The organism is Formosa sejongensis (assembly GCF_033447105.1).
Classification (GTDB): domain Bacteria; phylum Bacteroidota; class Bacteroidia; order Flavobacteriales; family Flavobacteriaceae; genus Formosa.
This window is the reverse complement of sequence record NZ_JAWQUN010000018.1, coordinates 1-57,671: the sequence shown is the minus strand read 5'-3', so window position 1 is coordinate 57,671 and position 57,671 is coordinate 1. Positions and strand designations below refer to the sequence as shown.

The window sequence follows — 57,671 nt, the reverse complement described above, 5'->3', positions numbered from 1 at the left end:
AGGTTTTACCCTACTTTCAAAATCCCAACTGTTACCAGCGCCTCCTTTTTCATGCCAATCTTGACTTTGCGAATAATAGAAGCCTAATTTCATATCACGCTCCTTACATTCATCTGCTAATTCTTTTAAAATATCACGCCCAAAACCAGCAAAATCTACCAAATTATAAGGATCTTTAGAATCATACATAGCAAAGCCATCGTGATGTTTTGCTGTTACAACAATAAATTCCATGCCTGCATTTTCAGCAATATCAACCCATTTTTTTGCATTAAATTTTACTGGTTTAAATTTACCTGCTGCTGCTTTCTCATAATCGGAAATAGAAATTTTAGCTTGATTCATAATCCATTCTGCAGAAACTTCTTTATCATCCCAAACACCTTCTAATTGTGCATAAGGTCCAAAATGGACAAACATGCCAAATTTATCTTCGTACAATTTTTTCATGTTTTCTCGAATTTCGGGCGTATACGCTGAAACATCCGTTTTACCGAAATCTACCTCTCCTGAAGTTTCGGTAACGTAATCAATCGTTTTATTTTCGGTTTTATCGTTAGTCTTTTCTCGACAACCAAAGTGAATGCATAGTGTCGCAATTATTAAAAGACTAGTAGCCTTTTTTAAAGTTATTGTTTTCATAGTTTATTTAAATTCTCAGATTCTACATTCATTCTTCCCATTTTTGAAACATCCAACTGCTCAATACCTAATTTTATAGCTGGACTATCTGGCTGAAAGCCAAAATCCCCATTTTCTGTATCAATAAATAGAGGGTTCGCAAAAAGGCTGTTTTTTTCATTTCCTACAACCCGCATTTTAATAAAATGGGCATCCATCCAATTAGGATTGGTCGGGTGGTAATATAAATTTGAATCCATATCGGTTTCCACGAGTAACGGATGACCATCCTCTGTTCTGTCTATAGGTCTCTCCCCATGAGCATTACCTCCATCAGGATGAGAAATGATGATATTGTGATGAACTTTTGACTCTTTTACACGAACCCATTCAAAACTTACATACCCCCATTTTGGAGCGGTTAAAGGAGCAACAATGACATTATTAATGATATCATTTACACCCTTTGAGACAATACCAGCTGCAAAACCATAATTATTATATAAAACATTTCCAAAGATTAGGGTTTCGTGTTGGTCATCATCGCAACGGATGGCAGATGGAAAGGAATGCTTTAGGTTATCATGAATAAAATTGTATCTAATAATATTACCCGTTCCTGCTCCAGAAACATAAACAGCATTACCATCAGAAAGTTTTTGTACGGCATGAGTTATTTCATTATATTCAAAAAGATTATGACGAGCGTGATTGTATTTCTCTCTAACCTTCCAACTTTTATAGGTCTCTTTAGTGCTGTCTTTAACAATTTGAGGAATTTCATTTTGGCGTATCGTTCGTCCACCTTCTCCATTTAAAGATCTATCCGGTTCAACTCTATTTGTGATTAGCACTGCTGCATAACCACTATGGTGCACATAATTATGCGCTATGTGATTATGTCCGCTTTGCCACGCCCAAATTCCAGGAGAGTGCCAGGTAATTTCACTAAAATGATGTATATGATTATTTATAATATCATTATGATGGTTGACATCTTTTGTTCCAGCTCCATAACCAGCCAATATAATTCCAGCTTCACCCAAGTGGGCAAATTCACAATTTTCTATCTTATTACGTTGGGAATATAAATCAAGACGAATACCAGAACCACCTGCGTCAAAAAAGTTACAATCTATAACACTACAATCCTCAGCACCACGAAAACGCAACATCGCTGTAGACCTATCAAATAAATCCCAATCATGTTGCATGCCCCAGCCAAGACGATCCTCGTCTGTTGTCCATGCCCTGCGATCTGCATGAGCAAAAGTTAAACCAGAAAATACAATGCCTCTAACTGGAGTATCTTTTGGACCGTCGTAATCAATGTCTCCCTCCACTCGAATTAACTCACTAGTAGTAGGTGCTAAAATACCTTTTGGTGATCCATTATCTGCTGGATTTGAAGGCCACAGATAAATTTTACGTGTTTCGGAATTCATTACCCATTCACCAGGTTCATCCAAAGCCTCCATAATATTTTCTACCCAAACCGAAGCCTTTGCTTCATTATGAACCCAACCTTGTAATTTGCCCATATTATAGGTTGCGGATACGGCTGTTTTGGCTATTCCATTGGCTTCATCAACAGATTCAAGAGGTAGCATATTAATCATCCAAGCACGTGAGGGTCTGATATTAATCTCCACATCAGAAAGGTTATCCCAATTTTTTAAAGCACCCTCTGGAAAATACAGTGTTTTTTTATCTCCTAATTTAGACGGAAAAAAACCACTATTTCTAGCTCGATTTAATCGTCCCTGCTCATCATAGAGTGTATAAAATTTTTCTATCCCTTTAGGCATATCGGCTACCCAAACTTTACCTAGAGACTCAGCGGGCAATCCTGGTACTGTATTTTCTACTAATGCCCAATTATTAATAGGTACTCCTGCACTAATGATAGGTTTTTCTTCAAGGTAAGCCGCAATGGTAAGGTGTGGTGGCATAGTTGATTCTCCTGCACCATAAGTTTCTAAACTATCTTTTTTCACTTCAGAAGTGTTTCCGTCATTTATTCCCAAAACCAATGTTTCGTTTAATTGATGACGCCCTTCTCTAAGATATATAGTTATCGGATTTAAATTGCCCAATTCCCGCAGACTTCTTACCTTTTGTATTGCTTGTGGAAGTGTCGCTAATGGGCTTTCTAAAGTTCCTTCAGCCCTATCATCGCCGTCAGGAGCAACATAAACTTCAATTGTATGGTTAGTTTGACATCCAAACTGAATCAATAAAATAAAAAATAATAAAAATTCTTTTAATCTGTTTAGATTGATATATGTTCTCATTTTATAATTGGTATTGACGGATAAACATCGATTTATTTTTAATTGACTCATACTTAAGCGCTTTTACAACTTCTCTATATATTAATAAGGTGTATGCACTCTATCATCTTTATCAATCAATTGAGTCTTCAAAATTTTTTATTCTCATTTAGTTTTATTTCTCATTATTAAGCATTCCGCCTACTTCTCTTAAAATATCAGCTGATTTTTGCGGTATGTTTCCATCCCCATCAGGACCAATATTCAACAAGAAGTTTCCACCGCTTCCATTTATCTCTTTAAGTTTATTATAAACAGTTTCAGGCGATTTCCAATTATGGTCGTTTGCTTTAAACCCCCAAGATTTATTTAAGGTATAGCAAGCTTCCCACTCATAATCAACCTTTGAATTAAAATGCTTTTGCTCAGGAGTACCAAAATCCTTCTTAAAGGACTCTCTTTTACCAACTCTGTTGTTTATGATAATTTCCGGATTTAAAGAGCGGATATAATTATATAAGTCAATTCCAACATCGTTGTTCCACCATTCAACCCAATCACCATCAAACCACAAAATATCTGTATCATAATTATCAACCAACTCCTTTATTTGGTTTTTCATATAGTTGATATATCTTTCTCTTTGTCTTGGCAACATTTGTATTTGTCCCCAATGACCGAAATTCCCATCAACAGCTTCATTACGTTGTTGGCTATTGTGGTGCCAATCAATGATACTGTAATAGGTACCGAATTTAATGCCGTTTTCACGACATGCAGTGCTTAGTTCTCCAAGAATGTCTCGGCCATTCATGGGTGTATTGGCTATATCGAAGTTGGTATATTTACTATCCCACAAACAGAATCCTTCATGATGTTTGGTGGTAATAACAATGTATTTCATACCTGCATCCTTTGCTAGTTTTACTATTTCATCTGCATCAAAGTCTTTTGGATTCCATGTATGTGTAAGCATCGCATAATCCTGCGCTGGAATATCAAAAGTTGCTTGAATCCATTCAGAATACCAATCAGTTGTCTGGTCTTCCCATACACCACCTAGTTGACTATATAGTCCAAAGTGGATAAACATTCCATATTTAGCCTCTTTAAACCACTCCATATGGGCTGCATATTCCTCTTGTGTTTCCTTTGTATAATCTTTTTTCTCTTGTGCATTCGACTTTACAGTAACTGTAAAGTATAGAAGAAGGAATAATACCATTGTTCTCATTTATTATTTTTTAAAAGTTAAGATGACTTCTATCTAAAAGTTTAAATATGTAAAAGCATGTTTGGAATTTCAGATAGCGTTATAGGCTTTGTCTTTCAAGTGAAAACAACTTCTCGCTAGGCTTTTCTGGGAGTGTTTTTTGCCACGCTTCAATTTTTTCAATCAAATTTTCAACCACATCTTTATTCTCATCTTTCAGATCCTTTTTCTCATACACGTCTGCTGCTATATCATATAGCTCCACGTAGCTTAAGTCTTTGTTGGCAACCAACTTCCAAGTTTGATCGACAACGGCATACGAAACCCAATGATCTGGCTTTTGCTGATTGATATGCCAGCTACCTCCCATCTTCCAAAAAAGTGGTTTGGTACGAGACGGATATTGCTTCCCTTTTAAAGTAGCGACTTGGCTTATGCCATCTGGCTGATAATCCTCAGGAAGTTCTACTTCAGCAATTTCACAAAAGGTTGGTAATAAATCTACAGCAGACATTAAAGAAGCTGAATCAATAGCCCCAGCAGCAATTTTACCAGGCCACCGAGCAATGAATGGCACTCCTATTCCTCCTTCAAAAAGCGCCGCTTTGTAACCCCTTCTACCACCAGTTATACCCATAGAGGCCCCTTTATAACCCACTCCGGTAGCCGTATCAAGATAAGTATCTATTGTAGCTTCTGCACTACTTCTTGCAGGACCATTATCGGAACTAAAAATAACAAGTGTATTTTCAGTCAATCCCAAACGGTCTAAAGCATCCAAAACCTCTCCAATCCTATCATCTGCGTGTGCAAGCACAGCTGCATAAATGTTATCTTTTTCCTCTAAACCTCTAAAATCCCATTGGTATTTAGGCAAGGCATGGTGCGGTGTATGTGGCTCATGAACCCACATATTTATAAAGAATGGTTTATTGTCCTCTTGAGATTTTTCGATAAATGCAATTGCGTTATCTGCATCTTTATAAAAAGGCATTTGCTCACCTGAACAATTGAATGCACCATAAGTGTCATAACCATATTTGTCTGGCGTAGGTGAATCAAGAACCATATTATTAGACAAATGCCATTTCCCAAAATGTGCAGTAGCATAACCATTTTCCTGAAGAAGCTTCGGTAAAAGTGTCGTTTCATAACTCAACCAATCGGGCATATTCCGTTTGGCATTATCTGGCACCCATGCAAAATGACCATCTACATTATGCCTTGCTGGAAATTGTCCCGTCATTACAGCAGTTCTGCTTGGTGAGCACACTCCACTTGCGACAGTAAACCTCTGAAAATCGGTGCCTTCTGAGACCAGTCTATCAATATTTGGTGTTTTTACATACGGATGACCATGCGCACTAAGATCTCCCCATCCCCAATCATCTGCGAAGATGAACAAAATGTTTGTTTTAGTGTTTGCTTCGTTTTCGACAAATTGACTAGCAGGCTTTTCTCCACAACTAATCAAGCTGAAAAGCATGATGCATAAATAGAAACTTTTGATAAGACTCATAATTAAGGTATTTTAATTTGTTGGCTTAAGCTTTTGGTTTTTACGGATTTTTAATACTTATAGCTATAAGTAAACAAAAGAAAATGCAAAATGGATTCTTTTATATTTTTTTAAGGCTTTTACAATTTCTCGATATACATATAATAAGGCGGGTGCACTCTATCATCTTTATCAATTAATTGAGCCTCTAAATCGTATTTTCCTTTTGGAATAAATCCTGTAAAGGTTACCTCTTTTTGATTTTCTGTAATTTTTTTCGTTCCGCTTAAGTCAGCCACATAAAGATACGCCTCCTTAAAATCGTTTTTAGTACTTGCTGGTATAACCCAATCCAATTCAAAAGTTTTAGTTTGTTCTGGAAATGTGGCATTAATTTCCAATCCACTTTCCCTTGGAAAACGGCATAAACTGATTTTATATTCGCCATCTTCAACAAACTCAATTTTCCATCTTCCTGAAGCTTGAGCTCCTTTGGCTGCTCCAATTTGATGATGGACACTCCCGTGCTTACCCGTCATTAAATCGTGTGCCGAAATTCGGCTTGGGTTTTCTTTTGGAGCACCTACTTTTATATATGCGTATCGTTCATTCACCTCTTCATCCATAAATGATTGCCACCATTTTTCGTAACCTAAAGCAAGTTTCTCTGCCACTTCTGGGTGCTGACCAAAAACATTTTTGGTTTGCCCTTTATCAGTGTTCATGTTGTAGAGCTCATTTCCGTTTACAAGTCGCCAATCATCATCCATAACAGAGTACTTTTTATATTTGACCAAGTTTTGTAATCTTTGCGTATCTATGTAGAGTGTTCTATTTGGCCAATCTTCAGTTTTGTTTTCCAACAATGGTTTTAAACTCATCCCATCCAACGGTTTTACAGCATTATAATCAAGCCCTAAAAGGTCAACAAATGTTGGTAGTAAATCGTAAGCAGCAACTAAATTATCAATATCTTTTCCTCCGGTGAGTTGTCCATTAGGCCATCGAATGAAAAGAGGTACGCGATGTCCTCCTTCATATTCACTACCTTTAGAACCTTTTAATCCAGCATCATAAATACGGTTTCCTCCGGCTGTTCCGTTATCCGTTGTAAAAATAAGAATGGTATTATCGGTTAAATTTAAAGCATCTAGTTTATCCTGTAATATTTTAAAGTTATCATCAATATTTGTAATCATTCCATAGAATCTTTTAAATCTATCGGGTAACTCTTCTTCACTATAGTTCTTGTAGATATCATAGTATTCTTTTGGAACATTATATGGTGCATGTGGTGCGTTGGTAGAGATGTAACAGAAAAATGGTTTTTCTTTATTTTCTTCGATGAAATTTAATGCTTCGTTGAAAAACACATCCGTACAATAGCCTTTATACTTTTGAAGTTTGCTGTTATGCCAATAAGTATCATCAAAATAATCATTCAACCAATAATCTGGTCCTTGAGTAATACCTCCGCCACCGTGTCGCACGACTTCATGGAACCCTCTGTCTTCTGGACGAAACGGATAATTATCACCTAAATGCCATTTACCAAACAGACCATTGGTATAACCATTTTGAGCAAATACTTGCGGCATAGTAACCTCATCTTCGAAGAGTAGTGAACGACCAGTAATGGTATGGAATACATTTATTCTATTACTGTGCCTACCCGTCATAATAGCACCACGCGTTGGCGCACAAGTAGTAGATACGTGATAATCCGTAAAACGCACAGACTGTTTGTAAAAATTATCGATGTTGGGTGTTTTAATGTAAGGATTCCCCATGCAACCTAAATCATTCTTACCTTGGTCGTCTGTAATTACGATTACAATATTTGGTTTTTGTTTTGAAGTTTGAGCTAATAATTTAATATTAGACGTTAACACGAAAAGACAACTTAGAAAACTAATTTTAAAAAGTTTTGTGATTTTGAATGATTTTGTTATGTTGATTTTTTCCATATAAATTGTATCACGTTTAGCCCAATCAAATATTAGATAATTACGTCATATTCCTTTTCCCATATCAATCATTATATTGCTCTATTGTTACATTTTATTATTTCATAGGCTTATTCATTCATCATTTTAATTTCTTAGCTTCTAAAAGTAATTATTCAATCTGTTATTTTTTTTATGCATACCACTTGTTTCAACCCTCGATGAAATATTTTTTCTTGTGAATAACTTAGAGTACTCAAACTCCATGTAGATCCTGCTGGACCTAAATCATTAATCGAAATAAGCGCAGAATCATCAAATGTTTCCTGTTGGGAATCTATTACGTAAGTCATCCCTATCATGGTAGAAAAAAACACATAATTATTAATTGCGATAGGATTACCAGAAGTAACATGGCCCCATCCATCTCGTTGTGCTCGCTTATCCATACCTGTTTTTACACCTCTAGAATTGATCCCATCACTCGGTATATGAGTATTCCATAATATATCATCCTTATTTTTTGAATTTCTCGCTATTTGAATAGGCACCTGTATATACACAACCTTACCCGTTTCGGTGTCTACTCTACCAATACAATGTCCTTCATGAGTCATAAACAAGAAATATTTTCCAATTAATATAGTAGTTTCATTTGTTGGTATCTTTCGATATTTATCAATTATTAAATCGAACGATACATTATGGTAAGTTTCGTATTTATTTTTAGAAGTATTCCACTTATGAATTTCAACTTGATCAAATAATTGAAAACGATTTAATAACACTCCTGTTTTAGAATTAAATTTCAACAAACAACCATCATCAATACCATAAGCAAAATTTTCATCAAAATATGTTACTGTATAGGCGAATATATTTTTTGTTTTATAACTCCAAATACTTTCTCCAGCTTTTTTCCCAGACGCCCATGACATATTAAAGCCATAGGGAGTTTCTGGAGGAGTATGCCCTCCGCCTCTTAAATGAAATATAGCAGGTTTATTATCAATATATCCTATTTGTGGCGTATTATGAACGGATGTCCCTGTTGATTCTACCCATAACGGGGTTCCAGTGTCTGCATCAAAAGCTCTAATAAAAGTCCATGGCCATAACTCAGGGTCTGTTTTATTTCCAGATTGAAGAGCCTTCATTGGCTTACGTAATGTATCACCTGAATCTCGCATCATTACATATAACAATTGATTATCAATCATAATAGGCTCACACTGTTTTGCTGCATGACGCATTCTAGATTCAAAAGGACGTTTCCAAATAGTGTTGCCATCCATATCGCTACATACTATCAACCCACCTGCATTGATAAACCAAACATGTTTTCCGTTTGTAATTGGTGTTGGTGTAGAATTATCGGAAAACAGTCCGGAATACGGCATTTTTTTTGGACTAGGAATATCTAAAGTCCATTCAACTTTTCCAGTATTCGTATTTAAACAGTAACCAATAATATCTGACCCCTCCGTATTCTCAATAAGAGTTCCTTCTGGTAAAGGTTTGTTTATTGTTAAAAACAACTTATTACCCCATACTGCAATGCCACTTTGCCCTCCTTCTGGAAGTTTTGTTTTCCATAAAACATTTTGATTATTACTAACACTCCACGCTGTAGGAATAGTGTTTTCCGTTTTCAGTGTCCAGTTACCGTTGGGGCCAGAAGCCATTGGCCACTGCTTAGATAAGTTATACAAAAAATCTTCTTTTTCTTGTGCGCCTAAGTTCAATATTGATATAAGGCTTAGTATAATATACTTTATACTTTTAATTAAAATCTGCTTATAACTCATTTTGATTTCTTTTTAATTTTGAAAAATTAAAAAAGGATTGTTTTACGAAGTAGCTTTTTAATTGACACAAAATTCCTAGGTGGATTTGCTTTATCCATATACCAATCTTGATAACATCTTAAATAAATTGCATACAGGGTTAGCTGAATCAAATATTGAATAATTTCTTCATATTCTTTTACCCTTATCAATCATTATATTGCTCTATTATAACATTTTATTATTCACATATTCATTCTGACACAGACTTTCAAATTAACATACATATGCTTTATTTATATAAAAAAAACACATAACGCACTGATAATCATAAAATAAAATACTTAACCCATATTTTTAATTTTGCAAATAATTAACACGAATTTCTTGATAAACCATCCATATTTTTATTAAAGCCTTCTTTTTAAGAAAAAAAAACATGCAATTATAATAATATATATTATTTACTTTTGATAAAATCTCAATGATATTATTGTTGTTGTTTTGGTTCTTTTTTACTTCAAAATACGTTTAAAATGCAAAACAGTTTTAACTCGAGAACAAAAAACAGAAATTTAGTTTTATAGGAGCATGCCCTCTTTAAAAATGATTTCCATTAAGAATATAACATGCATTTAAGCAATCCAATGATCTAAAATAAAAAATATTTAACCAGCTAATAAAGCAAGTGATTTAACCAAATAACGAGAAATCATAAAAATCGAGATAAATATTATGAGAGCGTTTTTTACAAGTATCATTTTATTATTTATAACATTACATGGGTTTTCCCAAGAACTTCATTTTTCAGAAGTGCCAGAAGATTACCAGCTTTATGCTAGGAATGAATTGGATAGTGCTGAAGTTAAAGTTTCAGGAAAAATAATAGTAGGAACTAATATTGAAAAACTCAAACTAAAAATATTCAAATCTAATGAGCATTATGATACCAAAGAAATTATAGTCCACAATAATGAATTCTCTCTAGCAACCACTATTCATTCTGGTTTACATGAATTTAAGTTTGAATTATATGTAACAAAAAAAGGCATTGACAGCTTATATTATGCCGCCGATAATATAGTTTGCGGCGATGTTTACGTAATTACTGGGCAATCTAATTCGCATGCAAGTAGCAGCTTATCTACATACAGTAATCCATTTTGCAGAAGTTTTGGCGTTAAAACGGGTTTTGAACCTTACAATGATGATGATAAAAAAGTGCGTTGGGGATTGGCAACCGGTAATGCCCCAGACCTGAAAGGCGTTGGCGGATGGTTCAAAAAAAACAAGTTTGGTGTTGGCGTTTGGGGTATGGAATTAATGAAATTGATTGTTGAAAAATACCAAGTTCCTGTCTGCATTGTCAATGGTGGCAGTGGTTCATCATCCATTGAGCAAAATATGTTGTATCCAGAAAAACCGTCGTTGGAAACCAGTTTTGGTAGGTTAGCTTATCGCTTAGACCAAGCAGGGTTAAAAGATAAAGTAAAAGCTATTTTTTGGCATCAAGGCGAAACAAATACCAATAAAGATAAAAACCCAGAATTGTATGCTACAAATTTTGACACGCTACTTTTTGACTGGAAAAGACTTTATACAGGTTTAGAAAAAATTTATCTATTTCAGCTCCACCCAGGTTGTGGAGGCGATTATCAATCAGAACTTCGGGAAACACAGCGTCAAATAGCTGAAAAATATGATATGATTGAAATTATGTCTACCACAGGCGTTACAGGAAACGATAATTGCCATTTTTCCTATGAAGGCTATATTGAATTTGCAAAGCGGATATTTCCTTTAGTTTCAAGAGATTTTTATGGCGAAAAAACAAAATTAATCATCACACCCCCTAAATTAGAACACGCTTATTACATAGATAAAAATCATATCGTTTTAACTTTTGACCAGTCCATTTATTTTGAAGAAAAATATAAAGTTAATGGTACTACTCATTATCTAAAAGACCAATTTTTTTTCAGTAACGGAAATAATAATGAAAAAGTCAGTGCTTTAGTGGAAAATATCACAAATAGCGAAAAAGAAATAGTGCTGCAAATTAAAGATGCAAAACCATTTACCGAAATAACCTATTTACCAAATAGAACGTATTTAAATACAGATGATGTTTACAAAGGCCCATGGATACGAGGAAAAGCCAATGATTTGGGAGCTTTAAGTTTTGATAGAAATAAGATAAAAAAAACAATTCAAACTAATGATAATGAATGGCATGGTTACAAATTATTAGACTCTACTTTAAATGGTGTAAATTTTAAGGTTGTATTTCCCAAAAAAGCCAATAAAAATAGAGATTGGATATGGAGAGCCCGTTTTTGGGATGTCGAGCCACAGACTGATTTAGCTCTTTTAGAAAAAGGATTTCATGTGGCTTATATTGATGTTTCGGGCTTGTTTGGAAATAATAAAGCCATCAAAATTTGGGATGGTTTTTATGAATTTATAACTACCAAATACCAATTAAATGGCAAAGTTGTTTTGGAAGGGATGAGTAGAGGTGGCTTGATTATTTTTAATTGGAGCAATAGAAATGCAAAAAAAATAGCTTGTATTTATGGCGATGCTCCAGTATGCGATTTTAAAAGTTGGCCAGCAGGCAAAGGATTGGGAGAAGGACATCCAAAAACATGGGAAACTTGTTTAAATGCCTATGGTTTCACTGAAGAAACAGCACTTTTGTTTAAGGGCAACCCTATAGACCATATGGATTATATTGCAAGTAATAAGGTGCCTATTCTAATTGTAGTTGGAGATGTTGATACCGTGGTTCCTGTTTCAGAAAACACAGAAGTTCTTAAAAAAAGACTAAAGACTTTGGGTTGGGACCTAAATATCATTCATAAACCCGGAGTTGGACATCATCCACATTCATTGGAAAACCCAAAACCCATTGTAGATTTTATTCTAAAACATACTAGCAACACTATTAAAATTTAAAAATAATGACACTTATAAAAAGCAAAATCTTTAAAGCTAAAATTTCAAAAAGAGCAATGGCTCAATTGTTCGTGTTGCTAATTCTATTTAGTTGTAACAATAATACCAATTCGGAACAGCTTTCAGACATAGAAAAAATTAATAAAACCTACAGACGTGGGATGACCATGATTACACCTGCTGAACAATGGAGGGAGGGTTTACCTTCAGGCAATGGAACCATAGGCGCATTGGTTTATGGTTCTATAAGCGAAGAAAGAGTGCTGTTTAATCATAACGAACTTTGGTACGGTGGAAAGATAGAAGATGTGCCAGATGTTTCTGCAGAACTACCTACTGTTAGAAAGTTGATGTTAGAAGGTAAATATTTAGAAGCTAATAACTACTATACAAAAAAGTTAAGGGATAAAGGGTTTTCTGCTAAAAATGCAATTTATCATCCCGCTTTTGATTTGTTACTGACCACAGAAAGTGAATATATGTTTGAGGATTACTCAAGAACATTGGATTTTGAAACGGGAGAAATTGAGGTTAAGTGGACAGATGGAGATAATCAATTTTCAAGACGGTTGTTTGTTTCTATACCAGATAACGTTTCTGTAATGTCCATAAAAGCTGATAATAAAAATGTTGTTAGTGGAGAAGTCACCTTGGATATCCATGACATAAATGATGCCATTGCTCAAAATGGCGTTTCTTTTGACCCAGGGTTTCGTTATGAATCTTTCGCAAAAGATGGCTATGTAGAATTTCATTCAACAGGAACCGACGGGGGTGAGTTTGGAGGTGTTTTAAGGGTAATTGTTAAAAACGGTAAACAAGAATCCTTGAACCAAACTGTGAGTTCTAAACGGAAATCTGAAGGGTATAAAGCAAATGAAAGCGGTGTTATAGCCTTTAATAGCGCTGATGAGGTTGTTTTAATAGTTGGTTATTTTGCGAATGAAACAAGTACTATTGCGATATCTCGATTAAAGAAAGAGCTTGCGGAAATGACAAGTGATTATGAGGTTCTTTTTAATAAACATAAACCATTACATAGTGAAAAATTTAATAGGGTGAATGTGAATTTGAACCTAGACGGACCTCATGACACTCCTAATGAAATTCTCTTATTAGATGCTTATAAAAACTCACCTTCGAATGAGTTGACTCAAAAACTTTTTGATTATGGACGCTATTTGCTAATTTCTAGCAGTAGAACAGGAGGTTATCCTGCAAACCTTCAAGGTCTTTGGAATGGTGATTACAGTCCGCCATGGAGTTCTTTATATGGAATTAATGAAAATTTACAAATGACTTATTGGCAAGGTTTACCTGGTGATTTAAAAGAATCCATGATGGCTTTTTATGATTATTTTGATGCACATTTAGATGATTTTAGATACAATGCTAAACAACTTTGGGGAACAGAGGGGATTTACATACCGCCTTTTATGTCGCCAGACTCTGGGAAACTTCGCCATTCTGCACCTCATGTGGTTAATTGGACGGATGCTGCGGGTTGGTTGGCATCATTTTATTATGATTATTATCTTTTTACTGGTGATGAAGATTTTTTAAGAAACAGAGCAATTCCTTTTATGAAAGAAGTAGCTTTATTTTATGAAGGTTTTATTGTTAAAGGTGCCGACGGTAAAAATATGTTCTTCCCTTCCCAGTCTCCTGAAAATCAACCAGCAAATATGGATGTTATAAATCCAATTACTGGAAGAACAGAAGGGATTAAAGTTCAAATTAATTCTACTATAGCAGTTGCTATATCAAAAGAGGTTTTAACTAATTTGATTACATCTTGTGAGTTTCTGGATGTTGAAGAAGAAGCTGTTAAAAGGTGGAAAATCCTTTTGGCAGATATGCCCGAATACCAAATTAATGAAGATGGGGCATTAAAAGAATGGATACATCCTGATTTTGAAGATAATTATGAGCATAGACATCAATCTCATATTTATCCCTTGTTTCCAGGTCATGAAATAACGGAGGAATCTAATCCAGAACTTTACGACGCAAGTAAAGTTGCCATTGAAAAACGGTTACGTATTGGCTTAAAATCTCAGACAGGTTGGTCTTTAGCTCACATGGCAAACGTATATGCACGTTTGGGTGATGGAGATAAAGCTGAAGAAGCGTTAAATATATTAATGCGTAGTTGTTTAGGAAAAAACTTTTTTACCTACCATAACGATTGGCGAAAAATGGGAGTTACCCTTGATTTTACATGGGGTAGAACAGCACCATTCCAAATGGATGCCAATTTTGGGATTACTGCTGCTATTACCGAAATGTTATGCGGTTCTACAAATAACATGCTCCGTATTTTACCAGCATTACCAGCCGATTGGGACCAAGGAGCATTTCAAAATTTGCTAACACGTGTTGGAGTGAGAACTTCTGTTGCTTGGGATAAAGATAAAAAGTATATTACTATTTTACTTCATGCAGAAAGAAATACGAGTTTTGATTTAAATTTACCTGATAAAGTTTCTCAAATAGAATCTAATCAGTTAGATATTTTAAAAGAATCAAAGTATGGAGATGATTACCGTTTTATTAATCTACAAAAAGGACAGGAAATCAATATAAAATTAAAACTTAAATAAAATTAATCTTTAATGAATATTAAAAAAGGCACTATCCATCATAAATTTTATCGTTTTAATTTTCATGTGTAGTGTTTGCGTTCAAGATACAGTTGAAACACCAAATATCATCATCATTTATAAAGATAACATAGGCTTTGGATATGTAAGTGCTCTTAACCCAGAAGCCAAGTTCAAAATACCAAATATTGTGGACTTACTATATTAGACTAGACATAAAGTTGCGAGATTTAGAGTTACAAGCATTAACTTTGAATCATAAAAAACAGAAATGTAACTGCTTAAATCTCGCAATTAATTGTCCATTTTTTTATTGCAAGTCCTCTTTTCAAGAACATTATTTTCTGCTGTCAAAATTGGGGTATTCAAAAATAGGAATACACTTAAAAATGATAAAATTAGTTTCATATATTTATATTCCTAAAAGACACTATCCTTACAGGTCTCCAACATTCTTTTATTTATTATTTTAACCAGGTAATTTTAGCCTCTTTTTTTTCGGTATCTACCCATACCTTGGCATGCTCAAATTCTCGGGTAAACTCCCAACCATTGTTAGAAACACGCTTATAAGCTCCTTTAGGAGCTCCTAAAGACTTATGCAAATCTGCATAATACACCAAAGGCCCCGTATTTAAACGCCAACCCCAACCGTACTGAAAATAAGAATAAGGCTGTGCTCCTATTAAGAAACATGCTTGATAATATTCTAATCTTTCAAGAGATAATTCTTCTAGAGAAACACCTCTTGATCCTTTTATTAATGTTTGACTTGCTTCTTCTTTTTCTGCCTCAACACCTATTCTAAAAATAGACATTTTACCTGCTTTAGCATTTGCTAACATATCCCCCCATTCTTCAAGAAGGTTTTCTTTGCTTAATTTTTTATTATTGTAATGCTCAAACATCGCCGCATCAATTGCAGGAAAAACATCTTTTACAGCAGATGCGTTATTTCCTAAAAGAATTTTGTCTGTTCCTATTGCAGCTTTTAAGTTCATCATCATCTCACCCATGCTAGCTTCAACTTCTTCCTTTTGAGAGTCACGCTTCCAAACAAAACCATGCATTTGATCTATAAAAACACCATCTGCACCAGAATCTTTCACCCCTTGTGCAACTGTTTTTACCCACCAATCTCTAAACTCAGGATTTAATACGTCAAAATTAAATACATTATTTCTATGTTCTAATTCTCCTGTCTCTTTATTATGAAGCAACAATTTTTCTAATTCTGGATAGTCTTTAATTTTATCCTTAGTAAAATTTTGATTGTAGGATGTAAATGGCCACGCATAAGCAGAATTAAAATAATAAAGCGCTTTGATATCTGGTTTTATGGCTTTAAAATTTTTGATTTCTTCTCTAGCTCCAATTTCAGCAAATTCTAAGTCTCTATATGCATGATTTTTTTCAACACAAATAAAATCTGTTTTAGCAGCTATTGTTTTCACTTCCTTAGGAGTCAATAATCTAGTTCCATCACCAAACATTATATATTCTGGAGTTGTCTCCCAACTAAACTTTGGGTAGAATGCTTTAGGTTTAAATGGAGTCCCATCACTTATCAAATATATTTTATCCTCCTGCAGACTTGCAGCTGTTGTTTTCTGAGTAATTGACTTTGATGAAGTACATGATGCCCCCAGAACAATTATTAATAAAGCAATTATTTTTTTTAATATCATTTTAAATATTCGTTTTATTTTGACTCTTCAGTCCAATATTAATTTTCGCATAGGCATATTCAAGATTCCTACCTATTGCAAATTTAATCTTTGAAGCTTATTAAGTAATTCTTATATCAATCATTTCATTGCTCAAATCTTGAATTTGATACAAAAAAAAAGTGTTTCTGTTAATTGAAATTTAGTCTTTATGGATTTATTTAAAATAATTAGATAACCTATATACTTATTTATAAATCACTTACGCAACTTAAAAAAAGTATAATTTGATAAAAAAGAGCAAGGTATTAGTTGAATTGAGCAATGAAGAACAGCAAAATCAAAATACCTTCGTGATAGAAATTATATTTAAAATATAATTTAAAATTTTAACTAAATAATTTAATTTAAACCAACTATTATGAAAAAACAATTACTTTTAATGATTACTGCTATCTCTATGTCCTTAACACTTTCTGCCCAAGGAATAGTTGAACCCAATATTTCTGAACAAATATATGATGTTGGTACTACAGCAACCAATATTCAACTAGTAAAAGATACTGATTACACGAAAAGTGGTGCAGGACCTACTGGCACTAATTATGAGCAATTTAACGCAACTATTGCAGGTGTAGATAGTAATATAGTTCTTAAACTACAGTCTACAGCAGACTTAAATGCATCACTTGTTTTTGAATTTAGACAATGGGCTGGTAATGAAAGTAATGTTTCTATTACTGTAGACGGTAACACAACAGATATTCTTCTTAACCCAAGTTCAGAATATTTGACTTCTAGCAATGGAACTCTTGACTTCTTTTTAATAACATTACCAGGTACTTTATCGTTTACTAGTGGTGTAACCGAAGAGATTACTTTTGCTTTAGGTGATGGAAATGGTGGCACAAATTCCCTTTACAGAAGAAGATTCTATAATGTTCGTTTAACAAACCCCGATGTTGTTTTATCAACTAATGATTTTATTGCAAAAAAAGATATAAAAGTATATCCAAACCCTACAACAGACCGTTTTAAATTAAACTCAAAAATAAATGTAAATAATGTTAAAATATTTAATCTTTCAGGTCAATTAGTTAAAACGCTAGAATCAGCAACAAATAATTATGATATAAGTGATTTAAAATCCGGATTGTATTTAGCAAATATAAATACAGATTCTGGTTCTCGAACTATAAAATTAATTAAGGAATAAATAAATTATTCTAAATTTTAATTAAAATGACAAAAGGGCTCTAAATATATTTAGAGCCCTTTTATCATTTTATAGAAATAGTTTATTAATTATTGTTGTCCGATAACAGAAACAAGACCACTCCGCTGTTAGATAAAAGACAAAAGACTTATTTGCATGTTTACTACAATACCCGCATAAGTTATTATCGATTATAAATTAAAGATCAACAGAGCATACTATAGCTTAACTTAATACTAGTAAGTAATTAAACATCTTTATGTTTTTATCCAATTATCTTAAAATTATAACTCAATTAGAATCCTGAATTACTAACATCTTCTAAAGTATTATTAAAGACTAAAAGGTGTAATTAACAAGAAGAAATAATTTTTTATTGCTCCTTTTTTATAATATTTTTCAATAGTTTGCATCAGCTTGGCTTTTCTTGTTGCTTTACTACTTTCTGTTGTTTTTAAACAACTACTCATAAAAACAAGAATCATGAATAACATAGTAAAACCGTTTAATATTGATGCTCTGTAGCGTTTCATTTTAATTTTTTAATGAACCCATATTTCCTATGATCTTAATTTATCATCAACACTAAGCAAAAAAAACTAATGGTCTATTTAGTTAATAAAAAACTTAACATTCCAAGTTTATCAAGTACTACTCAAATCAACCATATTATTGCTCAAAACTTCAATTTAACATATAAAAAAAGCGTTTCATAATTAAATGAAACGCTTTTTTTATATCATTTTTCAATGATTAATTGACAGTTACTACTTTAACTTTTTTTCCTTCATAATCTTCTACATCATCAGAATCAAAAAGAAAAGCTGTAAATACGGTAGGATAACTATAAACTTGAATACCATTATCTCCTGGAATTTTATTTTCCTCATCAGGAACACCATATGATGCAACAACATCATCCATTAAAATACCTTCAGGATCTGTAAAACTTCCTAAACCATTAATATCATATGGATATGGCACTCCATTTAAAACAGTTCCTTCATCAGTTTCCACAGACCAAGTGTCTCCATAAAACGATGCATAAATTACCAATCCTCCTATACTAATATTAAAAGATAAGCCTTTAGAAGCATAATACCACGTTTCTGAGAAACGTAATATTTCATTGGTCGGATCTTCTGGGTTAGTAATATATTCTTTAATGATTCTTTTCCCATCAGGTTCTCCATGTATTAACGACAAATAACTCGTGTTGCTATCATCTAATACAATAGCTTCAACCGTTTTTCCAATAACGCCATGTGGTAAAAAATTCACTAAAACCTGTTGAACTTCCGTAATAGTGTCTCTAGTAAAAGTCATATCTATATATGCAGAAACTGGTCCGCTTGAAGTTATTTCGTAAGATGTTTCAGACAACGATGTAATAGCTATACCCGTTTGAGCTGATGTTAACTCAATACTTTCTTGCCCTTCACTATCAAAATCAAGGCTGATAATATCATCTACGAAAACACTTTGTTTACTAAGAGTTATGTTAGATACAGTTATTCCATTATCATCAGGTTCTATAGATGTGGAGTCGTCATCACTGCTACAAGAAATTAATGCTGTAATTAATAAGCATGATGTTAAATAAAATTTAATTTTTTTCATTTTGATATATTTAGTTTAAAATTTGTTTAATATAAAATTATAGATGCCGTGTTTATGAATGTTGCTGTAATCAATCATAACTTTTATCTATTATGTTTTATACCTTTTGAAATGAATAAATCACTTGTTTTAACACATATGATTGTATCCCTATTTTTTTCTAAAACCTACTTGATTGGCTTTAAGGCCAAAGATTTTAAACTTGATGTTTCTCTATCACCTTCAACTAAAGATGTTGTTATTGTATGTTTTCCTGCTGTTTTGAATTCTAAAATACCCATATTATAAAACACATACTTTTCAGTAGCACCCTGTTGGTTTTGCACCATAACACCCTCGTCTGTTGTTGTTTTCCAAACCAATCTACCGGAACCGCTATAACATAATTCCAAATAGTAATACCCAGGTTTTTGAACATTTACCTCCCAAGTTGCCGTTCCGTTATCTTTCCAATTGCTAATTTGATATGCATGTTTCCATTCACCAAATTTCTCCATCCATCTTACCTCTTTTTCTTCCGCATTTTTTACTTCAGAAAATTCACTTAGCAGTATATTATCTGCATTAGGATAAATACCAATGGACGAATCTATTTTAATGTTATCTGCGGCAGTTTTTAATTTCACTTCAATTACAGATATTAAATTATCTGGGGCAACAGCGGGTAAATCTAAAATAATCCAATCCTGTTTTTTCGAATATGTAATTTTATTTGATGCATTACCATTTAATAAACTTACCGATTGTATATCATTTTTTAATCCTGGCACATACAGTTTTCCATCTTTAGGCCAATCGAAAACAGAAAGATATAACGAGTTTCCATTAGTAGTCACATCGCCCCAAGGCAATTTATGTCCCCAAGGAGACGGTCCCGCAGCATAAACAACTTGTGGGTATTTTTTAAGCCATGTTCCTGCTTCTTCTAAAAACTCCACTCCCATCTGAGGCACTACACCGTTACCATCTGGACCAACATTAAACATATAAGTACCACCACGTCCAACAGTTTCAATAAGTCTAGTTAGTATTTCTTTAGCGCTTTTAAAATTGTTGTCGTACCAAGCGTATGACCAAGAATCATTATTAGTATCAACAGTTTCCCAAAGTCCTGGAATATTTTGTGTAGGTACTTCCATATCACCATTGCTAGAATAATCACCCATACCGTGTCCAATACGACTACCCATCATAGCTTCTGGTTGTAATTCACGTACCATCTCTGCTAGTTCAACTACATATTCTTTTGGCATATCACCAGGAGTATCAAACCAAACGAAATCAATTTGTCCATAATTTGTACAAATTTCCTTTACTTGTGGCTTGCATTTATTATAGAAATAATCTTTAAATTCAACCTTATTTCCTTCGTCATCGACATCCGGACCATTCCCTCCTCCTGGAGTTGTCCAATCTTGATAATGAGAATAATAAAAACCAAACCCTAAACCTAATTCATGACAAGCTTCAGATAGTTCATGCATAGGGTCTCTTGCAAATGGTGTAGAATCAACAATGTCAAAGTCACTTACTTTAGAATCGAACATTGCAAATCCCTCATGATGCTTACTGGTTATAACAATATATTTCATACCGGCATCCTTAGCAAGTTTTGCTATTTTTTTTGCGTCAAATCCAGTAGGATTAAAATTTTTGGCTGCTGCCATATATTCTTTGGGTGGAATATTAGCTACTCTGGGATTCATAATCCATTCTCCTATACCATAATAGGTTTTATCTTCCCATACACCTCCTAAATTTGAAAAAAGCCCCCAATGAATAAACATTGCAAAATTACCTTCATCAAACAGTTTACCTTTACCATTTTTTAAAGCATCAACTTTTACTTGATTGTCTCCCCACATTTCTTCCATTCCTTTTTCATCTTTTTCTTGGGAAAACAAGGGGTTACAAAGCAATGTAACTGCTAAAAAAAAGAGTGAGAATGTATTTAATTTTCTATTATTCATTTTTTATAAGTAGATATTTTAATAATCTTTGATTTACATAAAAGACTCATTATTGTTATTATTATTGAATTCTCTTTAAAAATATTAATCCAAAAAAATCATACCCTAAATACCTCTAGAGTACATCACATTTTACCAATATTTTTATATTGTTTAAATACACCAACATTTAGGCTATTAAAGCTATGCTCATACTGGTATTGGTTTTTAGATAAATCAATATTCTCATGGTTAAGAACCTATTAATAAAAACTGAGCATATTAAGAATACTTCTTAGCTAACACATGATTTTTTCGCACTCACAGTTTTACTAGCAAATTAACACACAAATATGCTTGTGTCTACCAAATTTAAAAGCCCTAACTATAGACGATTTATTCCGCCTATAATAAAACGACTTCTAAAAATATAAGAAGAGTATTCCACGAGTTTCTCTTGATTTCTAATTAATATTTATTTAATCAGTTATGTTTTTACAAACTTTAAAAACATAACTGATTTTTTTTTAATTAATTTAATACCCTGCATTTTGTTCCCAGCCATTGACTAAATTCAAATCCATTTGGGATTGTGGAATTGGGAATAACCACTCATTATCTGGCCATACTGGTCTGTTATTATAAAAAGCAGTATAACAGTTTCTATAATCAAATAAAGAGCCTTGTTCAGCAGTCCAATCTAGATTAATATCTGTCGTCTCGGCAACTAGCCTGTTTGTTCTTATCAAATCAAACTTACGTTTACATTCTGAATTAAGCTCTACACGTCTTTCTTGCCAAACGGCCGTTCTGAAATCCATTTGTGATAAACCAGCAGTTAAATCATCTAAGCTAGCTCTATTTCTAAGCGCATTAACTGCAGCATAGGCCTCCGCATTTGGAGCTCCATCTGCTTCGTTTTGTGCTTCGGCATAAATTAGCAAAGCATCTGCATATCTATAAAGTATAATGTTTGCATTGGTGTATTGAAAATTGGTACCTTCTGAACCAAGGTAATATTCTATATCTATATTTTTTCTAAAAGTAGGCTGGCAAAGATAAGGTTTCCCTGAAGGGGAATCATATCTTGTCATAATACTCCAAAGCCTTTCATCACCATCTTCAAATGCATCATAAAGATCTGGGGTAACTAAATACGTTCCTGCACCTGGTGGATTCCCTGGGAAAAATAATCCATCAGGATGAGTATCCTTTTCTGTTCTTAAATCACCAGGCCAACCTTCGTCTACTAAAGGTGTGGCATTAGCATTTTCTCCCCAATAACCTTGAGCACCAACAACACCATTACTCTCACGAGATAACCAATTTCCTAGAGACTGTACTTGCACATAAGATAATTCAAGCATAGATTCATTTGTGAAGGGATTACTATCATCCCAAGCCATACCAAATGCTGGTGTATTTCCTTTACCAATCAAGTTTAATGCGTGCGGTGAGTTATCAATAATCTCTTTAGCTTTATCTCTAGCTAATGCAAAATTAGCGGCATCACCTTGAACAAATTCTCCCTGTGAGGTTCTTCTATGTCCCGCACGTGTTAAATAAACTTCTGATAAAAGGAGTTTAGCAGTCCATTTTGTAATATGGCCATCATGCAATCCATCGCTACACCATTCTTCTGCATATTGAAGATCTGGTATAATAATTTCATTATAAATATCATCAACACTACTTCTAGGCTTGCTATAATCAGCATCACTAACCGTAGCATCAAGAATTATAGGCTGATCTCCAAAAGCTCTTACCAGTTGATAATAGTAGTAAGCTCTTAGTCCTCTTGCTTCACCTAAAATCATATTCTTTTCTGTTTCATCCATGTCAATATCCGGTACAAACTTTAACACATTATTTGCTCTACCGATACCAATCCACCAAAGATGATATACATTAAACTGTTCAAAAAATCTATCAGAAGGTGTTACAGTATGGGTTCCAAAAGCATTAGTAACACCACCTGCACTTCTACTCACTTGATCATCTGTATAGGCATCAACTACTGGCCACCATCTGTTATGAACCTCTAGCATACTTTTATAAACACCATCTACACCCGTTCTTGCATCGCCTTCATTTTGCCAATAATTACTAGCTGAAATGAATGTTGGTGGTTCTTCAACGAGGTATTCTTCACATGATATACTCATTACCGCTATAAGAAGTAAAAAGCCTATTTTTAATTTTATATTCATCTTTCTATTTTTTTAAGTTCTCAATTTTTAAAATTTTAAATTCACTCCCATTCTAATAAGACGGGACGCAGGATATCTTGCATTGTCATGACCTAGGTTTGTGGCAGAAGAACCGTTTAAAGATACATCTGGGCTATACCCTGTATAGTTTGTCCACATAGCTATATTTGTAGCTGACGCGTACACCCTTAAACTGCTAATTTTCAATTTATTAGTAAGGTCGTTTGGAAAACTAAAACCTAGAGTAATATTCTGTAAACGAACAAATGACCCATCTTCAATAATCCTATCACTAAACAGGTTAACGTTAACATTTCCATTACCTGAATTCATTGTTGGATATGTCGTACTTGGATTTTCTGGTGTCCATCTATTAAGTACAACGTCTAAACCTTGGCTTCCATTAAAGTCTAATAAACCATAATTTTGAACCAAAACTAAATCCTTATTTAACTGAGAATCTATAAAGAAACTAAAATCGAAACCTCCTCCAAAGGTGAATGAATTATTTATCCCGAAAGTAAGATCTGGTTGCGCCTGTCCTATAACTCTTCTGTCATCACCAGTAATAGTGCCATCCTCTGTAACATCTTCATAAAGTTGTTCCCCTGGACGTTGTCTACCTGTTGCTGAGTAACCACGATTATAACCGTCTACATAAGTATAATTAGCAGCAGGATTGGCATTATAAACAGCGATACGATCTTCATCAGAAACCCCTTGAAACTCTACAAAATCATCAAACTGTGAAATTCCATCTGTTTTATAACCAAAAAATGTACCTACTTCTTCGCCTATAATTAAACGTTGTGTCCCTCCAGAAATGAATCCAGGATCCCAACCGCTAAAAAGATAATCTGCTGCCATATCTTTAACCTTAGTTTTACCTGTAGAAAGGTTACCATTTAATGTCCAAGTAAATTTATTAGTACTAATAATACGTGCATTAAAAGCGACCTCAAAACCATTGGTTTCCAATGATCCATAGTTTTGTGTTTTAGTATACTGCCCAGATTGAACAGGAATATCAATTCCAGGAAATAAAAGGTCATCCGTTACTTTTCTATAATAATCTAAAGAAAGGGTAAACTTATTTTTCAAAAACCCAAAATCCATTCCCACATCTAGTTGTGTAGTAGTCTCCCAAGTTAAATCTGGACTTGGTAGTTGATTTTGATAATAAACAGCAAACGTTTGTTCATTAAAACCTACTAAATTACTTTCATATTGATCTAAAGACTTGTAAGGTGCTATAGCCTGGTTACCAGAAGTTCCATAACTTAAGCGTAATTTCATTTCTGATATCGCCTCTATTTCTTTCATGAAATTTTCATTAGAAATCTTATAAGCAAAAGCTGCTGCAGGAAAAAATGCCCACTTTTTATTTTCAGCAAATTTGGACGCCCCATCATAACGACCTGTTAATGTAAACAAATACTTATTGTTTATAGAATAGTTAACTCTACCAAAAAAAGAAAGTAATTTAGTCTCGATATAACTAACTTGATCTGGATCATAGAATGTAGCTGCTCCTGGATCATACCACGTTAATAAATCATTAGCAAAGCCAAAATTAGAAACACGAATACCTTCTGTTTCACGATCTTCTGTGGACTGACCCAAAACGGCATTTAAATTACTTTTACCAAAGTTTTTATTAAAGTTTAAGGTATTTGTAATGGTAGATGCTGTTGTTCTATTATCACTTGTTCTTGCTCTTCCACCATCTGCTGCATTTTCAGGTAACCTGTTATACTGATAGTAGCGTTGAGCAGAATTTCTATTTTGATGCGATAAAGCCATTTTAAATGATAAGTAGTCGGTAAAATCGTACTCTGCCGTTAAGCTTCCTAAAAACTGAGTCATTAAATTAGTAACTTCAAGAGATGATATTTGTGTTGCAGGAGTCAAAAGCGTTTCATCTGTTCCATCATCATAATCAGAAGCGCCATTAAGAGGAGACACTCTAAGCGCTCTACTTGCGGCAGCATTATTTGTTTGACCAGATTCTGTTTGAGTATAATTTATATTAGTTGTAACTTTAAATTTTTTAGACATATTTCCAGTAACATTAACCCTCGTAGACGCACGCTTAATGCCCGAGCCTGGTATAACACCTTCTACATCTAAGTAGTTAGTCGACATTAAATACCTAACATCTTCATTACCTCCACTAAAACTAACATCTGTATTAGATGTATATCCAGTTTGCATAATCGATTTTTGCCAATCAGTACTTCTTAACTGCCCTGCTCTAGCAGAATCTAATTTAACTACCATATCTGCAGAAAGGATATTTCCAGCATTTACATAAGCCTCTCTACCCATTTGATAGTATTCATTACCATCCATTATGTCTATATAATTGGCAACCTCAGTAATACCAAATTCTTGTAAAATAGTGATAACGCCTTTACCCGTCTTCCCTTTTTTAGTGGTAATCAACACAACACCGTTAGCTCCTCTAGAACCATATATTGCAGTAGAAGAAGCATCCTTAAGGATTTCAACAGATTCTACATCTGCAGGATTGATCATTGATAATGGACTCACTTGATCACTTTGAAAGTTACTTGATAATGATTCAGTATTGGTATTATCCATAGGTATACCATCAATAACATACAATGGCTCACTACCATTCAAAGAACTAACAGCCCTAATCCTAATGGAAGCCCCAGAACCTGGCTCGCCAGAATTGGATGTTACTAAAACCCCTGGTGCACGTCCTGCTAAAGCCGGACCAAGACCTACAGCGCCATTAACAGCAATCTCTTCTGCTTTAATTGTCGATACAGAACCCGTTAAATCACTTTTCTTCACTGTTCCATATCCTACTACAACAATCTCATCTAAAGATTCGTTATCAGGCTCTAGAGTTAGGTATAATCGTGTTTTATCATTAAGGGTAACCGTTTGACCTTTATATCCTATAAAAGATATCTCCAACTTTTTAGAGGCTATCGGGTCTGGTACATCAATCGTAAATTCTCCATCAAAATCAGTAACAGCACCTTTTGCGGTTCCTTTTAGTATTACGGTTGCTCCTGCCAAAGGCATCCCAGTATTATCTTTTATTGTACCTGATATACCAGTATTTTGGGCATAAAGCAAACTCGAGAAGACGAGTAAAATAAATGTGCATAGTTTTTTCATAAATAATTCAATTTAGTTTGTATTAAAATTAGTTAGCAGTTGTTAATCTGTTTTGATCATTCTCAATGTTAAACAAACAAGAATAATACTGTTGCAAAATAAGAGAATTTAATGCCTTTTAGCTCGCTCTAATCATGCAGGTTGTTGCTTATTTCAATCAGATTGAATTTTATAGTTTCTAAAAAACCACGTTGTACGACAACAAAAAGCACTACAACACGCAAAATATACTAATCCATGTACGGACTAAAAATCAATCTAAACCTATATAAATGAAAGTTTTTTGAGGGTTATGATAGATTTAAGCAAAAGACACATTAATACGAGCAAAACAAAAACTGAATTTATAAATTATAAATTTGAGAATACCCCTAAAACCTATTACTCAGTATCGTCCAGAAAAAAGAATTGTTGTCTTTTAAATTATTACAAATAAAAGGATGCAGCAGATAAAACATTTTAACCTATATATTCAATATTCGCTAGATAGAATTAACTCCACAATTGCTTTTGAAAGATTACAGCAAGTTAATGGTTGATTAGAGTGGCATGAATACATATTAAGATTTTAAATTTGCTCTATGCTCATTATTATCACTATTATTTAATAACAACGTTTTTTATTCATCTTACTTATTTTATTACCAATATTAAAAGCCCTATGCATTTACAACATCAATCTACAATTGAATTTTAAATTCGACTCAAATATAACCACCATGAAAAGTCTTATTTTAATAGCTTTTATTACTGCAACTGCATTTTCTTCAGATGCACAAATAGTTATAAAAGAAAAAAATAGCCAAAGTAATTACCCCGAATTTTCTTGGAATACCATACCCCTTTATATGCACATAAGAAAAGCAACAGCGTTCACTAATGATGAAATAAAGTTTATAGCTAAACATCCATTAATCACATTCGAAAAAACCACTGGTAATAAAACATTTGGTTCAACCGAAACTGGGACTATTAAAGCTGCAGAAGCAGTAAAAAAAATAAATCCAAATGCTAAAATACTATACTATAAAAATGTAGTTATCAATTGGCCGACTTATGAGGAAGATGAACTGTTTCTTAAGGATAATCCAGATGCCATTCTAACAAATAATAAAAACGAAAAAGCATTAATGCCGAATAAGAGAACTGGTTTTTTTGATATTTCTAAAGAACCCGTTAAAAATTATTGGCTGAATCATGTTACAAAGGTTGTTAACAATCCTTCTATTGATGGTGTTTTTTTAGATGCCAATTTAAAGGTTCTTGTTCCTGCTTTTTTTAATAGCCGTGTAAATACTGAAAAACAAAAAACCATTTATGATAGCTATTTATCTATGATGACCGAATTACAAAATCGATTAGATAAAAACAATTTACTTATTGCAAATATTATTCGCGTAAGACCTGAATTTAAAGAAGAAGGATTAGAATACCTTCACTTTTTTGACGGCTCTTATATTGAAGGGTTTGAACATGAAAATTTCGGAATGACTTATGCTGACTATCTTGCCAAAGGTATCAAGGCGGTTCAAAAAGCAGCAAGAGATGGTAAAATTATCGCCATGTCATTGGGCATTGGTGAAGCGGCAGAAAACTCTGAAATAGGGTTTGACGACCAAAGAAATAGAGTAAAATTAGATGAACAACTAAATGAGCGCATAGACTATCTATTAGCCATTTTTTTAGTCTGTGCAGAAAAATACAGCTATATATATCCGCATGACGGCTATGCTTCTGAAAATTCAGCTGTGTGGTTAAAAACATTTCCTCAATACACAAAAAAATTAGGAGCACCTAAAGGTTACGCTAGCAAAAAAGGATACATATATACTAGATCGTTTGAGCATCTTGATGTTTGGCTAGATATTGAACATAAAAAAGCAACATTAACTTGGAAATAAAATCGTGGTTTTAAAAACCTTAAAATAATCTAAATCAATTTTTAAATAATACGATTGATTAATTTAGATACAAAACGATTGATTTTCGATTTAACCAATTAATGTATTAATCTATAATATTATCCATATTTTAATTAAACTTATGAAATCACACCCTCTAATTCTTGCTTTTTTGTCATTAACACTTTTATTATCGTGTAAGGATATTAAAGAAAAATCAATTGAACAAAAACAGGAAAAACCAAACATAGTTTTCATTTTTGCTGACGATCAAATGTTTGAAAGTATTGGAGCACTTCACGATATCCCTATTCAAACACCCAATTTAGACAGATTGGTCGAAAAAGGTACTAATTTTTCAAACACCTTTAACCAAGGTTCTTTTGCTGCCGCTGTATGTGTGGCAAGTAGAACGATGCTTCTAACAGGAGGCTTTCTTTGGGATGCGGCTTCTTACTCTAAAAGCGGAAGAAATACTAAAGATCCTAACGCTCCCAAAATTGGGCAGCCCGCTACTATTCCGTTTAAAGCACCTGAAAAATATTGGCCTCATTTTATGAAAGAAGCGGGATACGAAACTTACATGACAGGAAAATGGCATGTTGGAGAGGTCAATCCAGAACATATTTTTGATCATACATCACATGTTAGAGGCGGCATGCCAAAGCAAAGCAAAACAAGATATCAGCGTACATTTGATGAGAATAAGGAAGACATTTGGTCTCCATATGATGAAAAATTTGGAGGCTACTGGGAAGGAGGCAAACATTGGAGCGAAATTGTAGGAGACGATGGGGTTTCATTTATTGAAAATGCCAAAACTATCGACAAACCATTTTTCATGTATCTAGCTTTCAATTCACCACATGATCCGCGTCAATCACCAAAACGATTTGTGGACATGTATCCTATTGATAGTATTAAAGTCCCTGAGAATTTTATTCCAGAATACCCATATAATGAATATGCTGGAGCAGGCAGAAAACTACGGGATGAAATGCTAGCGCCGTTCCCTAGAACTGAACATTCTGTAAAAGTGAATAGACAGGAATATTATGCGATAATTACACACATGGATGAGCAAATCGGACGTGTTTTAGATGCTTTGGAAGCTTCTGGTAAAGCTGATAACACCTATGTGATTTTCACTGCCGACCATGGATTAGCTCTTGGAGACCATGGCTTTATGGGCAAACAGAATATGTATGATTCTAGTATGCGAGTACCCCTTTTAATAACCGGTCCTGACATCCCTAAAAATAAAACAATTGATGCTTTTGTTTATCTACAAGACGTTATGGCCACAGCTTTAGATATAGCAGAAGTAGAAAAACCAGCTCAAGTAGATTTCAATACATTATTACCATTAGCTACAGGTAAAACAAATAAAAGTAATTATGAAGCAGTATACGGAGCCTACTTTGGAACACAAAGAATGTATAGAACAAAACAGTATAAATTAATTATTTATCCAACTGCTAATATGGTAAGGCTTTATGATATTAAAAATGATCCTTCAGAGAAAATAGACTTAGCAGAAAACAAAGAAAAGCATGAAGCACTTTTAAAAGAATTATTAAAAGAATTTCAAATGATGCAGAAGGAAATGGAGGACCCAATTGATGTATCCAAAGCGTTTGATAATTTTATGAATAATGTGCCACCACCTGTATTACAATAAAAATCGATATGAAAAAAAACATCATTATATTATGTGTCTTGTTAGGTTTACAAAACGTATCCATTAATGCTCAGTCTTTAAAAAACAGCAGACCAAATATCATTTTAGTCATGACAGATGACCAAGGTATGGGCGATCTCTCATGTATGGGGAATGAAATAGTTAAAACTCCAAATATTGATGCTTTTTTCAAAAAATCTACACGTTTTACAGAATTTCATGTAAGCCCTACATGCGCCCCTACAAGAGCCGCATTAATGAGTGGCAGGCATGAGTTTAGGAACGGTGTTACACATACTATTCTTCAAAGAGAACGTATGGCTTTAGATGTATTTACAATGCCACAAGCTTTACAATCTGCAGGCTATCAAACGGGGATTTTCGGAAAATGGCATTTGGGAGATGAAGATATCTATTTACCTAATAACCGAGGTTTTGATGAGGTTTTAATACATGGTTCTGGAGGTATAGGACAAGTAAATTTAGGAGATTTTCCTCCAAATGATGAAAACACCTATTTTGATAATGTTTTACTGCATAATGAGACCATTGTAAAAACAAAAGGCTTTTGCACAGATTTGTTTTTCGACGCCGGATTATCTTGGACCAAAAAGCAAATTGATGCAAAACACACTTACTTCACTTATATTGCCCTTAACGCACCTCATGCACCTCTTATTGCGCCTAAAAAATATAAGAAACGATTCTTGGAAATGGGTTATGATGAAGGCACCGCCGGAAGGTATGGTATGATTGAAAATATTGATGATAACTTTGGTAACTTGATGGAACACCTCAAAAAATGGAATGCCTTAGATAATACCTTAGTTATTTTTATGACCGATAATGGCGCCACACATTTAGGCGGTACACTAAATGGTGAAAAAGTTAGGCACTTTAATGCTAATCTAAGAGGAGGCAAAAATTCTTCTTTTGAAGGAGGTACGCATGTCCCTGCTTTTTGGTATTGGAAAAACATTTTAAAAGAAAATGTTGATATAAACGCCCTTACGGCACATATTGACCTTTATAAAACCTTTACGGAATTAGCTGGTGCAAAACTTCCAAAAGATATGCAAAACATTGATGGTCGTTCCTTAATTCCATTATTGGAAAACCCAAAAGCCGAATGGACAGACCGTGAACTATTCGTCCACTGTGGCAGATGGGATGCTGGTAAAGTTGATGAAGCCAAATATTCCAAAATGGCTGTAAGAAGCCAACAATGGCGATTTATAAATAATGAACAATTATATGATATAAGCAATGACCCATCTGAAACAACAGATGTTTCTCTACAACATCCAGAAATCATTCAGAAATTCAGAACACACTATGACTTTTGGTGGAATGAAACAATACCGCTTATGGTCAATGAAAACCTTGACAAAGTAAAGCAACATCCCCTCCATTTAAGATACAATAAACAACTTAAAGAAAAGGGAATCCCTGAATGGAATCCAGAACTTTATTAAAAACAAAATATGAAAACATATAAATGCATTTCATTCTTTTTTTTATTATCAATCTTAACGATATCCTTCACTTTTTCGCAAGAATTAAAACCATCCAGTTTGTTTTGTGACCACATGGTATTACAACAAGGTATGGAAGTCCCAGTTTGGATTCAAGCAAAACCCTACGAAAAAGTACCTGTTTCATTTGCAGGAAAACCAGACGTTAATTTAGTTAATAATGCTGTTTTACCAGCATATCCATTTAGAACAGATAATATATTATGAAACTCGCAATCACGACAATACTTATACTTGTTTTTAGTTTGATGCTGAAAGCACAAGAAAGAACAGAAACTGTCAAACCAAATATCATCATTTTTTATGCAGATGATTTAAGTTGGAAAGATACGCAACTCAAAAACACAGATACACTATCTATATGGGAAACTCCTAATATTGTTAAATTAGCACAAGATGGTATAAACTTTACACAAGCCTATTCTCCGGCGCCTACTTGTGCACCTTCAAGATGTTCCATACTTTCAGGACTCCATCCTACTAAAACTGGGGTTACTAATGTTTCAGGCGGTGGCATACCACAAATTGAAAAAAATAATTCATTGATTACTCCTTTTTATCTAGATGGCTTAGATGAAAAATTTATTACCATTGCAGAAGTATTAAAAAATAATGGTTATAAAACTGGACATTCGGGTAAATGGCATGCAGGAAATTTTTTAAGTAGCGCACCAAAAAACCAAGGATTCGAGTTTTCCTTTGAAGGAAGAGGCGTTCATAGCGGAGCCAAAGGAAAACAAAATAGAACCAACCACTATGCATCCAATGAGGCTGATGATGCTTTTAAATTAAGCAATAAAAAGTATCCACCCTATACAAAAGATAGCCCTTTGGGCATTTCTTACCCAAAAGATGATGTTACAGAAAACGCTTTATCTTTCATAAAAAACAATAAAGACGAACCATTTTTTCTCTATTTAGCTCATTGGATGGTACATTGGCCTGTACATACTAGAAATGAAGCTCTACTAAAATACTACTGCGATAAATTAGGGATGGAAGTACCTAAAGAAGACAAACCAATACTTACGGGTGGGCAAACAAATCCTTATTTCGGTGCTATGGTTACTACATTAGATTGGAGCTTAGGTCGTGTTGTAGATTATTTAAAAGTAACAGACGACCCAAGAAACCCTGGAAAGAAACTATACGAAACGACTTATATTATCTTTTCATCAGATAATGGTGGTTGTGAAACTCGTGGCACGGAAGTTATAACAGATAATTTTCCGTTAGATAAAGGAAAGAAATATTCGCAAGAAGGAGGCATAAGAGTTCCTATGGTTGTCACTGGCCCTGGTGTTGCAAAAAACATAACAAATCATGAAATGATTAACCAATTAGACTACTATCCAACGTTGTTGAATTTGGCTAATATTGAAATAGAAGAAAACCATTTTAAACAATTAGATGGACTTGATATTTCTGACTTACTACATGGCAAAAAAGAAAAAGTAGTTGATAGTGATGGAAAAGAAAGAGCATATTTATGGTGGCATTATCCACACGGCTACGATTCTCAAAAACAATCTGCTATAAGAAGTGGCGATTTTAAATTGTATAAAAATTATTTCGACAATAGTTATTCTCTATATAGATTATATAAAGATGGTAAACCATTGGATCTAGAAGAGCAAACCAATGTGGCCAACGAATCTGAAAATATTGAAGTAGTTGATAGATTAAGTAAAAAACTTGAAGGATACCTTAAAAAAAACAAAGCTCAATTGCCGTATAGAAATGTACTTAGTAAAACAGATTATCCTGATAAAGAAAAAGCATCCTTAGTACCAAAAATAATAAATAACACATTCAATTCAGAGTCTAGAAAAGCAGGAGTTACAATTGAAGGTAAAAAATCTAACATAAGTTACGGATATGGTTTAGGAAAGGTTACCGATAATATTTCTTCGCAAAAAGAAACAAAAAAGAAACCATCAACTCACATAAAATTCCCCATAGAAACAAGTTCAGACGGTTTGAGTTTTTCAGCAGAAATCCCTGATAATGTTTCTGAATTTGTTTTCATTCTAATTGATGAACACAATTTTTTTATAAAAAGTAATTTAACAAAATAAAAATAAAAGCATTCAAAAATGAAAAAAATTAATATCATTTTAATTTCAATAGTATCTATATGCTATCTCGCTTGTAATAAGCAATCAACTATAAAAAAAGAACATATTCAACTCGAAGAATCTCCTTATTGGGTTGTTCTTGATGCGTCAGAATCCATAAGTAGTAAAGATACTATTGGTTGGAATTTTACTTTAAATCATTCTGGGTTGTATTTTGTCCAATTGGTTCGTGATGGTATTCATGAAAATTCAGAAAATTTTGTAAATATCAAAGTAGATAATCATACAATAGAAGAACCTCTATTAAAAAGTTATATTATTAACAAAGGATCGAAACAACAAACGGTTACAGAATTTAAAAAAAATATCGATTTTAAAAATTTAAAAAACCATACGATTTCTTTACCATCAAATATTGATTTTTCAGAAATTAGATTAATCCCCCATTTCAAAAATCAAATAAGCCCAGGGAAATATAAAAGTGAATGGTTATCCATGCACAACTCACAGGAAAAACAAGCTGCTTTAAAATGGTTTAATGAGGCAAAGTTTGGGATGTTCATCCATTGGGGATTATACTCGCAAGCTGGAGGTATTTGGAAAGGTACGCGTATTGAAAAATCTCGATATCCTGGCCCTCGAGTAGCAGAATGGCTTATGTCAACCTTCCAAATTCCTAGAGACGAATATAAAGAACTTGCAAAAACCTTTAATCCTGATGTTTCCTTTGCTAAAAATATTGCAAAATTAGCAAAAGAAGCAGGCATGAAATACATTGTTATTACTTCAAAACATCATGATGGTTTTGCGCTGTTTGACTCAGCCGCTTCAGAATTTGATATAGTAGATGCGACCCCTTATAAAAAAGACGCCATTAAAGAACTGTACGATGCTTGTTTAGAAGAAGGCATAGATTTTGGAGTTTACTATTCTCATGGTAATGATTGGATGGATGGCACAGACGGAAATGTTTTGAGCATAAAAAAGCATAATGATTCATTAGGCATATACACTCATATGAGTGGTAAAAATTATTGGGATCCTAGTCCTAATACATACGAATCTTATTTTGAAGATAAAGCATACCCTCAAATTTCTGAACTCCTGACGCTTTTACCGAAACTAAAATTAATTTGGTTTGATGGAGAAGGAAATATAAATGAAGATCAATCTTTTCGTTTTTATAAATTAATTTACGACACCAATCCTAATGTTTTAGTTAGTAGACGTGTTGGTTTTGGCTATGGAGATTATGAAGATGCTGGAGACAATAAAATTCCGTCAGCCAATGAAGTGCTTGAAAAACAATGGGAAACCTGTGGAACAACTAATAACTCTTGGGGATTTAAATCTTATGACGAAGATTGGAAAAGCACTTCAGAAACCCTTTATTATTTTATTGATATAGCTTCAAAGGGAGGTAATTATTTATTGAATATTGGACCTAAAGGTAATGGTGATGTTCCCATTGCTAGTGCTAATATTTTAAGAGAAGTTGGTGATTGGCTCAAAATAAATGGTGAAGCTGTTTATGGTAGTTCGCGCTGGACAACTGTTAATGAAGGCCAAGAAGAAACCCTGTTAGAAGGTACAGGGCATCGTGAAGCAAAAGGATTCCAAAAAACATTCACAAATAAAGATTTTTGGTTTACAGCCAAAGATAATAAAGTCTATGCTATTTCGCTTGTACCTATTGAAAACAAAGTACACATCAAATCTTTTAGTAATCAAATGGGTACAATAAAAAACATAAAACTATTAGGGAGTGATGAAAAGTTAGAATGGCAACAAACAGATACAGAACTTACTGTTGAAGTTAAAAATCTAACACCTTCAAAAAATGGATACGCTTTAGAAATAACCTTATAAAAAATTAAAACTGAATGACAACACATAAGCATCACATGAATATTAAGCACATTTTTACAGTCTTAAGTTTACTAATTCTATTTAACTGTTCTCCAACACAGAGTACTATAGATTTATATGTAAGCGCAAGTGGTAAATCTGAAAATTCTGGAGAAAAAAACGCCCCTTTTTCAAATATTTCAGAAGCTCTTAAAAAAGCAAAAACCTTAAAAGCAAGAGACCAAAATGCTATCATTAATATCAATATAAGTTCTGGAGACTACGTACTATCTGCTCCTATTATTATTGATAATTATTTAAATAACATCAATATTATTGGCTCAGGAAGTTCAGAAGTAACCCTAAAAGGTTCGGTTCCTTTAAGTTTAAATTGGGAGAAATTAAATGATAGCATCTACGTTTCAGCTGTTTCCAAAACTATCAATTTTGACCAACTAGTAGTTAATGATTCATTACAGATATTAGCAAGGTACCCTAATTACAATGAAAATGGTAAAGATTGGCAAGGTCATGCTCCTGATGCCATATCTGTAGAAAGAATAGCATCTTGGGAGAACCCTATTGGAGGTATTGTTCATGCTATGCATGCTGGTAGATGGGGTGGCTTTCATTACACCATAAGTGGTATAAATGAAGACGGAACCGCTATTTTAGAAGGTGGCCATCAAAATAACAGACCCTCTGAAATGCATAAAAAATACAGAATGGTCGAAAATATTTTTGAAGAACTTGATAGTCCCGGAGAATGGTTTTTAGACAAGCAGGCAAACAAATTGTACTACTACCCTACTAAAGATGTCAATATTAAAAACTCAAAATTTGAAGGTGTTCAACTAAAAAACTTAATTACCATTAAAGGTACAAAAGATGTGCCGGTAAAAAATGTAAGCATAAAAGGCATAAAATTTCAATATGCCAAACGCACCTTCATGGAGAATTATGAACCTTTATTGCGTAGCGATTGGACCATTTATAGAGGTGGTGCTATATTTTATGAATATACGGAAAATTGTAAAATTTCAGATTGCGAATTGACAAACCTTGGCGGAAATGCCATTTTTGTAAGTGCTTATAATCGAGATTTAGAAATTGCCAGCAACCATATACATGAGTGTGGTGCAAGTGGAATAAGTTTTATAGGACACCCAAGCGCAGTCCGCTCACCTGCTTTCACCTATAGAGAATTTGTGGATATTGAAGATATGGATACCATTACTGGTCCAAAAAACGACTTATATCCTAAAAACTGCAAAGCGAACGATAATTTAATTTATAGAATTGGTCGTATTGAAAAACAAACTGCTGGTGTCCAAATATCCATGGCTATGGATATTACTGTAGACCATAATAGTATTTACGATGTTCCTAGAGCAGGAATAAATGTTAGCGAAGGTACTTGGGGCGGACATATTATTTCTAATAACGATGTATTTAATACGGTACTAGAATCGGGCGATCATGGATCTTTTAACTCTTGGGGAAGAGACCGTTTCTGGCACCCCAACAGACAAATTATGGATAGCCTAACACTTGCAAACCCTAAAATGCCTTATTGGGATGCCATACATACCACCGTTATAAAAAATAACCGTTTTAGGTGTGACCATGGATGGGATATAGACTTAGATGATGGATCTTCAAACTACGAAATCTACAATAACGTTTGTTTAAATGGTGGTTTAAAATTACGTGAAGGCTTTTCCAGAACTGTAGAAAATAACATTATAGTTAACAACTCCTTTCACCCACACGTTTGGTTTGCAAATAGTGGCGATATCTTCAGAAAAAATATTATGACCACAGGATATCGTAATATTCGTATAGATGTTTGGGGAGAAGAAGTCGATTATAATTTATTTCCAAATAAAGAAGCTTTAGAAAAAGCACAAGAAAATGGCACAGATGCCCATAGTGCTTTTGGGAATCCAAAATTTAAAAATCCTAAAAAAGGAGATTACACAGTTGCTGCTGATTCTCCTGCACTAAAATTAGGGTTTAAAAACTTCCCTATGAATCTATTTGGAGTTCAAAATCCTGAGCTAAAAGCCATTGCTAAAACCCCAATTATTCCTAAACTTAAATTGGAATCTAGTATGAAATCTAACACTGAAAATTGGCTAGGGCTTGAGGTAAAAGATGTAGAAACTTTAGGCGAACAATCTGCTTCAGGGCTGGATGAAATATCGGGTGTACTTGTTCTTAGAAAATCTAACATTGGTACTTTAGTGGATTCTGAAATTCAAATAGGCGATGCTATTATTAGTCTGGAAGGAAAAAAAGTAAAAAACACAGATGATTTAATCAAAATATACGAAGCAAATAAATCTAAAGAAACTCTAAAAATAAATGTTTTTAGATATCAAAAAAGCACCGAACTACTTATAAATATTAAATAATAATTATGAAAACAAATATCAAATTAATACTATTGGTTTTACTCTACCAGTCAATGGCCTATGCACAAAAGCCAAATATTATTTTTATTCTTGCTGATGATTTAGGCTATGGAGATCTCTCTAGCTATAATGAAAATTCTAAAATACAAACCATAAACCTTGATAAGCTAGCTACGGAGGGTGTTATGTTTACTGATGCACATACAAGTAGCGCTGTCTGTACACCAACACGTTATGGTATTTTAACAGGACGTTACAGTTGGCGTACAAAACTTAAAGAACATGTTTTACAAGGATATAGTAATGCTTTAATTCCAGAGAATAGAGAAACCATAGCCAGTTTATTAAAAGCTAATGGTTATAATACTGCCGGTATTGGTAAATGGCATTTAGGTTGGGAATGGGCAAATATTGAGGCAGGTCAAGATAGTGTTGATTTTAGTAAAAAAATTAAAAATGGTCCTACTACATTAGGTTTTGATTATTGGTACGGTTTTAACGGTTCGTTGGATATGGCACCATACGTATGGGTAGAAAATGACCAACCTACCATGGTACCGACTAAATATACTCGAAATAAAGGACAAGGTATGTGGCGTAAAGGACTTACCTCTGATGATTTTGTACACGAACAAGCACTACCAGAAATTACTAAAAGAACTGTAGATTACATAAATACAAACGCCAATAAAAATAAACCTTTCTTTATTTATATGCCTTTACCAGCACCACATACACCTATTTTACCTACCGAAGAATTTCAAGGTAAAAGCAAATTGGACAATCCTTATGGCGACTTTGTATTAATGGTTGATGATATGGTTGGGCAGGTTATGAAAGCGTTAGAAAAGCAAGGTATCGCTGATAATACAATACTTGTATTTACTAGTGATAATGGCTGTTCTCCTTTAGCTAATTTTAATCAATTAGCTACAAAAGACCACGACCCTAGTTATGTATATCGTGGACACAAAGCTGATATTTTTGAAGGCGGTCATCGCGTTCCTTTTATTGTAAGATGGCCAGAAAAAGTACAATCTGGAAAATCTAATCAATTAGTTTGTACTACAGATTTTGTTGCTTCAATGGCTGATGTCTTGAATATTAAAATAAAAGATAATGTTGCTGAGGACAGCTATAGCTTTGTATCTGCTTTAGATATTAAATCCAATCTACCAAAAAGAGAAAGCATCGTTCATCATTCAGTTAACGGCTCTTTTGCTTATAGAAAAGGAGATTATAAAGCCATTTTTTGTGCGGATTCTGGTGGTTGGAGTCTTCCAAAACCAAATTCTGAAGAAGCGAAAGGTCTACCCCCATTTCAGCTATATAATTTAAGTAGTGATATTGGAGAGGAAAAAAACCTTCAGGAAGAACAACCAGAAATACTTGAACAATACCGAAATGAACTTTCAAAAATAGTATCTAATGGTAGAAGTACCAAAGGTACTGTTCAAAATAATGATGGTCCTAAAACTTGGTCTCAATTAAGTTGGATGAATAATCTTGAAGAACAATAATCTAATTCATTGTGAATTAAACTAAGACATACTAAAATGAAAAAAATGTTTGACAGGTTAGTAATTGCAGGTATCACAGGATTATTATAAAAAACGGATAATCAAATAAATAATAATAAAAATATGAAATCAATTTTAAGTATTCTTTTTTTAGTTTTTACATTTTTAGCATCTGCTCAAAATGTAGAGAAAATAACCATCGAAACCTTATTAAATGAGATGGTTGATAGAGACGCAGTTGCACGTTTTCCAAAATCAAATTTCAGGTTAAAACAGGCGAGTAGTTACAATAGAGCTTCTGTAAAACCAGAAGATTCTGTTGGATGGTTCAGAAATCGTGATTTAAATAAAGGAGGTGAAGATCACAATTTTATTCGTACAGAAGAAACCAATGGTGAAAAAGAATGGGTATTAATGGATCATGTTGGTCCTGGAGCCATTGTACGAGTTTGGTCGCCATGGCTTAGTCAATTTGAATCAAATAGTGATATCATAATTCGTATTTATTTAGACGGTAATCCTAAACCCGTGCTAGAAGGCAATATGATAAGTTTATTTGACGGTACGGGGCTTATTCCTTATCCGTTTGCGCATCAATCGTTACGCTCTGGCGTTTCGTTTTACCCAATACCTTATGCTAAAGGTTGCAAAATCACAGCATTGAAAGTACCATTCTTTTTTCAATATACATACAGAGCTTATGATGAAGGTACGCCTATTCAAACTTTTACTATGGAGGATTTTGAGAAAGCAAAACCACTTACAGAAAAAATAGGGAAACAACTTTCGAATCCAAAAAACACGAATGAAGGTGAAATTATTTCATTTAAAGCGAAGCTGAAGTCTAACAAAGAAAAATCAATTACTTTACCTAATGGAACAGCAGCTGTGCGTTCTCTTGTTCTTAAATTAGACGATTACAAAGATCCGGAAATCATGCGCTCTGTCGTTTTAAAAATGGAGTTTGATGGACAACAAACCGTTTGGACTCCTATTGGTGATTTCTTCGGAACTGGTATTGGTTTAAATCCAGTTAAAGGGTGGTATCAAACCGTAGAAGATGATGGTACTATGTCTTGCCGTTGGGTAATGCCTTATCAAAAGTCCGGTAAGATTACCGTTTTAAATCTAGGAAAAAAGCCAGTAGAAGTTAAGTTAGAAGCAACAATAGGAGATTGGAAATGGGATAGTGAAAGTCTGTATTTTAATGCGGCATGGCGCGGACAATACCCCGTACCAACGCGTCCGTTTTCCGATTGGAACTATGTAACCTTAAAAGGACGTGGTGTTTATGTGGGCGATGCTCTAACCATTATGAATCCTGTTGCGAGTTGGTGGGGCGAAGGTGACGAGAAAATTTGGGTTGATGGTGAAGATTTTCCGTCAATTTTTGGAACAGGTACTGAAGATTACTACGCCTATTCTTGGGGAGGTATAAGCACTGATTTTTACGAACATCCATTTCATGCACAACCAAGAAGTTTTGTGTACAATAAACTAAATCGTAAAACAGATAACGAAAGAAATACCATGGGTTACAGCACAGAAACCAGAACGCGTGCCTTGGATATAATGCCTTTTGATAGCTCACTGCAATTAGATATGGAAGTTTGGAGTGGAACCGATTGCGACATGGGCTACGGTGTTGGTGTCTATTGGTACGGTGACAAACAAACCACTTCAAACAGAGTTCCAGACGAAAAAGAGGTTTTAAATGTGCCTCCTTTACCAAAAGACTTTCCTCAAAAATAAGAATATAATTCATGAAAAGTATTAAATGAATTTCTCTAGTTTTTGTTGTTTCTATCTTTAATAATTGGAGGCTGTAAGTCACAAAATACAAAAACTAGAGAAATACTTGTAAGCGATACTTTTATTATGAATCACGTAAAAACCAATACATACTAAAATGAAAAAAAACAAATTTTATTTATTATCAATAACAGTACTTCTTCTATTTTCTGGTGGCAAAAAAAAAGACTAAAGAAGTAAACTCTGAAACCTAACCTATAATTGTGTTGGGGCAATAATACGACGAAGTTTTATCAAAACTACAACAGAAGATCGACGAACTCTACGCTCAGACAATGCCGTAAGCAAACCGCAAAAAAACTAAAATATAATGAACCTCTATACATCCATTTTAATCTGTTTTTGCTTACTCTCAATGCAAGCATTCGCCATTGAAGTCCATGTCTCTCCAAAGGGCGATGATGCAAATGCTGGTACTCAAGGCGCACCCTTGGCTACTTTACAAGCAGCGCGCGACGCTCTGCGTAAATCCGGCCGTATTGGGAAAGAGCCTTGTTCGGTAATCATTCACGAAGGCTTTTATCGTTTGATTGAGCCGCTGCGGTTTGGTCCACAAGATGGAGGCAGTGAGGATTCGCCGGTTATCTATCGTGCGGCAGCTGGGGCTAAAGTGGTCGTTACTGGCGCGCAAATCATCGAAGGCGAATGGGAGTCGTGGAAGAATGACATTTTTAGAATACAAGTCGGAGATCTCGATGCGGTCGATCAACTGTTTGTCAATGGCAGTCGTCAGGTTTTAGCGCGCTATCCAAATCTCGGAGCGGGATTCGTTACTGAGCGTAAAGACAAGGCTGTCCCTGGGAAAGCAGCGGGTAATGTACCTTACGATGGCAGTGACCCAGACGCGTGGGGAGCGAAAAAGGCGCTATCTTGGGGAGATCCCACAGGAGCTTTTCTACATGGGATGCATTCAGGACTCTGGGGTAGTCAGCACTACCGAGTGATTGGAAAAAAATCAGATGGTTCGCTCAGCTATGAAGGTGGTTGGCAAAACAACCGACACAGCCCACCACACGAAGGATACCGCATGGTGGAGAATATTTTCGAAGAGCTTGATGCGCCGGATGAATGGTATCACGACACCCGTGGTGGTTGGCTCTACTACAAGCCAGCGGAGAACCTCGATCTAGCCTCGGCAAAGTTCGAAGTTATACTTCAGATAAAACACCTCGTTGAATTCTATGGCGCAGTGAAATCGCCCGTCGCAACCATGGAAATCATGGACTCAGGAAACGGCTTGCCTAAGACAGTGGTTGATACCTATGAGACGACTGAGCCTATCCGAAATATGAGACTCGAAGGGATTCATTTCCGCGGCACGGCCCGCACGTTCATGGCTACAATCGAACCTCTGCTCCGCAGTGACTGGTCGGTTTATCGAGGTGGGGCGATCCACCTTCGCGGCACGAAGGCAATCGAAATTGAAAAATGCACATTCGAAGAACTGGGCGGGAATGCTATATTCGTCGATGGATACAATCGCGGCACGGTGATTCGCGGGAATCGTTTTCGCGACAATGGTGCCACGGATGTGAACTTTGTCGGTTCATTTTCCGCGGTGCGGAATCCGTCCTTCAACTTTGGTGCGCCTGCGTATCCGCTAGATGAGATCGACACTGAAATCGGGCCTAAAACTGATGAGTATCCAGCAGACTGCTTGGTAGAAGATAATTTAATGACACGTTGTGGGCGCTTTGAGAAACAGACAGCAGGAGTTAATCTCTCGATGTCTTCTCGAATCACGATCCGCCATAACACCATCAGCCACACGCCCCGGGCTGCGATTAATATCTGCGATGGCACTTGGGGAGGGCATTTGATCGAATGGAACGACTGCTTTGAGACGGTTCTCGAAACTCACGATCACGGTGCACTCAATGCCTGGGGACGTGATCGCATTTGGCACAGCGCTAGCCCTGCCGGACCGAACGAACGCGATGAAACCGGTAAAGCGCTGATCAGTTACTTTGTTGAAAAGTATCCAAACTCACCGCGATGGGATGCCTATCAAACGACGATCATTCGCAACAATCGAATGCATTGTGAACATGGTTGGGACATCGATCTAGACGATGGCTGCACCAACTACGAGATCTATAATAATCTGAGTCTAAGTGGAGGCTTGAAGACACGTGAAGGTTACTACCGCACAGTAACAAACAACGTCATCATCGGCGGCTACACTTGTAATGTTCCGTATCCCAAACCGACCTACGACATCTTTGAGCGCAATATCCTGCTCGGAACGCGCATCTATAGTTCATCTAGCCCAGCCCTGTGGGGAGGCACACGCAATCACAACTTCGTGCACAACCCAACCGTTACAGAAACAATCGCTGCCGTTGGCCTGCAAGATGAGACCGGTGATGATGCAGGTAGTCTTTATGGCAACGCGCACTTCATTGCACCTGAGCAAGGCGACTTTAGCGTGGCATCCGACTCCCCCGCGCTTGAAGTTCGGTTTGAGAATTTCCCGATGGAAGGCTTCGGCGTGACCTCTCCAAATCTAAAACAATTGGCGGGATCGCCTCCGATTGAGATGCCCGAGAGTGCAGCACAGAACGTTTACAACCGTCCAAAGGAGACGAAGCTATTGGGCGCGACGGTCAAGAATCTCGATACGGAAGCAGAAGTCACCGCGACTGGCATGCAGGATCGCATAGGCGTGTATTGCATTGATGTCCCCGCAGCTAGTGAACTTGGCAAATACGGTTTCAAAAGCGGAGATGTGATTCTATTTATGAACGGTAGTTTCACCTCGGGAGTGAACACGCTCAAACGAGAGCTCTCTAAACTTAAAAGCGGTGAACACGAAGCCAAGATTTGGCGGGCACAAGAAGACATTATTCTCACATTTAACAAATAAACAGTAACAATATGATATCAGTAATAAAAGCATTATTTACATATGTGATAGCATCTACATCTATCTTATCAGCGCAAGAAATCGCCGATGATCCCGTTGAAACCTCGATAAATTAAATACATAAAAAGTGTAAACAAAGGCCGTTGGCCCAAAAACATGGCATCAATTAAATTGGATGAATAATCTAATTCATTTTGAATTAAACTAATACATACTAAAATGAAAAAAAACAAATTTTATTTATTATCAATAACAGTACTTCTTCTATTTTCTTGTGGCAAAAAAAAGGATAAAGAAGTCATATCTCCTACTAAGCCAAACATCGTGTTTATTATTACTGATGACCAAGGTTATGGAGATTTGGGGCATACAGGAAATAAAATTATAAAAACCCCAACTATAGATACCTTCTCTAATGAAAGTATTAACTTAACAAATTACCATGTTGGTACCACCTGTGCACCGACAAGAGCAGGTTTATTAACAGGTAGAAACTCTAATAGAAATGGAGTTTGGCATACCATAATGGGAGCCTCTATGCTGAACAAAGAAGAAATTACCATAGCCAACGTATTACAACAAAATGGGTATAAAACGGGCATGTTTGGTAAATGGCACTTAGGAGATAATGACCCGTTTAAACCTCACCAAAGAGGTTTTGATGAAGCTTTCTACCACGGCGGCGGCGGCGTAGGACAAACACCAGATTATTGGAACAACGACTATTTTGATGATACTTATTATAGAAATGGTATTCCTGAAAAAAAAGAAGGCTACTGTACAGATATTTGGTTTAATGAAGCTATAAATTTTATTGAAGATAAAAAAGACGAACCATTCTTTTGCTACTTAAGTTTAAATGCACCTCATGGCCCTTATAATTTACCCGAAGAATATTATGAGCCATATAAAGATGAAACTACTATTGACGAAGCCCAAAAGCGTTTTTATGGTATGATTACTAATATTGATGATAATTTTTTAAAACTGTTGAATAAACTTGAGACCTTAGGAATTGCAGAAAATACTATTGTTGTTTTTACCACCGATAATGGTACTGCAAGAGGCTATCAAACAAATGATAAAACCAATGAAGTATTTGGATATAATGCAGGAATGCGTGGTACAAAAGGTAGTGAATATGATGGTGGGCATAGAGTCCCATTTATTATTAGATGGCCAGATGGTGGTCTTTCTGGTGGTAAAAGTTTAAATGATTTAATAGCACACGTAGATATGCTGCCAACTTTTGCAAAACTTACTGGACTAAACTTTAAACCAACAAAAACTATGGATGGTGAAGATATAAGTGATTATCTTTTAGGAAAAACTGATGCACCAGAACGTTATTTAGTAACCGATACTCAGCGTGTTCCTTGGCCTATTAAAGGAAAAAACAGCTGCGTTATGGATGATGATTGGAGATTAATTAAAGGTAATGAGCTTTACAATATAGTAGAAGACCCGGGACAAGAGCATAATTTGGCTGAAAAACATCCTGAAAAAGTAGCAGAAATGAATGCCTTTTATGAAAGTTGGTGGGAAGATGTAATTAAAGAAACTAAATTTTCTGTAATTGAGTTGGGAGCTAATAAAACGGATGTCATTACCTGCCATGATGCTCGAACCATAGATTTTTTACCCCCATGGAACCAACAAATGATTCGAAAAGGTGACCCTATGGAACCTGCGCCATTTACTGTTAATTTTGTTAAAGCTGGGAAATACAGATTCCATTTAAGAAGATGGCCATCGGAAAGTGGATTGGCGCTTGAAGCTGAATTGCAAGATGGGAAACCAGAAACCAATCATACCGAAGCCATTGTGAATGGAAAATCCATGAAGTTTTCCAAAGCATATTTAAAAATTGCTGACAAACAAGTTGAAGTCAATGTAGATAATAAATTAGAGGCTGCTGTTTTAGAAATGGAGGTAGCTAAGGGAGAAACAGAGCTTTTAGCTTATTTTGATATGGAGGACGGAACACCTTGTAATGCTTTCTATATTGATGTTGAAAAAATGGAATAAAAAAATTGTTCAACCCATACCGACTAAAACAAATTATTTTTTGATGCTTCCTTAATTTGGAAGCATCATTTTTTTTGCCAAAATCTTATAAGAAATAGGCGTTTTTATGACGGAAACAAGTACTGGCAATCTAGAGGTGATAACGTATTAATTGCATGCATAGAACCTTTATTGCGTATCTGAAAAAAGTATAACTACAACATTAAGGCTAGTAATAACAAAATGACCATTGCTTTTGAAGGTCGTTTTTTTCGGAGCAAAAGGCATTGCCCCACTAGTAAATCCATCATGGGACCGTTTCACAGGTTTAAACTTCATATTGTAACTAGAAATACAAGAGAAATTTTAAATTTTATCATTGCACGAGTAAATATAGATGACAAAACACCTCTTCAAAAGAAAAATTTTTTAGGTAAAGTACACAAGGAATTATATGCTGATAAAGCTTATGTTGGTAAAATTTAGCGCAACTTCTTTTTGATCATGGTTTGCATTTAATTACAAATACTAAAAGTAATATGAAGCATTATTTAATGACTATTAGTGATAAAATCTCACTAAGAAAAAGCTTATCACAGAAAAATAAAATCATTATAGACTACCTAGTAAATTTATAACTATTTTATTAAACTACACTTTTAATAAATCCTCTCAATTTTATTTCCATTTCTAGAGGTGAGAGATATCCTAAACTAGAATGTAATTTTTCGGTATTATACCAATTAATATAATTATCAATGGACTCATATAATTGATTATACGATGTGAATTTAAACCGATACAGCCATTCGTATTTAATGGTTTTAAAAAAACTTTCAGCGACAGCATTATCCCAACAATTACCTTTCCTACTCATACTTTGGGTTATTTTAAGGTTAAAATTACAGAGATTTGTCATTTTGTTTGAAGCATATTGAACACCTCTATCCGAGTGAAAAATAAACCCATCACTAGTATTTCTTGTTTTCCGAGCGTCAATCCAAGCTTTTATTACGGTATTTTGAGTTGTCATATCCTCACTAAGTGACCAGCCAACAATCTTTCTATCCGCTAGATCTATAATAGTTGGCAAATAGTTCCAATTGTCATTAACTCGAATATAAGTGAAATCAGACACCCATTTTTTTCCTAATTTTTGACTATAAAATTCTCTATTTAATTCATTTTTAGCGATTAAGTATTGGTGATTAGAACCTGTTGTAATCACCAATTTTCTCTTTTAAACACTTCTTACCACCATTTCTTTAATCAGTAATCCTGTATAAGAACGGGAGTAAATCAAGCCTTCTCGTTCAAGCTTTTTTTGAATTCTACAGCTACCATAAATTTCTCTACTTTGCTCAAAAATAATTTTAACTTATTTGGTTTTAATACTAGAATTTAATAGTTCTATGATTTGTATATCCGCTTAATATCCACCAGCTGTAATTCTTGCTATGACTAGTCTATCAAATATTTTGTCTTTAAAATACCTTCTATTAAGTTTATAAACAAATTCATTTAAGTATAGTTGAAGGTATTTAGCTTTGATTTTATGATAGGTTCCAACAAAATTTCGTTTTGCATTGCTAATAGCTATATGTACCCATTTCAATGTTTCTTTGGTGGTTTGCTCTGTTGATTTCTCACTTATATGGATATCGACATAATCAGCAATATTCACGTATGACGTACTTTTATCTATAAATACAATGGATTCTTCATTTTCTATTGCCTTTTGTAGCGTTTGATCTGTACCTCCCATTTTATGGTCGGTAAGGACTTTTGCTTTAAATCATCTACATTGGCGATCAACTTTTCCAGTTGTAATATCCTCTAAAACAGCAGTCTCTGCCATTATCATAACATTAGATTTTGTTTTACTGCCACGACCTGCTTTTTGAGTTTTATGATCATGGTCAGAAGCCTCAATTGTAAAATAGCCTTCATCTGCCTCAATCATGCCTTCTAAAGTATAACGATCATCTCGATCTCCCATAGCTTTACGGAGTTTATGAACCATTGCCCAAACAGGCTCATAGCGCTTTAAACCTAATTGGCGTTGGATTTCTTTACTAGAGAACCCTTTCTTTGTGGTGCTTAATAGAAATATAGTTTTGTACCAGATCATAAATGACAGTTTAGAACTTTCCATTATTGTACCACTACGCAAGGAAATCCTTGCTTTACAGTTTTTACATTGATAACTCCATTTGTTCTGTAACCAGTAATGATCTGTACTTTGACAACGATGACAAGTAACACCTTCCGTATCACGCTGGGCCTTAAAATGTAATCGACAACTTTCTTCGTCTGTAAAATGAACTCCAAATGAGAATATATCCATCTTTAACTATTATTAATTCTCTTTAAATATAACAGTATTATTTGTCATTAGGGGTAATTACGGATATACAAAAAATATAATAAAAGAATTGTAAAAAATAATCTATTTCCTATACGGTAGATACTATCTAAATAAATTTGGACCGGTTTTCCTCCTTTAAAATAACAGAGCAGATTTTAATAAAACTTCGTAATAAATCTAAAAGTCATATTTCAGCGCAAGACATAAAAACGTCCTAAATAATTTTCTTTTTTTGTAATTTATCTATCACTTATTAGACTTAGTGAACATGACTCACACTTTTAAAGAATTTTCTACAAACGCTATTTTCAATATTGGAAATGAAGACGATTTAATTTCATTTAAAAAAGCCAAGCAATGTGAGTTTTATACTTTTATCTGGGCAAAATCAGAGTCTGTAGATCTTATTATAGACAGTGTACCATTTACAGTTAAACCACACAGCATTTTAGCGCTTACCCCTACTCAGTATTTACAATATACCAAAGGGTCTAATATTACCGTATATCAGTTCAATCAAGAATTTTACTGTATTAAGGACCACGATCAAGAAGTAAGTTGTGTGGGTATTTTATTTTTTGGAAATATTAATATTCCTATTATTCATTTAAATACAATTGAACAACTAAAATTTGAAACACTCCACGACGTTTTTATAGAAGAACTAGAAACCGAAGATAATATACAAGCCGAAATGCTTAGAATGTTAATGTCTCGGTTTATTATAAAAAGTACCCGATTACTAAAGGCTAAAGAAGGGATTATTGAAACGCCTAAAAGTTCCAAAGTCGATTTACTACGTGAATTTAATTTTTTAGTCGAACAGCATTTCAAAACTGAACATAGTGTGTCTTTTTATGCTGAAAAACTATTTAAATCGCCTAAGACCTTATCTAATAATTTTGCAAAACTAAACAGGAGTCCATTACAAATTATTCACCAACGTATTGTATTAGAAGCACAACGTTTATTAAGCTACACCGATAAAACAGCAAAAGAGATTGCTTACGATATTGGCTTTGAAGACGCCTCTCACCTCAGCCGATTATTTAAAAAACACACCACATTATCTCCATCAGACTATAAAAAGCGTCTAAACACTTTAAGTTAGGAAAAATTGACAAGCCTTAGGGCAAATTCTTCATTTCAGAGCACAGTCTTCTATCGCATCTTTGCATTGTAATATTAATACAATAACAAGATGAAATTAAAAAACATATCCATATTCAATCTCATAGAGATATTTACAAACAATCAAAAAGCAGTTGTGAATACCATTAGTCAAAAAACGCATTGTGACCAAGAACATATTCACGATTATTATTGTGATGCAGAAAAACCCTTTATAAGTTTAAATTAACAACACGGGAAAAAACGACATGATCTAGGGCATAACAGGCATTCCTTAGCATTGTAATATCACGCAACTTTGTACCAATAAAAAAATCAAAATAAATACTAATAAAACCTGAACACATTTCAGTATAACAATTTAAAATTATGACTACATTTAATATCCCAACAAAAGCAGACGTAAGTGCAAACAACCAAGCTATTTTCGATAACTTAAATAAAGCTTTAGGCTTTGTACCAAATTTATATGCAACCTATGCACATAGCGATACTGCTTTAGAAAATTATTTAACATTTGCCAATTCAAAAACATCCTTATCGGCTAAAGAAAAAGAGGTCGTAAATCTAGCTGTAAGTCAAGTAAACGATTGTTTATATTGTCTTTCTGCACACACAGCCTTAGGAAAGATGAATGGTTTTACAGACGCTCAAATCTTAGAATTAAGAGCTGGATATTCTACAGTAAACGACAAATTAGATGCTTTAGCAAAACTAGCGAAAAACATTACCGAAAACAGAGGGAAAACAGACGAAACTGTTTTAGAAAACTTCTTTAACGCCGGTTATACCAAAGGAAACTTAATAGATACTATTTCTTTAGTTGGCGATAAAACAATCTCTAACTATATACATAGCACAACGCAAGTTCCTGTAGATTTTCCAGTAGCACAACCTTTAGAATTAGCAACCATATAACATTAAATAATAACACAAAAAAACAATAAAAAGATGAAAAAATTTATAGCAGTAATCGTATTCGCATTGGCCTTTACAGTAACAGGACAAGCACAAGAAAAAATGAATACTAAAGCAACAACAGTGGCTTTAGAACAAACAAAAGGTGAGTTTACTCAAAAAACGTTAACCTTAGCAGAAGGTGATTATATTTTTGAAGTTGCCAATAACAATGTCGGTAAGGATGTGGGATTTGTTTTGGTTCCTAAAGGAGCAGATGCTTCTGATCAAAAAAACCATATAAAATCTGCTTATGTTACTAAAGCTGTAAAAAACAACACAACAGAATCTAGTAATATTACACCGTTAGCAAAAGGAGAATATGTTTATTTCTGCCCGCTAAATTCAACTCCTCAATATACGTTAATAGTAGAGTAGTTCTAAAAACAAGTCTATAGTGTATGTATTAGAAAAGAGCAATCCAACAGGTTGCTCTTTTCTATTTTTTATTTAAATTCTAATAATATCTATTCTATAAAAAGAGCCTTACAAACGGGATGTGATTTACCTTAAATTCTAGAATAAAAGATAAAGCGGTTTTAAAAATAGTCCTATCATTTTAAACTCATAATTGTAAGTTTTTGATTCTAATACTAGGTTTATGGAGATACAGATTAGGTCTACATCGTATAAAAATAATGCTTATTTTAGTGCTTAGTCAAGATTCCGTGCTATTCTTAACTATAAACGCTGAAGGTGATTAAAAAATGAGTACCGTTAAAACATATCAAAAAGTAAATGCCGTTAAGGAAAACGTAAGTTTTGGAATTTCCAAAATGGAAGATATTTATACCAAGCGCAACGGAAAAGTAGACGAACCACACCGGCACAATTTCTACACGGTTTTAATAATAAATACCGCTAAGGGACTTCATAAAATAGATTTTAATTCATATCCTTTAACAAACACACAAATTTTCTTAGTGGCTCCTGGGCAAGTACATCAAGTGATAGAAGCAGAAAAATCTGTAGGTTTCGTAATGACATTCTCTAATCAGTTTTTAGTAGAAAACGCTATTCCGCTATCCTTTATAAATAGTTTAAACCTTTTTCAGAATTACGGACAAACACCACCGTTATTACCAAGTCTAAAACAATTTAATACCATAGAAAATTATAGCAATCAAATCTTTAACTTATTCTCTAGTGATGTTAAAATGAAGGATTTATCTATTGGTGCTTTTTTAAAACTTTTGCTTATAGAATGCAACAACATTTGTGCGATTAATCCCATTGAATCGGATGTTGATACCACTGGAGATAATCTGATACGTAACTTTAAAAGCTTGGTCGATGACAACTACAAAAAAGAACACTCTACCTCCTATTATGCCACCCGACTACATATTTCGCCAGACCATTTAAACCGAACAGTAAAAACAAAAATAGGTAAAACGGCAAAAGAGTATATTCAATCCAGAATACTTACAGAAGCGAAAAGACTCCTCTATTTCACTGAATTATCTAATAAAGAAATTGGATATGACTTAGGCTATAATGAACCTGCTAACTTTAGTGCTTTTTTTAAAAAATGCACACAAGTTTCACCTTCAAACTTTAAAAAGAATGAATATAATTCCGAATAACGGATTTTCATAAGTTTACTCCTGTTTTTCATATTCCACAGTCCTCTAAACTATGCAATATTTGCATTGCAATTAATACTTAAGCGTTTAACAATTAAAATTAAAAAACAATGAACACCGTAATTCACAAAGCAGAAACAAGAGGAAAAGCAAATCACGGTTGGTTAAACTCAAACCACACCTTTAGTTTTGCTAATTATCACAATCCCGAACGTATGCACTTTGGTGTACTTCGTGTCTTAAATGATGACATCGTACAAGCAGGAATGGGTTTCGGTACACACCCTCACGATAATATGGAAATTATATCAATACCATTAGAAGGCGACTTAGAGCATAAAGACAGTCTAGGAAATGTGACTACAATTAAAGAAGGTGATGTACAAATTATGAGCGCAGGAACGGGAGTTACACATTCAGAATACAATAAAAACAAAGACAAAGAAGTAAAATTTCTTCAAATTTGGGTATTCCCTAAACAGAAAAATCAAGCCCCTCGATACGATCAAATTTCTACAGGAGATATTGAAAAAGATAATGAGTTTTATCAAGTACTTTCTCCAAATAAAGACGATCAGGGTGTGTGGTTAAATCAAGATGCTTGGTTTCATATCGGAAAATTTACCAAAGGAAAATCAGACACCTATACCATTAAAAAAGAAGGTAATGGTGTATATGCGTTTATCCTAGAAGGTGACGTAGATATTAACAACGAAAAATTGTCTACAAGAGACGGTATGGGCATTTGGGATGCAGAATCTATAACCGTAAAAGCTATAGAAAACGCGCGTGTGCTTTTAATGGAAGTCCCAATGAACAGATAATTTTATTCAATTTAAAAATATATAAAAATGGAAATCCAATTAATAGAAAACCAAACAAAAGGCTTCGCAATAGCAAAAGAGAACGGGAAAACAGCAGGTAAAATGACCTATTCTGTACCTGCTTCCGATTTTATTATCATAGACCATACAGAGGTAGATCCGGAATTTAGAGGGAAAGATGTTGGCAAAAAACTACTCTATAAAATTGTAGACATGGCGAGAGCTAAGCAAATTAAAATTCTTCCTTTATGTTCATTTGTCCACGCTATGTTTACAAAAACAGCTGAGATTAAAGATGTATTAAAAACCAATTAATTATGAATGCTATTAAAGAATACAAAAAGGACAATCTCATAGTAAATTAGAAATCCAAATAAACATAAATCTCTGATTTCATTAATAAAATAAATCCATAGCGAGTAATAAAACACAAATTTCACGACTCATACTCAGTATACATTTTAAGTTCTTATAATTATGGACTATAAAATCAAATCATTAACCTTCCGAAATGAAAAATTTACTCCTAAATAAAAACATTAAAAAGCTTAGTTTTCACGTGTTAAATGGGCTTTTGTTTTTTTGCGCCCTTTCAATACACGCGCAGGATACAAACAAAAAAATGGATTTAATTATTGATGCTGATACTGCAAATGAAGTAGATGATTTATATGCTGTTGTTAGAGCGCTTTTAGAACCTAATTTCAATGTACTAGCTATAAGCTCTGCGCAATTCCATACCTCTCCATTAGCGTCAGAATACACGGTTAACGAAAGTCAACAGATTAATGAAGATATTATACGATTAATGAATATTCAGGGTATTTCACTTCCGTTAGGAAGCAATACGCCTTTAACAGAATATGGTAAACCTGTACCTTCCGAAGCATCCCGTTTTATTATTGAAGCGGCTCATCAAATGAAAGGTAATCAAAAACTGAATGTCGTTGTTTTGGGCTCATGTACGAATATCGCTTCTGCAATTTTAGAAGACCCTTCAATACTTCCTAAACTAAAAGTGCATTATCTTGGTTTTTGGCACACACCTGACACCAATATTTACAATAAAAAAGAATTCAATTCAGGAAACGATCCTATTGCTGTGGAAGTTTTACTCAACGCAAAAGCATTGGATCTTGATATCATGACAGCGACGACGAGTCAGCATTTAGTATTTACAAAGCAGGAAGTAGATAGGCATTTAGCAGACAAAGAAGGCATTTCTAGTTATTTAATAGATAGATGGGAAACCTATAATCGCTGGTGGACAAAAGATGATCCCGAAAAGAAAAAATGGACCATGTGGGACGTTGCTATTATTGAGGCTCTAGCACAGCCTGAATCGTCTACCCTAAACTATTTTTTAACTCCTCCAGAAAATACACAACGTGATATTGGCATCTATACACATATAAACGCCGATGAGATGACTACTAATTTTTGGAGTACTTTAGAGCAATTATAACTACACATTATTATGTTTATTGACCAACAAACGCCTGCAGAAGACATTAAAAAACTGTTACAAAACATCGGTTTTTTTAATACTGAAAATGAATATATTACCAAAGTAACCAAACCTGGTGAAGGTAATATGAATGTGGTTTTACGTATTGAAACCAATGTCCGCTCATTTGTTTTAAAACAATCTCGCCCATTTGTCCAAAAATATAAGACTATTGAAGCGCCCATAGAACGTATAGATGTCGAATATCGGTTTTACACTACTATTGCAAATAATGCTTTACTCAATAAACATTTCCCTAAAATCCTAAACTATAATACTGAGCATCATCTTTTGATTTTAGAAGATTTAGGACAGTGTGAAGACCTAAGCAGTTTATATAAATCCGATAAAATGGCAATAGAGCAACTGGAATTACTGGTTAATATTGTTGCTCATATTCATAATTCAGAAGCAACAAAAGACTATCCGAAGAATAAAGAATTAAGGGAATTGAATTATCAACATATTTTCGAACTTCCCTTTATGGAACATAATGATTTTTGTTTAAATGATGTTCAACCGGGATTAGAAGCGCTTTCTATACCGTATAAAAAGGACGAATTACTGAAAGAGAGAATTAAGGTTATAGGACGTAAATATCTATCGGATGGAACGACCTTATTACACGGCGATTATTATCCTGGCAGCTGGATGACAAAAAACGATCATATTTATATTATAGATCCTGAGTTTAGCTTTTTAGGGTTTCCGGAGTTTGACCTTGGTGTATTTGCAGCGCATTCTATTTTAATATCACAAAATAAAAATGCACTTTTTAGTATTGAGAAAATCTACCCTTATAACATAGATAAAGAACTGTTAGCTCAAATAACAGGTATTGAAATTATGCGTCGATTGATTGGTTTAGCTCAACTCCCGCTGTCATTATCTCTAAAAGAAAAAGAAAGTTTGTTACAGTTAGCATATAATTTAATCATGAATCCTTCTAACTACACGACAACAAAAAACGAATGGCTAACATAAGCAATATATAATGCATGGCTAGCACGCTCCCACTGACCTTAATTTGCTCTGATTTCTTGTTCCGTTTTTATTTGCTAAATTAGGTGCTTAAACAATTCCATTATTCAAAATACACCATGGCGTTGTTTCCAATTACACATGCGGTTAGAATGCTTATCACTGAATTCGTTTGCTTACGATATCGATTCAAAAATGCTGTGATTTAAAACAGAGCCGCTAAGTCACCAGTGGCTATGATTTTTAAGGACATACAATAGTAAGATAAAACAACCAGCGCTTAAAATAGAGAGTTTTATGAGCCAAACAGCTTACAATAAAATCCGATTTATCGGATATGCAGTACCAACAACCCCGGCTGATGTTGTAGATATAGGAAATCCAAATGGACCCGGAGCAGTTGCTGGGTATTACCTCGCAAACACCAATATCCATGCAGATATAGACGCGAGAATTGCCATCATGAAAAATGCAATAGAATTGGCCGCTTCAAAATTACCTGCTTCAGATGGGACAACCTTAAACCTTTTTGTCGCACCCGAATTTTATTTTCATGGTGTACATGGTCCTTATATTTATACAGACAAATCGAACGATCCGGTGACGTATTTAAAGCAACAATTGGAATCCTCTTTTAATAACGAGACTTACAAAGACTGGACATTTGTTTTCGGGTCGTGTATTACCACATTGGTAAAAGATATTGATTCTGTTCTGGCTTCGGAAAGCGCTCTAACAAAAAATAGTATTGTAGAAAATCTGTCTAAAAACTGGTTAGATTCTTACGGCCCGTTAAAAGGTGTTATTTTAGATATGCTGATAAACTTTATTAAGAACAGTCATGGATATCCAAACTGTGAAGTGCGCAACAGAAGTGTTATTATAAGTCATGCGCAGGTAACAACACCAGATAAAACCGTTAGCGCAAATGCTATGATAACGGAAAAATACTATTGCTCTAACGAAGACTACTTATTGTATTCTACCAACGGAAGCAAAGTAGTTACAGAGCAAATGGTAGCTTACCCGATAATCGATTTATCTACAGGAGATGCTAAACATGCCGTAGACGATATGTATGCTATTTTCAATCAAAATGGAACGGCAGGCACGACTCAGATGGCTGTAGAAATATGCCTCGATCATGCAGATGTTAGGTTGAGAAAAAACACAGACAATTTATCGGATTCGGTTACTAGCATCAACGTTCAAATTATGCCATCTTGTGGTATGCAAATTATAGGTGAATCTATTGCTGCTGGAGCCAATGGTTTTGTATTTAACTGCGATGGTCAGTATTTTTTAAATGGTAATGCTACTGGTGCAGAAGCAATAAAAATGGTGAATTCTGTTTACGCTAATTATTCGAATCATGAAACTTATAATGGGCGTGCTATTTCATATGGTGCACATACTCAATTTGCACAGGTTTTGGCTGGACCAATAAAAGGAAACCCAATTTCTAGCGGAGCTTCTAATGCTGTAACCAAAAAACAAACGTCTACAGATTGCTTAAAAGTTTACCCTGTTACCGTTCCAGAACATCTTAACTTTTCCGATTACTTCGCTGGAGGTCCTGGAGAGATTCATATTTATGGGAGCGAAATACCGTTTGATTTAAATTCTTAATTATAAATTCTAAAATATATCACCAAAAAAAACACTGACAAAATAAGGTCTTAATAAAAACATTATAAGATGCTATAATTAAAGATAGTATTGTTGAAATAATAGCATATACAATGAGATAACATAACATGGTTGTATTCAACACTACAAAACCAGGAACGTATTTTGTTGATATTTAACAAATTAAGACCGTTGCAATATTTAATAATTTTCTAAGTTCCATGTTTTTTAAATGGATTTGACTTACTTTTTATCTTAAAAAAAAGATTTTTGTACTATTTCTTGATTTTATAGGTCTTTCTATTA

Annotated in this window: 36 protein-coding genes and 2 pseudogenes (1 of these 38 running past the window's edge); 24 read left to right on the top strand and 14 right to left on the bottom strand. The window is 34.3% G+C overall.

Annotation, left to right across the window (positions count from 1 at the left end; translation table 11 throughout):
• The 6 genes from R6X41_RS15020 to R6X41_RS14995 all read right to left on the bottom strand — a co-directional run.
• Positions 1 to 642, bottom strand: partial view of an alpha-L-fucosidase gene (locus R6X41_RS15020; RefSeq protein WP_318501165.1) — the start only. The gene continues 1,203 nt to the left of window position 1, outside the view; 642 of the gene's 1,845 nt are visible here — the first part of the coding sequence; the start codon lies at positions 640 to 642; its stop codon lies off the left edge, out of view.
• Positions 639 to 2,915, bottom strand: coding sequence for a right-handed parallel beta-helix repeat-containing protein (locus tag R6X41_RS15015; protein ID WP_318501164.1), 2,277 nt, complete (start codon positions 2,913 to 2,915; stop codon positions 639 to 641). The genes R6X41_RS15020 and R6X41_RS15015 overlap by 4 nt, the downstream gene beginning before the upstream one ends.
• A gap of 154 nt (positions 2,916 to 3,069) precedes the next feature.
• Positions 3,070 to 4,128: an alpha-L-fucosidase gene (locus R6X41_RS15010; RefSeq protein ID WP_318501163.1), complete on the bottom strand. Its 1,059-nt coding sequence runs from the start codon at positions 4,126 to 4,128 to the stop codon at positions 3,070 to 3,072.
• 79 nt (positions 4,129 to 4,207) lie between these two features.
• On the bottom strand, positions 4,208 to 5,626 hold the full coding sequence (locus R6X41_RS15005) for a sulfatase family protein (protein WP_318501162.1): 1,419 nt from the start codon (positions 5,624 to 5,626) through the stop codon (positions 4,208 to 4,210).
• A gap of 119 nt (positions 5,627 to 5,745) precedes the next feature.
• The gene (locus tag R6X41_RS15000) at positions 5,746 to 7,572 is read right to left on the bottom strand and encodes an arylsulfatase (RefSeq protein ID WP_318501161.1); all 1,827 of its coding nucleotides are present in this window, start codon (positions 7,570 to 7,572) and stop codon (positions 5,746 to 5,748) included.
• 155 nt (positions 7,573 to 7,727) lie between these two features.
• Positions 7,728 to 9,359 (bottom strand): outer membrane protein assembly factor BamB family protein, encoded by a 1,632-nt coding sequence (locus R6X41_RS14995; RefSeq protein WP_318501160.1) that lies wholly within the window; start codon positions 9,357 to 9,359, stop codon positions 7,728 to 7,730.
• A 714-nt stretch (positions 9,360 to 10,073) separates the two neighbouring features.
• On the opposite strand from R6X41_RS14995, the gene R6X41_RS14990 reads away from it, so the two are divergent.
• Both R6X41_RS14990 and R6X41_RS14985 read left to right on the top strand, forming a co-directional pair.
• Positions 10,074 to 12,296, top strand: coding sequence for a sialate O-acetylesterase (locus R6X41_RS14990; RefSeq protein WP_318501159.1), 2,223 nt, complete (start codon positions 10,074 to 10,076; stop codon positions 12,294 to 12,296).
• Between the two features lie 5 nt (positions 12,297 to 12,301).
• Positions 12,302 to 14,899: a glycosyl hydrolase family 95 catalytic domain-containing protein gene (locus R6X41_RS14985; RefSeq protein ID WP_318501158.1), complete on the top strand. Its 2,598-nt coding sequence runs from the start codon at positions 12,302 to 12,304 to the stop codon at positions 14,897 to 14,899.
• A 464-nt stretch (positions 14,900 to 15,363) separates the two neighbouring features.
• Here R6X41_RS14985 and R6X41_RS14980 read toward each other — a convergent pair whose 3' ends face one another.
• On the bottom strand, positions 15,364 to 16,587 hold the full coding sequence (locus R6X41_RS14980) for a putative glycoside hydrolase (protein WP_318501157.1): 1,224 nt from the start codon (positions 16,585 to 16,587) through the stop codon (positions 15,364 to 15,366).
• 400 nt (positions 16,588 to 16,987) lie between these two features.
• Here R6X41_RS14980 and R6X41_RS14975 point away from each other — a divergent pair, with 400 nt between their 5' ends.
• Positions 16,988 to 17,782: a T9SS type A sorting domain-containing protein gene (locus tag R6X41_RS14975; protein ID WP_318501156.1), complete on the top strand. Its 795-nt coding sequence runs from the start codon at positions 16,988 to 16,990 to the stop codon at positions 17,780 to 17,782.
• A gap of 332 nt (positions 17,783 to 18,114) precedes the next feature.
• Here R6X41_RS14975 and R6X41_RS14970 read toward each other — a convergent pair whose 3' ends face one another.
• The 5 genes from R6X41_RS14970 to R6X41_RS14950 form a co-directional block, all read right to left on the bottom strand.
• On the bottom strand, positions 18,115 to 18,315 hold the full coding sequence (locus R6X41_RS14970; RefSeq protein WP_318501155.1) for a hypothetical protein: 201 nt from the start codon (positions 18,313 to 18,315) through the stop codon (positions 18,115 to 18,117).
• Positions 18,316 to 18,535: 220 nt separating this feature from the next.
• The gene (locus tag R6X41_RS14965) at positions 18,536 to 19,402 is read right to left on the bottom strand and encodes a hypothetical protein (RefSeq protein WP_318501154.1); all 867 of its coding nucleotides are present in this window, start codon (positions 19,400 to 19,402) and stop codon (positions 18,536 to 18,538) included.
• 167 nt (positions 19,403 to 19,569) lie between these two features.
• Entirely contained in the window at positions 19,570 to 21,372 is a 1,803-nt protein-coding gene (locus R6X41_RS14960; RefSeq protein WP_318501153.1) for an alpha-L-fucosidase, read from the bottom strand.
• A 515-nt stretch (positions 21,373 to 21,887) separates the two neighbouring features.
• Positions 21,888 to 23,561, bottom strand: coding sequence for a RagB/SusD family nutrient uptake outer membrane protein (locus R6X41_RS14955; protein WP_318501152.1), 1,674 nt, complete (start codon positions 23,559 to 23,561; stop codon positions 21,888 to 21,890).
• Between the two features lie 27 nt (positions 23,562 to 23,588).
• Positions 23,589 to 26,717 (bottom strand): SusC/RagA family TonB-linked outer membrane protein, encoded by a 3,129-nt coding sequence (locus R6X41_RS14950; protein WP_318501151.1) that lies wholly within the window; start codon positions 26,715 to 26,717, stop codon positions 23,589 to 23,591.
• 719 nt (positions 26,718 to 27,436) lie between these two features.
• On the opposite strand from R6X41_RS14950, the gene R6X41_RS14945 reads away from it, so the two are divergent.
• The 12 genes from R6X41_RS14945 to R6X41_RS19800 all read left to right on the top strand — a co-directional run bounded on the left by R6X41_RS14945 (position 27,437) and on the right by R6X41_RS19800 (position 46,868).
• Positions 27,437 to 28,618, top strand: coding sequence for a putative glycoside hydrolase (locus R6X41_RS14945; RefSeq protein ID WP_318501150.1), 1,182 nt, complete (start codon positions 27,437 to 27,439; stop codon positions 28,616 to 28,618).
• Between the two features lie 142 nt (positions 28,619 to 28,760).
• On the top strand, positions 28,761 to 30,299 hold the full coding sequence (locus R6X41_RS14940; RefSeq protein WP_318501149.1) for a sulfatase family protein: 1,539 nt from the start codon (positions 28,761 to 28,763) through the stop codon (positions 30,297 to 30,299).
• An 8-nt stretch (positions 30,300 to 30,307) separates the two neighbouring features.
• The gene (locus tag R6X41_RS14935; protein ID WP_318501148.1) at positions 30,308 to 31,774 is read left to right on the top strand and encodes an arylsulfatase; all 1,467 of its coding nucleotides are present in this window, start codon (positions 30,308 to 30,310) and stop codon (positions 31,772 to 31,774) included.
• A gap of 9 nt (positions 31,775 to 31,783) precedes the next feature.
• The gene (locus R6X41_RS14930) at positions 31,784 to 32,041 is read left to right on the top strand and encodes a hypothetical protein (RefSeq protein ID WP_318501147.1); all 258 of its coding nucleotides are present in this window, start codon (positions 31,784 to 31,786) and stop codon (positions 32,039 to 32,041) included.
• Complete coding sequence (locus tag R6X41_RS14925; protein WP_318501146.1) at positions 32,038 to 33,912, top strand: sulfatase; 1,875 nt, start codon at positions 32,038 to 32,040, stop codon at positions 33,910 to 33,912. The genes R6X41_RS14930 and R6X41_RS14925 overlap by 4 nt, the downstream gene beginning before the upstream one ends.
• An 18-nt stretch (positions 33,913 to 33,930) precedes the next feature.
• Positions 33,931 to 35,781, top strand: a complete 1,851-nt coding sequence (locus R6X41_RS14920; protein WP_318501145.1) for an alpha-L-fucosidase — start codon at positions 33,931 to 33,933, stop codon at positions 35,779 to 35,781.
• 14 nt (positions 35,782 to 35,795) lie between these two features.
• The gene (locus R6X41_RS14915) at positions 35,796 to 38,177 is read left to right on the top strand and encodes a right-handed parallel beta-helix repeat-containing protein (protein WP_318501144.1); all 2,382 of its coding nucleotides are present in this window, start codon (positions 35,796 to 35,798) and stop codon (positions 38,175 to 38,177) included.
• Between the two features lie 5 nt (positions 38,178 to 38,182).
• On the top strand, positions 38,183 to 39,697 hold the full coding sequence (locus R6X41_RS14910; protein ID WP_318501143.1) for a sulfatase family protein: 1,515 nt from the start codon (positions 38,183 to 38,185) through the stop codon (positions 39,695 to 39,697).
• A 123-nt stretch (positions 39,698 to 39,820) separates the two neighbouring features.
• Complete coding sequence (locus R6X41_RS14905) at positions 39,821 to 41,449, top strand: glycoside hydrolase family 172 protein (protein ID WP_318501142.1); 1,629 nt, start codon at positions 39,821 to 39,823, stop codon at positions 41,447 to 41,449.
• Positions 41,450 to 41,819: 370 nt separating this feature from the next.
• Positions 41,820 to 44,375 (top strand): right-handed parallel beta-helix repeat-containing protein, encoded by a 2,556-nt coding sequence (locus tag R6X41_RS14900; RefSeq protein WP_318501141.1) that lies wholly within the window; start codon positions 41,820 to 41,822, stop codon positions 44,373 to 44,375.
• 219 nt (positions 44,376 to 44,594) lie between these two features.
• Positions 44,595 to 46,403 carry an arylsulfatase gene (locus R6X41_RS14895; RefSeq protein ID WP_318501140.1) on the top strand — a complete coding sequence of 603 codons (1,809 nt, stop codon included), beginning with the start codon at positions 44,595 to 44,597 and terminating at the stop codon, positions 46,401 to 46,403.
• Between the two features lie 222 nt (positions 46,404 to 46,625).
• Positions 46,626 to 46,868: a transposase gene (locus R6X41_RS19800; protein ID WP_412176272.1), complete on the top strand. Its 243-nt coding sequence runs from the start codon at positions 46,626 to 46,628 to the stop codon at positions 46,866 to 46,868.
• Between the two features lie 160 nt (positions 46,869 to 47,028).
• Here the strand turns inward: R6X41_RS19800 and R6X41_RS14890 are convergent.
• Positions 47,029 to 47,760: pseudogene (locus tag R6X41_RS14890) on the bottom strand (IS3 family transposase); the annotation flags it as partial.
• 51 nt (positions 47,761 to 47,811) lie between these two features.
• Positions 47,812 to 48,729 (bottom strand): annotated as a pseudogene (locus tag R6X41_RS14885) (IS1595 family transposase).
• 289 nt (positions 48,730 to 49,018) lie between these two features.
• On the opposite strand from R6X41_RS14885, the gene R6X41_RS14880 reads away from it, so the two are divergent.
• The 9 genes from R6X41_RS14880 to R6X41_RS14840 all read left to right on the top strand — a co-directional run bounded on the left by R6X41_RS14880 (position 49,019) and on the right by R6X41_RS14840 (position 57,365).
• Positions 49,019 to 49,861, top strand: a complete 843-nt coding sequence (locus tag R6X41_RS14880) for a helix-turn-helix domain-containing protein (protein WP_318501139.1) — start codon at positions 49,019 to 49,021, stop codon at positions 49,859 to 49,861.
• A 389-nt stretch (positions 49,862 to 50,250) separates the two neighbouring features.
• Positions 50,251 to 50,799, top strand: coding sequence for a carboxymuconolactone decarboxylase family protein (locus R6X41_RS14875; RefSeq protein WP_318501138.1), 549 nt, complete (start codon positions 50,251 to 50,253; stop codon positions 50,797 to 50,799).
• A 33-nt stretch (positions 50,800 to 50,832) separates the two neighbouring features.
• The gene (locus R6X41_RS14870; protein ID WP_318501137.1) at positions 50,833 to 51,216 is read left to right on the top strand and encodes a cupredoxin domain-containing protein; all 384 of its coding nucleotides are present in this window, start codon (positions 50,833 to 50,835) and stop codon (positions 51,214 to 51,216) included.
• A gap of 329 nt (positions 51,217 to 51,545) precedes the next feature.
• Entirely contained in the window at positions 51,546 to 52,424 is an 879-nt protein-coding gene (locus tag R6X41_RS14865; RefSeq protein ID WP_318501136.1) for an AraC family transcriptional regulator, read from the top strand.
• A 110-nt stretch (positions 52,425 to 52,534) separates the two neighbouring features.
• Complete coding sequence (locus tag R6X41_RS14860) at positions 52,535 to 53,248, top strand: pirin family protein (protein ID WP_318501135.1); 714 nt, start codon at positions 52,535 to 52,537, stop codon at positions 53,246 to 53,248.
• Between the two features lie 27 nt (positions 53,249 to 53,275).
• Positions 53,276 to 53,563 (top strand): GNAT family N-acetyltransferase, encoded by a 288-nt coding sequence (locus tag R6X41_RS14855; protein WP_318501134.1) that lies wholly within the window; start codon positions 53,276 to 53,278, stop codon positions 53,561 to 53,563.
• Positions 53,564 to 53,870: 307 nt separating this feature from the next.
• Positions 53,871 to 54,713, top strand: coding sequence for a nucleoside hydrolase (locus R6X41_RS14850; RefSeq protein ID WP_318501133.1), 843 nt, complete (start codon positions 53,871 to 53,873; stop codon positions 54,711 to 54,713).
• 12 nt (positions 54,714 to 54,725) lie between these two features.
• The gene (locus tag R6X41_RS14845) at positions 54,726 to 55,739 is read left to right on the top strand and encodes a phosphotransferase (RefSeq protein WP_318501132.1); all 1,014 of its coding nucleotides are present in this window, start codon (positions 54,726 to 54,728) and stop codon (positions 55,737 to 55,739) included.
• A 294-nt stretch (positions 55,740 to 56,033) separates the two neighbouring features.
• Positions 56,034 to 57,365 carry a hypothetical protein gene (locus tag R6X41_RS14840; RefSeq protein WP_318501131.1) on the top strand — a complete coding sequence of 444 codons (1,332 nt, stop codon included), beginning with the start codon at positions 56,034 to 56,036 and terminating at the stop codon, positions 57,363 to 57,365.
• The last annotated feature ends 306 nt before the right edge of the window (positions 57,366 to 57,671 follow it).

Coding starts and splice junctions, on each gene's coding strand:
- R6X41_RS15000 (WP_318501161.1), bottom strand. CDS start 7,572: ATGGAAAAAATCAACATAACAAAATCATTCAAAATCACAAAACTTTTT.
- R6X41_RS14900 (WP_318501141.1), top strand. CDS start 41,820: ATGAACCTCTATACATCCATTTTAATCTGTTTTTGCTTACTCTCAATG.
- R6X41_RS14990 (WP_318501159.1), top strand. CDS start 10,074: ATGAGAGCGTTTTTTACAAGTATCATTTTATTATTTATAACATTACAT.
- R6X41_RS14860 (WP_318501135.1), top strand. CDS start 52,535: ATGAACACCGTAATTCACAAAGCAGAAACAAGAGGAAAAGCAAATCAC.
- R6X41_RS14855 (WP_318501134.1), top strand. CDS start 53,276: ATGGAAATCCAATTAATAGAAAACCAAACAAAAGGCTTCGCAATAGCA.
- R6X41_RS14925 (WP_318501146.1), top strand. CDS start 32,038: ATGAAACTCGCAATCACGACAATACTTATACTTGTTTTTAGTTTGATG.
- R6X41_RS14940 (WP_318501149.1), top strand. CDS start 28,761: ATGAAATCACACCCTCTAATTCTTGCTTTTTTGTCATTAACACTTTTA.
- R6X41_RS14875 (WP_318501138.1), top strand. CDS start 50,251: ATGACTACATTTAATATCCCAACAAAAGCAGACGTAAGTGCAAACAAC.
- R6X41_RS14955 (WP_318501152.1), bottom strand. CDS start 23,561: ATGAATATAAAATTAAAAATAGGCTTTTTACTTCTTATAGCGGTAATG.
- R6X41_RS14845 (WP_318501132.1), top strand. CDS start 54,726: ATGTTTATTGACCAACAAACGCCTGCAGAAGACATTAAAAAACTGTTA.
- R6X41_RS14970 (WP_318501155.1), bottom strand. CDS start 18,315: ATGAAACGCTACAGAGCATCAATATTAAACGGTTTTACTATGTTATTC.
- R6X41_RS14945 (WP_318501150.1), top strand. CDS start 27,437: ATGAAAAGTCTTATTTTAATAGCTTTTATTACTGCAACTGCATTTTCT.
- R6X41_RS14975 (WP_318501156.1), top strand. CDS start 16,988: ATGAAAAAACAATTACTTTTAATGATTACTGCTATCTCTATGTCCTTA.
- R6X41_RS14880 (WP_318501139.1), top strand. CDS start 49,019: ATGACTCACACTTTTAAAGAATTTTCTACAAACGCTATTTTCAATATT.
- R6X41_RS14870 (WP_318501137.1), top strand. CDS start 50,833: ATGAAAAAATTTATAGCAGTAATCGTATTCGCATTGGCCTTTACAGTA.
- R6X41_RS14995 (WP_318501160.1), bottom strand. CDS start 9,359: ATGAGTTATAAGCAGATTTTAATTAAAAGTATAAAGTATATTATACTA.
- R6X41_RS14840 (WP_318501131.1), top strand. CDS start 56,034: ATGAGCCAAACAGCTTACAATAAAATCCGATTTATCGGATATGCAGTA.
- R6X41_RS14895 (WP_318501140.1), top strand. CDS start 44,595: ATGAAAAAAAACAAATTTTATTTATTATCAATAACAGTACTTCTTCTA.
- R6X41_RS14965 (WP_318501154.1), bottom strand. CDS start 19,402: ATGAAAAAAATTAAATTTTATTTAACATCATGCTTATTAATTACAGCA.
- R6X41_RS15015 (WP_318501164.1), bottom strand. CDS start 2,915: ATGAGAACATATATCAATCTAAACAGATTAAAAGAATTTTTATTATTT.
- R6X41_RS14960 (WP_318501153.1), bottom strand. CDS start 21,372: ATGAATAATAGAAAATTAAATACATTCTCACTCTTTTTTTTAGCAGTT.
- R6X41_RS14920 (WP_318501145.1), top strand. CDS start 33,931: ATGAAAAAAATTAATATCATTTTAATTTCAATAGTATCTATATGCTAT.
- R6X41_RS15010 (WP_318501163.1), bottom strand. CDS start 4,128: ATGAGAACAATGGTATTATTCCTTCTTCTATACTTTACAGTTACTGTA.
- R6X41_RS15005 (WP_318501162.1), bottom strand. CDS start 5,626: ATGAGTCTTATCAAAAGTTTCTATTTATGCATCATGCTTTTCAGCTTG.
- R6X41_RS19800 (WP_412176272.1), top strand. CDS start 46,626: ATGACCATTGCTTTTGAAGGTCGTTTTTTTCGGAGCAAAAGGCATTGC.
- R6X41_RS14910 (WP_318501143.1), top strand. CDS start 38,183: ATGAAAACAAATATCAAATTAATACTATTGGTTTTACTCTACCAGTCA.
- R6X41_RS14905 (WP_318501142.1), top strand. CDS start 39,821: ATGAAATCAATTTTAAGTATTCTTTTTTTAGTTTTTACATTTTTAGCA.
- R6X41_RS14935 (WP_318501148.1), top strand. CDS start 30,308: ATGAAAAAAAACATCATTATATTATGTGTCTTGTTAGGTTTACAAAAC.
- R6X41_RS14950 (WP_318501151.1), bottom strand. CDS start 26,717: ATGAAAAAACTATGCACATTTATTTTACTCGTCTTCTCGAGTTTGCTT.
- R6X41_RS14980 (WP_318501157.1), bottom strand. CDS start 16,587: ATGATATTAAAAAAAATAATTGCTTTATTAATAATTGTTCTGGGGGCA.
- R6X41_RS14915 (WP_318501144.1), top strand. CDS start 35,796: ATGACAACACATAAGCATCACATGAATATTAAGCACATTTTTACAGTC.
- R6X41_RS14865 (WP_318501136.1), top strand. CDS start 51,546: ATGAGTACCGTTAAAACATATCAAAAAGTAAATGCCGTTAAGGAAAAC.
- R6X41_RS14850 (WP_318501133.1), top strand. CDS start 53,871: ATGGATTTAATTATTGATGCTGATACTGCAAATGAAGTAGATGATTTA.
- R6X41_RS14930 (WP_318501147.1), top strand. CDS start 31,784: ATGAAAACATATAAATGCATTTCATTCTTTTTTTTATTATCAATCTTA.
- R6X41_RS14985 (WP_318501158.1), top strand. CDS start 12,302: ATGACACTTATAAAAAGCAAAATCTTTAAAGCTAAAATTTCAAAAAGA.